Source organism: Chromobacterium sp. IIBBL 290-4 (assembly GCF_024207115.1).
Classification (GTDB): Bacteria; Pseudomonadota; Gammaproteobacteria; order Burkholderiales; family Chromobacteriaceae; genus Chromobacterium.
On record NZ_CP100128.1, the window covers coordinates 456256 to 513926 of the forward strand.

50 protein-coding genes, 2 tRNA genes and 3 rRNA genes (2 of these 55 only partly in view) are annotated in these 57671 nt (G+C 62.3%); 16 read left to right on the plus strand and 39 right to left on the minus strand.

The features are described from left to right. A protein-coding gene (locus NKT35_RS02065; RefSeq protein ID WP_254298298.1) for an aldo/keto reductase crosses the window boundary here: on the minus strand, positions 1-340 show its start. 650 nt of this gene lie to the left of the window's left edge; the window shows 340 of its 990 coding nt (coding positions 1-340); its start codon is at positions 338-340; its stop codon lies beyond the left edge, outside the window. A gap of 99 nt (positions 341-439) precedes the next feature. Between NKT35_RS02065 and NKT35_RS02070 the strand changes: the two genes are divergently transcribed. Then, a complete protein-coding gene (locus tag NKT35_RS02070) occupies positions 440-1342 on the plus strand; it encodes a LysR family transcriptional regulator (protein ID WP_254298300.1) in 903 nt (300 codons plus the stop codon). A 45-nt stretch (positions 1343-1387) separates the two neighbouring features. Here NKT35_RS02070 and NKT35_RS02075 read toward each other — a convergent pair whose 3' ends face one another. From NKT35_RS02075 to NKT35_RS02105, 7 genes are all read right to left on the minus strand, one after another. Then, positions 1388-2779, minus strand: a complete 1392-nt coding sequence (locus tag NKT35_RS02075; RefSeq protein WP_254298301.1) for an amino acid permease — start codon at positions 2777-2779, stop codon at positions 1388-1390. A 158-nt stretch (positions 2780-2937) separates the two neighbouring features. After that, a complete protein-coding gene (locus NKT35_RS02080) occupies positions 2938-3945 on the minus strand; it encodes a GGDEF domain-containing protein (protein WP_254298303.1) in 1008 nt (335 codons plus the stop codon). A gap of 168 nt (positions 3946-4113) precedes the next feature. Further along, positions 4114-6771, minus strand: coding sequence for a bifunctional acetaldehyde-CoA/alcohol dehydrogenase (adhE, locus tag NKT35_RS02085; protein ID WP_254298305.1), 2658 nt, complete (start codon positions 6769-6771; stop codon positions 4114-4116). Between the two features lie 353 nt (positions 6772-7124). Continuing rightward, positions 7125-8198 (minus strand): carbonic anhydrase, encoded by a 1074-nt coding sequence (locus NKT35_RS02090; protein WP_254298307.1) that lies wholly within the window; start codon positions 8196-8198, stop codon positions 7125-7127. A 94-nt stretch (positions 8199-8292) separates the two neighbouring features. Further along, positions 8293-9156, minus strand: a complete 864-nt coding sequence (locus tag NKT35_RS02095; protein ID WP_254298309.1) for a DMT family transporter — start codon at positions 9154-9156, stop codon at positions 8293-8295. A gap of 97 nt (positions 9157-9253) precedes the next feature. Then, positions 9254-10465: an MFS transporter gene (locus NKT35_RS02100; protein ID WP_254298311.1), complete on the minus strand. Its 1212-nt coding sequence runs from the start codon at positions 10463-10465 to the stop codon at positions 9254-9256. Continuing rightward, the gene (locus NKT35_RS02105) at positions 10465-10893 is read right to left on the minus strand and encodes an ester cyclase (protein WP_254298313.1); all 429 of its coding nucleotides are present in this window, start codon (positions 10891-10893) and stop codon (positions 10465-10467) included. The genes NKT35_RS02100 and NKT35_RS02105 overlap by 1 nt, the downstream gene beginning before the upstream one ends. A 230-nt stretch (positions 10894-11123) precedes the next feature. Here NKT35_RS02105 and NKT35_RS02110 point away from each other — a divergent pair, with 230 nt between their 5' ends. The 4 genes from NKT35_RS02110 to NKT35_RS02125 all read left to right on the plus strand — a co-directional run bounded on the left by NKT35_RS02110 (position 11124) and on the right by NKT35_RS02125 (position 16323). Next, positions 11124-12089, plus strand: a complete 966-nt coding sequence (locus NKT35_RS02110) for a LysR family transcriptional regulator (RefSeq protein WP_254298314.1) — start codon at positions 11124-11126, stop codon at positions 12087-12089. A 41-nt stretch (positions 12090-12130) separates the two neighbouring features. After that, on the plus strand, positions 12131-13327 hold the full coding sequence (locus tag NKT35_RS02115; RefSeq protein ID WP_254298316.1) for an FAD-dependent oxidoreductase: 1197 nt from the start codon (positions 12131-12133) through the stop codon (positions 13325-13327). A gap of 47 nt (positions 13328-13374) precedes the next feature. Beyond that, a complete protein-coding gene (locus NKT35_RS02120; RefSeq protein ID WP_254298318.1) occupies positions 13375-14511 on the plus strand; it encodes an alpha/beta hydrolase family protein in 1137 nt (378 codons plus the stop codon). A gap of 72 nt (positions 14512-14583) precedes the next feature. After that, positions 14584-16323, plus strand: coding sequence for a DUF4153 domain-containing protein (locus NKT35_RS02125; RefSeq protein ID WP_254298320.1), 1740 nt, complete (start codon positions 14584-14586; stop codon positions 16321-16323). A gap of 76 nt (positions 16324-16399) precedes the next feature. On the opposite strand, the gene NKT35_RS02130 is transcribed toward NKT35_RS02125, so the two are convergent. The 11 genes from NKT35_RS02130 to NKT35_RS02180 all read right to left on the minus strand — a co-directional run bounded on the left by NKT35_RS02130 (position 16400) and on the right by NKT35_RS02180 (position 26885). Beyond that, complete coding sequence (locus tag NKT35_RS02130) at positions 16400-17404, minus strand: NAD(P)H-dependent glycerol-3-phosphate dehydrogenase (RefSeq protein ID WP_254298321.1); 1005 nt, start codon at positions 17402-17404, stop codon at positions 16400-16402. Positions 17405-17413: 9 nt separating this feature from the next. After that, positions 17414-17854: an SH3 domain-containing protein gene (locus NKT35_RS02135; protein WP_254298324.1), complete on the minus strand. Its 441-nt coding sequence runs from the start codon at positions 17852-17854 to the stop codon at positions 17414-17416. A 10-nt stretch (positions 17855-17864) separates the two neighbouring features. After that, complete coding sequence (gene secB / locus NKT35_RS02140; protein WP_254298326.1) at positions 17865-18317, minus strand: protein-export chaperone SecB; 453 nt, start codon at positions 18315-18317, stop codon at positions 17865-17867. A 111-nt stretch (positions 18318-18428) separates the two neighbouring features. After that, positions 18429-18686, minus strand: a complete 258-nt coding sequence (gene grxC / locus NKT35_RS02145; RefSeq protein ID WP_254298327.1) for a glutaredoxin 3 — start codon at positions 18684-18686, stop codon at positions 18429-18431. A gap of 52 nt (positions 18687-18738) precedes the next feature. Continuing rightward, positions 18739-20121 (minus strand): D-alanyl-D-alanine carboxypeptidase/D-alanyl-D-alanine endopeptidase, encoded by a 1383-nt coding sequence (gene dacB / locus NKT35_RS02150; RefSeq protein ID WP_254298329.1) that lies wholly within the window; start codon positions 20119-20121, stop codon positions 18739-18741. 10 nt (positions 20122-20131) lie between these two features. Continuing rightward, positions 20132-22315: a primosomal protein N' gene (locus NKT35_RS02155; RefSeq protein ID WP_254298331.1), complete on the minus strand. Its 2184-nt coding sequence runs from the start codon at positions 22313-22315 to the stop codon at positions 20132-20134. Positions 22316-22862: 547 nt separating this feature from the next. After that, the gene (hemE, locus tag NKT35_RS02160) at positions 22863-23927 is read right to left on the minus strand and encodes a uroporphyrinogen decarboxylase (protein ID WP_254298333.1); all 1065 of its coding nucleotides are present in this window, start codon (positions 23925-23927) and stop codon (positions 22863-22865) included. A gap of 47 nt (positions 23928-23974) precedes the next feature. Further along, positions 23975-24820 (minus strand): transporter substrate-binding domain-containing protein, encoded by an 846-nt coding sequence (locus NKT35_RS02165; protein WP_254298335.1) that lies wholly within the window; start codon positions 24818-24820, stop codon positions 23975-23977. A gap of 42 nt (positions 24821-24862) precedes the next feature. Next, entirely contained in the window at positions 24863-25378 is a 516-nt protein-coding gene (locus NKT35_RS02170) for a chromate transporter (RefSeq protein ID WP_254298337.1), read from the minus strand. Then, positions 25375-25932 carry a chromate transporter gene (locus NKT35_RS02175; RefSeq protein WP_254298339.1) on the minus strand — a complete coding sequence of 186 codons (558 nt, stop codon included), beginning with the start codon at positions 25930-25932 and terminating at the stop codon, positions 25375-25377. Before NKT35_RS02175 ends, NKT35_RS02170 begins: the two co-directional genes overlap by 4 nt. A gap of 68 nt (positions 25933-26000) precedes the next feature. After that, positions 26001-26885, minus strand: coding sequence for a LysR family transcriptional regulator (locus NKT35_RS02180; RefSeq protein ID WP_254298341.1), 885 nt, complete (start codon positions 26883-26885; stop codon positions 26001-26003). A gap of 103 nt (positions 26886-26988) precedes the next feature. On the opposite strand from NKT35_RS02180, the gene NKT35_RS02185 reads away from it, so the two are divergent. Together NKT35_RS02185 and NKT35_RS02190 are read left to right on the plus strand one after the other, a co-directional pair. Next, complete coding sequence (locus tag NKT35_RS02185; protein ID WP_254298343.1) at positions 26989-27585, plus strand: short chain dehydrogenase; 597 nt, start codon at positions 26989-26991, stop codon at positions 27583-27585. Between the two features lie 28 nt (positions 27586-27613). After that, positions 27614-28210, plus strand: a complete 597-nt coding sequence (locus tag NKT35_RS02190; protein WP_254298345.1) for a short chain dehydrogenase — start codon at positions 27614-27616, stop codon at positions 28208-28210. Between the two features lie 50 nt (positions 28211-28260). On the opposite strand, the gene NKT35_RS02195 is transcribed toward NKT35_RS02190, so the two are convergent. After that, positions 28261-28725, minus strand: coding sequence for a GNAT family N-acetyltransferase (locus NKT35_RS02195; RefSeq protein WP_254298346.1), 465 nt, complete (start codon positions 28723-28725; stop codon positions 28261-28263). A 118-nt stretch (positions 28726-28843) separates the two neighbouring features. Here NKT35_RS02195 and NKT35_RS02200 point away from each other — a divergent pair, with 118 nt between their 5' ends. Further along, positions 28844-29557, plus strand: a complete 714-nt coding sequence (locus NKT35_RS02200; protein ID WP_254298349.1) for a substrate-binding periplasmic protein — start codon at positions 28844-28846, stop codon at positions 29555-29557. A 63-nt stretch (positions 29558-29620) separates the two neighbouring features. Here NKT35_RS02200 and parE read toward each other — a convergent pair whose 3' ends face one another. Together parE and NKT35_RS02210 are read right to left on the minus strand one after the other, a co-directional pair. Further along, positions 29621-31588 carry a DNA topoisomerase IV subunit B gene (gene parE, locus NKT35_RS02205; RefSeq protein WP_254298351.1) on the minus strand — a complete coding sequence of 656 codons (1968 nt, stop codon included), beginning with the start codon at positions 31586-31588 and terminating at the stop codon, positions 29621-29623. 117 nt (positions 31589-31705) lie between these two features. Next, complete coding sequence (locus NKT35_RS02210; protein ID WP_254298353.1) at positions 31706-32230, minus strand: RNA pyrophosphohydrolase; 525 nt, start codon at positions 32228-32230, stop codon at positions 31706-31708. A gap of 187 nt (positions 32231-32417) precedes the next feature. Here NKT35_RS02210 and pssA point away from each other — a divergent pair, with 187 nt between their 5' ends. Further along, positions 32418-33761, plus strand: coding sequence for a CDP-diacylglycerol--serine O-phosphatidyltransferase (gene pssA, locus NKT35_RS02215; RefSeq protein ID WP_254298355.1), 1344 nt, complete (start codon positions 32418-32420; stop codon positions 33759-33761). A gap of 97 nt (positions 33762-33858) precedes the next feature. Beyond that, the gene (locus tag NKT35_RS02220) at positions 33859-35649 is read left to right on the plus strand and encodes an ATP-binding protein (RefSeq protein ID WP_254298357.1); all 1791 of its coding nucleotides are present in this window, start codon (positions 33859-33861) and stop codon (positions 35647-35649) included. 157 nt (positions 35650-35806) lie between these two features. Here the strand turns inward: NKT35_RS02220 and rrf are convergent. The 17 genes from rrf to NKT35_RS02305 all read right to left on the minus strand — a co-directional run bounded on the left by rrf (position 35807) and on the right by NKT35_RS02305 (position 53365). Continuing rightward, positions 35807-35921 (minus strand): 5S ribosomal RNA (rrf, locus tag NKT35_RS02225). Between the two features lie 146 nt (positions 35922-36067). Then, a 23S ribosomal RNA gene (locus NKT35_RS02230) occupies positions 36068-38959 on the minus strand. 258 nt (positions 38960-39217) lie between these two features. Beyond that, positions 39218-39293, minus strand: a tRNA-Ala gene (locus NKT35_RS02235). A gap of 12 nt (positions 39294-39305) precedes the next feature. After that, positions 39306-39382: transfer RNA gene (locus NKT35_RS02240), tRNA-Ile, on the minus strand. Between the two features lie 92 nt (positions 39383-39474). After that, positions 39475-41010: ribosomal RNA gene (locus NKT35_RS02245) — 16S ribosomal RNA — on the minus strand. The 16S, 23S and 5S rRNA genes sit together here with 2 tRNA genes alongside, the layout of an rRNA operon. A gap of 365 nt (positions 41011-41375) precedes the next feature. Then, a complete protein-coding gene (locus NKT35_RS02250; RefSeq protein ID WP_254298359.1) occupies positions 41376-41936 on the minus strand; it encodes a glutathione peroxidase in 561 nt (186 codons plus the stop codon). A 120-nt stretch (positions 41937-42056) separates the two neighbouring features. Continuing rightward, positions 42057-42419, minus strand: coding sequence for a thioredoxin (trxA, locus tag NKT35_RS02255; RefSeq protein ID WP_254298361.1), 363 nt, complete (start codon positions 42417-42419; stop codon positions 42057-42059). A 132-nt stretch (positions 42420-42551) separates the two neighbouring features. Then, positions 42552-43754 (minus strand): sodium/glutamate symporter, encoded by a 1203-nt coding sequence (gltS, locus tag NKT35_RS02260; protein ID WP_254298363.1) that lies wholly within the window; start codon positions 43752-43754, stop codon positions 42552-42554. 235 nt (positions 43755-43989) lie between these two features. Then, positions 43990-44934 carry a class I SAM-dependent methyltransferase gene (locus tag NKT35_RS02265; RefSeq protein WP_254298365.1) on the minus strand — a complete coding sequence of 315 codons (945 nt, stop codon included), beginning with the start codon at positions 44932-44934 and terminating at the stop codon, positions 43990-43992. Between the two features lie 78 nt (positions 44935-45012). Beyond that, positions 45013-45543 (minus strand): pantetheine-phosphate adenylyltransferase, encoded by a 531-nt coding sequence (coaD, locus tag NKT35_RS02270; protein WP_254298367.1) that lies wholly within the window; start codon positions 45541-45543, stop codon positions 45013-45015. A gap of 91 nt (positions 45544-45634) precedes the next feature. Beyond that, entirely contained in the window at positions 45635-46042 is a 408-nt protein-coding gene (locus NKT35_RS02275) for a VOC family protein (protein WP_254298369.1), read from the minus strand. Positions 46043-46152: 110 nt separating this feature from the next. Beyond that, a complete protein-coding gene (locus tag NKT35_RS02280; protein ID WP_254298371.1) occupies positions 46153-47124 on the minus strand; it encodes a peptide ABC transporter ATP-binding protein in 972 nt (323 codons plus the stop codon). Then, the gene (locus NKT35_RS02285) at positions 47117-48097 is read right to left on the minus strand and encodes an ABC transporter ATP-binding protein (RefSeq protein WP_254298373.1); all 981 of its coding nucleotides are present in this window, start codon (positions 48095-48097) and stop codon (positions 47117-47119) included. Before NKT35_RS02285 ends, NKT35_RS02280 begins: the two co-directional genes overlap by 8 nt. 10 nt (positions 48098-48107) lie before the next feature. Further along, the gene (locus NKT35_RS02290) at positions 48108-49028 is read right to left on the minus strand and encodes an ABC transporter permease subunit (RefSeq protein WP_254298375.1); all 921 of its coding nucleotides are present in this window, start codon (positions 49026-49028) and stop codon (positions 48108-48110) included. 13 nt (positions 49029-49041) lie between these two features. Continuing rightward, positions 49042-50070, minus strand: a complete 1029-nt coding sequence (locus NKT35_RS02295; protein WP_254298377.1) for an ABC transporter permease subunit — start codon at positions 50068-50070, stop codon at positions 49042-49044. 407 nt (positions 50071-50477) lie between these two features. Next, on the minus strand, positions 50478-52073 hold the full coding sequence (locus NKT35_RS02300; RefSeq protein ID WP_254298379.1) for an ABC transporter substrate-binding protein: 1596 nt from the start codon (positions 52071-52073) through the stop codon (positions 50478-50480). 170 nt (positions 52074-52243) lie between these two features. Then, the gene (locus NKT35_RS02305) at positions 52244-53365 is read right to left on the minus strand and encodes a beta-ketoacyl-ACP synthase III (RefSeq protein WP_254298381.1); all 1122 of its coding nucleotides are present in this window, start codon (positions 53363-53365) and stop codon (positions 52244-52246) included. A gap of 270 nt (positions 53366-53635) precedes the next feature. Between NKT35_RS02305 and iscR the strand changes: the two genes are divergently transcribed. The 6 genes from iscR to hscA form a co-directional block, all read left to right on the plus strand. Further along, positions 53636-54124 carry a Fe-S cluster assembly transcriptional regulator IscR gene (gene iscR, locus NKT35_RS02310; RefSeq protein WP_254298383.1) on the plus strand — a complete coding sequence of 163 codons (489 nt, stop codon included), beginning with the start codon at positions 53636-53638 and terminating at the stop codon, positions 54122-54124. Positions 54125-54151: 27 nt separating this feature from the next. Then, complete coding sequence (locus tag NKT35_RS02315) at positions 54152-55369, plus strand: IscS subfamily cysteine desulfurase (RefSeq protein WP_254298385.1); 1218 nt, start codon at positions 54152-54154, stop codon at positions 55367-55369. 61 nt (positions 55370-55430) lie between these two features. Further along, positions 55431-55814, plus strand: coding sequence for a Fe-S cluster assembly scaffold IscU (gene iscU, locus NKT35_RS02320; RefSeq protein ID WP_254298387.1), 384 nt, complete (start codon positions 55431-55433; stop codon positions 55812-55814). Positions 55815-55827: 13 nt separating this feature from the next. Then, the gene (gene iscA, locus NKT35_RS02325; protein WP_254298389.1) at positions 55828-56151 is read left to right on the plus strand and encodes an iron-sulfur cluster assembly protein IscA; all 324 of its coding nucleotides are present in this window, start codon (positions 55828-55830) and stop codon (positions 56149-56151) included. Positions 56152-56230: 79 nt separating this feature from the next. Next, positions 56231-56758 carry a Fe-S protein assembly co-chaperone HscB gene (gene hscB / locus NKT35_RS02330; protein ID WP_254298391.1) on the plus strand — a complete coding sequence of 176 codons (528 nt, stop codon included), beginning with the start codon at positions 56231-56233 and terminating at the stop codon, positions 56756-56758. A 35-nt stretch (positions 56759-56793) separates the two neighbouring features. Beyond that, positions 56794-57671: the start of a Fe-S protein assembly chaperone HscA gene (hscA, locus tag NKT35_RS02335; protein WP_254298393.1), read on the plus strand. 982 nt of this gene lie beyond the right edge of the window; the window shows 878 of its 1860 coding nt (coding positions 1-878); its start codon is at positions 56794-56796; the stop codon falls past the right edge of the window.

Below are 57671 nucleotides of genomic sequence, written 5' to 3' on the forward strand. Positions count from 1 at the left end.
GCCGCTTCAGGCTGCCCTCGCAGCTGCTGCGCACATAGTCCGGGTGCCCATTGACGCCGCGGCGGGCCGGATTGGCCGGATCGAGCACGATGCCGAATTTGGTGGCCAGCACCACTTCGTCGCGGCGGCGCGCCAACAGTTTGGCCAGCAACTGCTCATTGGTGTAAGGCCCGTACATATCGGCGGTATCGAGCAGATTGACGCCCAGATCCAGCGCCATATCCAGCGTCGCCAGCGATTCGGCATCGTCGTGCGCGCCGTAAAAAGCGCTCATGCCCATGCAGCCCAAGCCCAGCGCCGAAACCTGCGGGCCGTTGCGGCCCAAAGTGCGTTTTTGCATTGCCATCACTCCTGGTTTGGAAAGTGACGTCAGCATAAAAGATGGCCAGCCGCCGATAAATGGCCGAAAATGACAAACATTATGTAGCCGAGCTTAACAATGCCGCGCCTCCAACATGATGCCTTGCAAAGCTTCGCCCTGATCGCCCGCCTGCGCAGCTTCACCCGCGCCGCCGCCGAGCTGGGCGTCACCGCCTCCGCCTTGAGCCAGACCCTGCGCCAGCTGGAGGCAGAACTGGGCGTGCCGCTGCTGATCCGCACCACCCGCCAGGTTTCGCTCACCGACGCCGGCGAAGCGCTATTGGAGCGCTTGAATCCGGCGCTGGACACCATCCGCCAGGCGCTGGACGATGTCCGCCAAATGCAGGGCCAGCCCGCCGGCACGCTGCGGCTGACGCTGCCGCACTCGGCGGCGCAGATCGCGCTCTATCCTTATCTTGGAGAATTTCTGCGCCGGCACCCGGCCTTGATGCTGGAGCTAGACATCAACGACGGCTTGGTCGATATCGTCGGCCAGCGCTTCGACGCCGGCATCCGCTTCAGCGACCGCTTGCAAGCCGGCATGCAAGCGGCGCAAATCAGCCGATTGATCCGCTTTGTCGTGGTGGCCACGCCCGAATATCTGGCAAGCCACGGCACGCCGCAGACGCCGGAAGATTTGCTGCGTCACGCCTGCATAGGCTATCGCTTCGGCGCCAATGGCCCGCAATACCGTTGGCAATTCATCGAAGCTGGCCAGCCGCTCCAGCTGGCTTTGAGTGGGCCACTGGTCACTAACGACAACCAGGCCAGATTGCTGGGCGCGCGCGGCGGCATCGGCCTCGCCTATCTGGCGGAAGACCTGATCCGCGACGATATCGCCGCCGGCCGCCTGGTTTCCGTATTGGAACCCTATCTGCCGCCGGCCGAGGCCATGTACCTGTTCTACCCGCAGCAGCGCCGCCTGCCGGCCAAGCTGCGCGCCCTGATCGATTTCCTGCGCCAGGCCAACGGCATCGCCTGAAACGAAAAACCCGCCAAACGGCGGGTTGTCGCGTCAAATCCAAGCTTAGCGCCCCTGCTGCGCCAGCCTCCAGGCGGCATCCTGCTTGTGATAGCCCAGCAGGTAGTAAACCGCCACCAGGAACACCAGCCAGCCCGGACCGACGATCAGCGCCACGCGGGTGTCCGGGAAGTAGGCCATCAAGCCTATCACCAGCGCCAGGAAGCCCAGCGTCAGGTAGGAGCCATACGGCCACAAAGGCATGCGGTGGCTGATGGAAGCCAGCTGCTCGGCGGACAAGCCGCGGCGGAAGCGCAACTGCGCCAGCAGGATGATCAGCCAGGTCCAGACCGCGCCGAAAGTGGAGATGGCGGTCAGCCAGGTGAACACTTCCTTGGGCGCCAGATAATTCAGCAGCACGCCCAGCAGCAGCATGCCGATGGACAGCAGCAAGGCCGGCGTCGGCACGCCGCTTTTCGAGACTTTGGCGAACACGGGCAGCGCCTGTTTCTGCTCCGCCAGGTTGAACAGCATCCGGCCAGTGCTGTAGATGCCGCTATTGCACGACGACAGCGCGGCAGTCAGCACCACGAAATTGATGATGCCGGCGGCGGCGGGAATGCCCAGGCTCTCGAAAGTGAGCACGAAGGGGCTGCCGCGGGTGCCCAGCTCGTTCCACGGATAGATGGCCAGGATCACGAACAAGGCGCCGATGTAAAAAATCAGGATGCGCCAGAAGACGGAATCCACCGCTCGCGCCAGCGCCTTTTTCGGGTTCTTGGCTTCGCCCGCGGTCAGGCCCAGCATTTCCACGCCCAGGTAGGCGAACATCACCATCTGCAGCGACATCAGCACGCCGGAGAAGCCATGCGGCATGAAGCCGCCGTGCGCCCACAGATTGGAAATGCCGGTGGCGACGCCGTGGTTGCCGAAGCCGAAGAGGATCATGGCGAAGCCGCCGACGATCATCAACACGATGGTGACGATCTTGATCAGCGCGAACCAGAATTCGAATTCGCCGTAGGCCTTCACCGCGATCAGATTGACGCCGCCCATCGCCAGCATCGCCGCCAGCACCCAGTACCAGGACGGCACGTCGGGAAACCAGATGCCCATATAGACGCCGACGGCGGTGATTTCCGCCATGCAGGTCACCAGCCACAGAAACCAGTAGTTCCAGCCGGTGAGATAGCCGGCCAAGGGGCCGAGATAATCCTGGGCGTAGCGGCTGAAGGAGCCGGCCACCGGGTTGTGGATGGCCATTTCGCCCAGCGCGCGCATGATCATGAAAATGGCCAGGCCGCCTATGCCGTAGGCCAGCATGATGGCTGGCCCGGCCATCTTGATGGCGGTGGCCGAGCCCAGAAACAGGCCGACGCCTATGGTGGCGCCCAGCGCCATCAGATTGATGTGCCTCTCCTCCAGCCCTCGGTGCAAGGTTTCTTGCCCTGCTTGCATATCGTGCTCCTTTGTTAAGCGTTGCGTGTCCGGCTTGATGGATTGACTGCCGCGCCGGTATGACAAGGCATTTTACATATACTCATGCCAATGTGAATATATGAGCACAATATGAATCTCAAATACAATTTATCGGGACGCTTATAGCAAGAAGGAAATCAGAACAGCTCGATATCGCCGCTGGGCATAGAGGCATTGACCTTGCCCGCATCGGCCAGCGCTTGATAACCCAGCACTTGGTTGCGGCCATGGGATTTGATGAAATACAGGGCGCGATCCGCCTGGTCCAGCAGCTGCACCGGCAGCAGCTGGATATCGGTCATGGCATAGCCGATGCTGATGGACAGCTGCTCGCCATGGACAAAGCGATGCTCGATCACCTTCAGCCGCAGGGCCTGCAGCATCGCCTCGCCCTGCAGTTCGCCGACATTCGGCAACAGGATGGCGAACTCCTCGCCGCCGACGCGGTAGACGCCATCTTCAGGGCGGCAATGTTGCAGCAGCAATTGGGCCAATTCCTGCAAGACTTGATCGCCCACGGAATGGCCAAACTGATCGTTGATGTGCTTGAACAGATCGATGTCCAGCATCGCGAGAACGCTGGGCTCCAGACTTTGCAGCGCCTGCGCCTCCAGCAACTGGTAAATGCGTTGATCGAACTTGCGCCGGTTCTGCAAACCGGTCAGCCGGTCGCAATCGGCCTCGGCCAGCAGGCCAAGATAGTTTTCGTAAATCCGGGCAAGCGAGATGAAATCGGCGCGCAAACGCGGCGTCGCCTGCCGCACGGAGACAAACAACAAGCCAAACAAACGCTGCTGGCAATGCAGCGCCTTATACAGGCCGCCGTCCGCTTCCAGCGCTTCGCCGGCCCCGCCCGACAACCAGGCGAGCAATTCCGCGCTGGCCGGCCGCCTGGGCGCATCGGCCATCCGCTCGATGCCGCCGCCCTGCTCCCCGCGCCAGCTTTCCGATAACTCGCTCCCCGCGTCGGCCGGCCGGCAGACGAGCAATTTGGCTTCGCTGATCGGCAGGCTCTCCAGCAGCAGCGCCACCAGACGGCGGGTCATGGCTTGCGGCTCCCGCTGCGAAGTCAGCTCCACCAAGCCGTTGAGCCATTCAGTCTCCTCCGCGCTGTCTCCCTGGGTCTGCGGCAAATGAGATGTCATCTTGCGGGCTCCGACAAGGCGCGCATAGCTATCGCCACCGCAACGGTTCACATGGATGGCTTAACTATAGACGATGCGCATCCGCGCCTTGCCCGAACCCGAATGAAAACGCCCCGACAGCTTCATGCCTGTCGGGGCGGCTTCAGCGCGCTGAGTCAGCGTCGCGTCTTACTTGGACTTCTTGCCCTTGGCCGGCTTGTCTTCGGCGACGGCCTCATCGCGCTCCCAGGCTTCCTTGTACGGACGGCCGTAGAAGCTGTCGAGCAGCAGTTGCTTCAGCTCGCTGATCAGCGGGTAGCGCGGGTTGGCGCCGGTACACTGGTCGTCGAAGGCGGCTTCGGCCAGTTCGTCCACCTTGGCCAGGAAGTCGGACTCGGCCACGCCCGCGCCCTGGATAGACGACGGGATGCCCAGCACTTGCTTCAGCTCGTCCACCCATTCGATCAGCTTTTCCACGCGCTCGTGGTCGCGGCTGGCCTCCAGGCCCAGATGGCGGGCGATTTCGGCATAGCGCGCCACGCTCTTCGGCCGGTCGTACTGGCTGAAGGCGGTTTGCTTGGTCGGCACGTCGGCGGCGTTGTAGCGGATCACATTGCTGATCAGCAACGCGTTGGCCAGGCCGTGCGCCAAGCCGAACTCGGCGCCGATCTTGTGCGCCATCGAGTGGCAGACGCCCAGGAAGGCGTTGGCGAAAGCGATGCCGGCGATGGTGGCCGCATTGTGCACTTGTTCGCGCGCCTTCGGATCCTTGGCGCCGTTCAGGTAGGACGAGGGCAGGTATTCCTTCAGCAGCTTCAGCGCCTGCAGGGCTTGCGGGTCGGAGTACTCGTTGGCCATCACCGACACATAAGCTTCCAGCGCGTGCGTCACCGCGTCGATGCCGCCGAAAGCGGTCAAGGACTTGGGCATGTCCATCACCAGGTTGGCGTCGACGATGGCCATGTTCGGGGTCAGCTCGTAGTCGGCAATCGGGTATTTCACGCCGGTAACTTCATCGGTCACCACCGCGAACGGGGTGACTTCGGAGCCGGTGCCGGAAGTGGTCGGCACGGCCACCATCATCGCTTTCTGGCCCAGTTTCGGGAACTGGTAGATGCGCTTGCGGATGTCCATGAAGCGCAGCGCCAGATCGGCGAAATGCACTTCCGGATGTTCGTACATCACCCACATGATCTTGGCCGCGTCCATAGGCGAGCCGCCGCCGATGGCCATGATCACGTCCGGCTTGAAGGCGTGGGCCAGGTCGGCGCCCTTGCGCACCACGGCCAGGGTCGGATCGGCCGGCACTTCGAAGAAGGTTTCCACTTCCAGGCCCATCTTCTTCAGCAAGCGGATCGGCTCGTCGATGAAGCCGTGCTCGAACAGATACTGGCCGGTGACGATCAGGCAGCGTTTCTTGCCGGCCAGGTCTTCCAGCGCCACCGGCAAGGAGCCGCGGCGGAAGTAGATGGACTTCGGCAGCTTGTGCCACAGCATGTTTTCAGCCCTCTTGGCGACGGTTTTCTTGTTGATCAGGTGCTTGGGACCGACGTTCTCGGAGATGGAGTTGCCGCCCCAGGAGCCGCAACCCAGGGTCAGCGACGGCGCCAGGCTGAAGTTGTACAAGTCGCCGATGCCGCCTTGCGAGGACGGGGTGTTGATCAGGATGCGGGCGGTCTTCATCTTGTCGCCGAAGTAGCGCACGCGCTCTTCTTGCAGGTCTTGATCGGTGTACAGCGCCGAGGTGTGGCCGATGCCGCCCATGGTCACCAGCTCGGCGGCCTTGTCGCAAGCGTCGAGGAAGTTCTTGGCGCGGTACATGGCCAGGGTGGGCGACAGTTTCTCGTGGGCGAAGGCTTCCTTCTCGGACACTTCCGTCACTTCGCCGATCAGCACCTTGGTGGTCGGCGGCACTTCGATGCCGGCCATGGCGGCGATCTTGGCGGCGCTCTGGCCGACGATGGCGGCGTTCAGGCTGCCATCCTGCAGAATCACCTTGCGCACGGCCTCGGCTTCGCTCTTGGACAGGATGTAGCCGCCGTGCTTGGAGAAGCGCTCGCGCACCGCTTCGTAGATTTCATCGACGATGATGACCGACTGCTCGGACGCGCACACCACGCCGTTGTCGAAGGTCTTGGACATCAGGATGGAGGCGACGGCGCGCTTGATGTCGGCGGTTTCGTCTATCACTGCCGGGGTGTTGCCGGCGCCGACGCCGATGGCGGGCTTGCCGGAGGAGTAAGCGGCTTTCACCATGCCCGGGCCGCCGGTGGCCAGGATCAGGTTGACGTCGGGGTGGTGCATCAGCTGGTTGGACAGCGCGACGGACGGCTCATCGATCCAGCCTATGATGTCTTGCGGCGCGCCGGCGGCGACGGCGGCTTCCAGCACCAGGCGGGCGGCTTCACAGGTGGAGCGGCGCGCGCGCGGGTGCGGCGAGAAGATGATGCCGTTGCGGGTTTTCAGCGAGATCAGCGCCTTGAAGATGGCGGTGGAGGTCGGGTTGGTGGTCGGCACGATGCCGCACAGCACGCCTATCGGCTCGGCGATGGTGATGGTGCCGAAGGTGTCGTCTTCGGACAGCACGCCGCAGGTCTTCTCGTCCTTGTACTTGTTGTAGATGTATTCGGAAGCGAAGTGGTTCTTGATCACTTTGTCTTCCATCACGCCCATGCCGGTTTCGGCGACGGCCATCCGCGCCAGCGGGATGCGGGCGTCGGCGGCGGCCAGCGCGGCCGAGCGGAAAATGTGGTCTACCTGCTCTTGCGTGAACTGTGCGAAGGCGATTTGCGCCTTCTTGACGCGGGCCACCAGGGCGTCGAGTTCGATTTGATTGCTGACTGCCATTTTGTCTCTCCAAGAACCAAATGAAAATGCCGAGCGCTTGATTGTTCGTTTTTGCTAATAATTTTTCGATATCGAAAATTTAATCGCTTAAAACCCAATCCATCACCGCTTTGCGATGACCGCGCCATCAAACCCTTTGTAGCGGAGCCATTACACGAAAGGCTTAATACCCTTATGAAATACAGGGGCTTTCACTTGCCTTGCCCCAAGCTCGCTCGATTGATGACCATGCTAGTCCATTTTCGGATATTCGTTTTTGCGCATAGCCAAACAATTGTCAGTTTTGCCGCAAAAAGAGCGCCGGGAAGGCGCTCTTGGAAAAGGTATCGATGAGGATGGTTGTAATCGGTCCGCTACCGGCCCATGAAGCCGTAATGGAAGTAACGTCCGCTGCGCGTCAGTTCGCGAATGCGGGCCGGATCGGTCTCGCCGTTGATATTGGTGATCACCAGTTTGCCGCGCCCTTGTTTCAGATCGTTGTTGTAATCGTAGTAGCCGCCCAGCACCGCCAGCTTGCCGGCTTCCACCTCGCCGGAAAACTTGAGGATGGCGCCCTCCACCTGGTTGTTGATGTTGATCAGCGCGCCGTTGGTAGCGTCGATGCCCTTGGGAATCTCGATATTGTCGAGCTCCTTCTGCACCGCCGGCCCCAGATCGCTGTAATCGCCCGCCGCCGCCTTGATCGCGCCGCAGCCGGTGTGGCTGACGAACATCAGCAAGGGAGTATGCAGATTGCGCACGCCGTATTCGATAGAGCCTTCGGAGCTGGCCAGTTGATTGCCCAGATTGCTGATCACGAACAGATCGGCGTCGCCGCCCGCCATGCCCACTTGGCCGCCGGGGCTGGAGCAAGCCACCACTGTCGCCTTGGGGCTGGCGCGCTCGCCCAGCTTGGCGAAGTGCCCCGGGTTGCGCTTGTTGATGGACGCGCTATTGGCCTTGAGGATATTCGCCACCACATTGCGCACTTCCGCCGATTCGCCGCCGGCCTTGCCATGCGCCGCCTTGGCCACATGGCGGGTCTTGGCATGATGCGCCAGGGCGGATTTGCCGCCGGGCGCATGCACTTCGGGGCTGGGCTGGCTCAAATCGCGGCCGGGCGGCTTGCCCATGCTGACCGACGGCTCCAGCTTTTCCGGCTGCGCCGCCGGCTTCGCTTCCTTGCCGGCGCCGGAGGAGGCCGCCTCTGACTTCGCCGCCGCGGGCTTGGCCTCCTTGCCCTTGGCTTCCTTGCCTTTGGGTTTGGCCATCTCAGGCGATTTCGGCGTTGCCGCGCCCTCGGCGGCGGGCGCCTGCTCGGGCGGTTTGGCAACCTTAAGCGGCAATTTGATCACTTGCTGCACCTGGGAGTCGGCCGGCGGCGCGTCTTCCGCCCAGGCCTGCTGCAGCGCGGGCAGCAGCCAAGCCGCCGCCAACCACCATCCCATCCGCCTCGCCTTCATCCCCGACTCCTCGATGTCATTCTTCGTCTCAAGACTACTATTCTGCATCATTGACCATGGGCGGGGAAGCCGCCAGTCGTCATGCGGCCCGCCGCTGGCTCAGCCACACGCCGGCGAACACCAGCGCGCCGGCCGCGCCCTGCCAGGGCTGGAACTGTTCGTTCAACAACAGCCAGGCCAGCAGCACGGTGAATACCGGTATCAGATTATTGAAAGCGCCGGCGCGGGCGACCGGAATCCGCGACACCGCCCAGGTGTACAAGCCATACGCGCCCAGCGTGATCACCGCGCCCAGGTAAACCACCCACAGGCTGGGCAGCAGATGCAGCTGGCTGGGCCAATGGCCCCACGGCGTCAACATGGCCAGGCCGAACCAGACGCAGCCGGTCACCGTCTGGATGCCGGTGATGGCCAGGGGCGAGTAGCGCGTCGACATGCGCTTGGCGATCAACACATAGCCGCAGGCGCACACCATGGCGCAGAACTCCAGCAAGTTGCCTAGCGAAGGATCGGGCGAGCCCAGCCCCGCCTGGGTGTCCAGGCTGAGCCAGATCACGCCGGCGAAAGACAGCGCGATGCCGCACCAGGTCTGCGCCGGCTGCCTCTCGCCCAAAAAGACGCGCGCGCCTATCGCCATCAGCATGGGCAGCGTAGCCGTCACCACCCCGGCCTGCGAGGCGCTGGTCAAGGTCAGCGCATTGGCTTCGAACAGGAAATACAGACAGGGCTCGGCCAGGCCCATGGCCAGCAGCCAGGGCCAATCGCCCTTGCGATAGCGCCAGCTGATGCGCCCGCCCATCGCCAGCGGCAGCAGGCACAGGCAGGCGATGGCCATCCGCGCGAACAGCACGGCCAGCGGCGAATAGAATTCGAAAACGTATTTGAGAACGATGAAAGCGCTGGACCATAGAAACATGGCCAGCGTCAGGGCGAGATAAGGCAAGACGGCTCCTCCGGCGGCGCGGGCCGTCTGCGCGGCCCTGGTTCGAGCCGGCATTGTTTCAGACCGCGGCGCGGCTGTCTAACTCGCGCCGCCGCTTTCAATGCCGCGGCAGCGTCGCGCGCCAGAACGCCAGCGCCGCGGCGCTGATCGCCGCGCCCAGCCAACACACGCCGCTCCAGCCGAAACGGGCATAGACCGTGGTGGAGCTGATCGCCCCCAGGCCGCTGCCGGCCGAATAAAACAACATATAGCAAGCCACCAGCCGGCTTTGCGCCTCCGGCCTGCTGGCCAGAATCAGCCCCTGGTTCACTACATGGATGGCCTGGCCGCCCAAGTCCAGCAAAATGATGCCGGCGATGAAAACCGCCATCCGGTCCATGCCGGCCAGCATAGGCCAGGACGCCAACAAGCAGAGCAAGGCAGCCAGCGTCACCGCCTGGCCTTTGCCCTGATCGGTCCAATAGCCGGCCCGCGCCGCCGCCAGCGCGCCGGCCATCCCCACCAGGCCGAAGGCACCGATTTCCGTCCTCGTATAGGCGAAGGACGCTCCGCTCAAGGGCAGGGCCATCGCGCTCCAGAATACGCCCAGCGCCGCGAACATTAACAAGCCCAGCATGCCGCGGACGCGCAAAACCGGCTCATCGCGCAATAAAGCCAGCATGGACATTAGCAAGCGGCGATACGCCATGCCGCCGGCCATGGGCGGATGCGGGCGCAGAATCCGCGACAACAGCGCCAGCATCAACAGCGTTACGCCGGCCGAAGCCAGATACACCGCCCGCCAGCCGCCCAGATCGCTGACGATGCCCGCCACGGTGCGTGCCAGCAGCAGGCCGATCACCACTCCGCTTTGCACCGTGCCGACTATGCGCCCTCTCTCCTCCGGCGAGGCCAAGGCTGCGGCATAGCCGATCACGCCCTGGGTCATCGCCGTGCCCAGCAAGCCGGTGGCGGTCATGCCCAGCAAGAGCCCCGCCGCGCTGCCCGCCCAGGCAACGCCGCCCAAAGCGGGCAACAACAAGCACAGTTGCAGCTTGATCAGCCGGGAACGGTTCAGAATATCGCCCAAAGGCACGACAAAGCACAAAGCCAGGGCGCAGCCCAGCTGAGTGGCGCTGATCACGCCCCCCGCCAACGCCGGACCTATGCTCAAATCTTGAGAAATCGCCTCCAGCAGCGGCTGGGCATAGTACACATTGGCCACGCTCATGGCCGCGCACGCCGCCAGTATGCCTATCGTCCAGGCGCTGAGCGCGGAGCCGGCCGCCTCCGGCCTCTCCGCCAGCGCCGCTGCGCCGCCGCTCCCCATCACAGCCTTTCCTCATTCAGCTGCGCCAGCAAGCCCCAGCGGTCGGCCTGTATCCAGTACTCGATGATCTTGCCCTCCTTCACCCGGTAACAAGCGCTGTCGATCACGCTCAGCGAGCGCCCGGTCGGCGCATGGCCGTCGATATCGCCCTGATGATGGCCAAACTGGGTCCAGCGCGCATAGGCCTTGTCGCCATCGACCAACAACTCGTCTATGCGCAGATCGAAGTCGCCGAACAGCTTGCGGAACTCGCGCACATGTTCGGCGTAATTGGCCGGGCCGCGCGGCAAGGCGCGCGGATGTTCGGACTCCAGCTGGTGAGCCGTCACCTGCTCCGCCAGATAGCGATGCGCCGCCTCGGGATCGCGCCCGGAGCGGACCTCGCGCAGAAAACCCTCCACGACTTCCCGCGTGCCGATCGCGCTCATCCCTGCCTCCCTTCCACCCAGCGGATGCGCTCCATCGCCTCCGCTTCGTCCCGACAAACGTGCCGCGCATGAATGCGCATGCCCTGCCACCATAAACGCCCCCAAATCTCCAATACGCGCCGTATTTTGTTCATCATTTCGCCCTCTTTCCTCTCACCAATCAATGCCATTATCCTAAACAGAACAAAGACATTGAAAAACCGTCCGCCGACTGACACACTGTTCAAGAAATGAGAACAAATACCCTTCCCGACGCCACCGCCTTGCTCGCCTTCGACGCGCTGGTGCGCCGCGGCAGCTTCACCGCCGCCGCCGAAGAACTGGACTGCACCAAGAGCCGGGTCAGCCAGTTGATCAAGGCCCTGGAAAAAGACCTGGGCACGGTGCTGGTGCTGCGCAACACCCGCCGGGTGGCGCTGACCGAAACCGGCCAACAGCTGGCGCGCCACGCCGACAAGCTGCGCAGCCTGCTGGAGCGCGTGCGCATCGATATCAACGAGGCGGAAAACGAAGTCAGCGGCCCGCTGGTGATCAGTTGCGGCACCTCCTTCGCCCAGCATCTGATCGCGCCGCTGCTGGCCGAGCTCGCCCTCAAGCACCCCGGCCTGCAATTGAAGCTGCAAGTGGAAAACCGCTTGCAAGACCCGGTGGCCGAGGGGCTGGATTTCTGCGTGCGCACCCGCTACGTCAACGACGAGGCGCTGGTGGCCAAACCGCTGGGCTATGTGCGCGAGTGGGCTTTCGCCGCGCCGGACTACCTGGCCAAATCGCCGCCGCTGGAGGAGCCTGAGGATCTGATCCAGCATCGCATCCTGCTGGACACCAGCCGGCCGCAGCAGGGCGAGGCGCCGGAATGGCGGCTGGAAAACCAGGGCTTGCAGCGGCGCATTCCGGTGCGGCCGGTGATTTCCAGTCACCAATACGGTCCCTTGCTGTCCGCCGCCATCGCCGGCAACGGCATCGCGCTGCTGCCTTATTATTGCGTGCGCCAATATCTGGCCAGCGGCCAGCTGGTGCCGGTGCTGCCGGGCTGGAGCCATGATTATTGGCCGGTGTTCCTGGTCTATCCCTACCGCCACCCGCTGCCGCGCAAATACCAGGCCTTCATCCAGCATGTGGTGCCCAGGCTGCGCGCCTTGCTCAAGAGCGAGATTGATCCAGACCAAGGCGCGGATATGCCGCCGTTGTCAGAATAAGCGCCATTTGCGCCGACGACAGGCGCGGCAAGGAGAACGCAATGGAACACCGCGATATCGTGATCGTCGGCGGCGGCATGGTGGGCAGCGCGCTGGGCGCGGCGCTGGCCGACCACGGCTTGTCGGTCTGCGTGCTGGAAAAAGACGAACCCGCACCTTTTGCGCCGGAACAAGCGCCGGACCTGCGGGTATCGGCGATCAGCCCGGCCTCGGCCGCATTCCTGGCCAGCATAGGCGCCTGGGAAAGCGTGCTGGCGATGCGCGCCACGCCCTATCGCCGCATGCAGGTGTGGGAAGGCGACGAAGCCGGCGGAGCCCTGTTCGATGCCGCCGAAGCCGGCGTGGACGCGCTGGGCCACATCGTGGAAAACCGCATTGTGCAACTGGCCGCCACCGCCGCCTTGAAACAGAGGCAAGCTGTCGATTACCGCTGCCCGGCCTCGGTTTCCGACATCATCTATCGGCCGCAGGCCTCGCAACTGACCTTGTCCGACGGCAGCCGGCTGCAGGCGCGGCTGATGATAGCCGCCGACGGCGCACGCTCCCTGGTGCGCGAAGCCGCCGGCATAGGCATCACCAGCTGGGATTACCCCATGCACGCGCTGGTGCTGTCCTGCCGCGTGGCGGCCGAACAGCAGGACATCACCTGGCAGCGCTTCACCGCCACCGGCCCGCTGGCCTTCCTGCCGCTGAGCGGCGACGCGGCTTCGCTGGTCTGGTATCACCGCCCGGAAGAAGTGAAGCGGCTGTTCGCCTTGTCCGACGAGGAACTGATCGCCGCCGTGTCCCAGGCCTTCCCGCGCAAACTGCCCGGCATCCGCGAACTGGTGGCGCGCGGCAGTTTCGGCCTGACTCGCCGCCATGCCCAGCGTTATGCGCGCGAAGGCGTGGCGTTGGCCGGCGACGCCGCCCACACCATCCACCCCTTGGCCGGACAGGGCGTGAACCTGGGTTTCCAGGACGCGGCGCTGCTGGCCAGAACCATTCTGGACGCTTACGCCAAGGGCGAGGATTGGGCCAGCGAGAAGGTGTTGGCGCGCTACCAGCGCGCGCGCAAGCCGGCCAATCTGGCGATGCAGACCGGCATGGACGCCTTCTGCTATGGTTTCTCCAATGAAATACCGCCGCTCAAGGCCCTGCGCGGCCTGGGCCTCAAAATGGCAGACAAGGCGGGACCGCTCAAACGCGGCGTGATACGCTACGCGCTCGGCTTATCCCCCATGCAAGGCCGCGGCTGAGCCATGCCTGAAGGGTTCCGGCCGCGGCGCCAACCGGAACCCTCGCCATGAAAATGATCCGCTTGCTCGCATACGCCCTGCTCCTGGCCGCGATCAGCCCCTGCCAGGCCGCTGACAAACTGGCCCAGGACCTCGGCGAGCAAGTCATCCAGCTGCCTATCTCGCTGCCGCAAGGCGGCGGCGACATGACGCTGACGATTTACCATCCGACAGCGGCCGGCCCGCATCCGCTGCTTGTGCTCAGCCATGGCCGCGCCGCCAAACCAGAAGATAGGGCCAAGCCGGAGCGGCAAAGAATGGAAGTCGCCGCCCGCTATTTCCTGCGCAAAGGCTTTGTGGTGCTAGTGCCCACCCGCATCGGCTATGGCGCCTCCGCCTCCGGCATTGATCCGGAAAGCTCCGGCAACTGCCGCCGCCCCGATTACCGCGCGGCCCTGGCGCCGCAAGTGAGGCAAATCGAAGCCGCGCTGGCCTACGGCCGCAAACTGCCGGATGTCGATCCGCAGCGCGTCGTGCTGGCGGGCGTGTCCGTCGGCGGCATCGGCACGGCGGCGGCCGCGGCGGAAAACCCGCCCGGCGTGGTCGCGGCCATCAATTTCTCCGGCGGCCACGGCGGCAATCCCAAAACCCATCCCGGCATGCCTTGCGATCCAGAGCAACTTCGCGCGGTTTATGCCGAGTTCGGCCAACGTTCCCGCGTGCCCATGCTGTGGCTGTACGCCCGCAACGACCAGTTCTTCGGTCCCCGCTATTCCCAGGCCTGGGCTCAGGCCTACCACGCCGCCGGAGGCGAACTGGAATACAAGCTCTTGCCCGATTTCGGCGCGGACGGCCACAAGCTGTTCAGCGAGGGCGCGGATATCTGGATGCCGTTGGCTGAGGATTTTCTAACGCGCTTCGGCTTCAAACAGCAGGGCTATGCGCCGCGGCCCGCGCCCAGCGGCTTCGCCGCGCTGGAAGATCGCGCCCGCATCCCTTATTTGAAAGAAGCGGATAAACAGAAAGGCTATGGCGACTTCCTCGCCAGCCAACTGCCGCGCGCCTTCGCCCTGTCCGCCAACGGCCGCTGGGGCCGCGCTTACGGACCAGATGCCGCGGACCGCGCGCTGGACTATTGCCGGCGCGACAACCGCGAAAAATGCGCCCTGTACGCGATAGACCGCGACGTGGTGTGGAAGCCCTGAAAACATAGGGCCGCTCCACGCCAGAAGCGGCCAGCCCTGCCAGTTTAGTTTCAGACCCAACATGATATTTAAATGACGACACCTTACACCCGCATCGCCATCGCCCTGCTGCAGGGAGGCGCGCTGTACACGCTCTTCCTGGCGGCAACCCACCAGGTCTGGCCTGCCGGCCACCCCCTGCTGTTCTCGCCCTTGTTTCTGATCTCGGCGCTGCTGCCCATTCTGGCCCAGGCCGGGCTGAACCTGCCCAGCAAAGGCAGGCTGCTCGGCTGGCTGGCCGCGCTTGCCGCCGTTCTGGCCGTTATCGGCGCCCATGACCACTGGCGTGTCGGCGCGCCTCTCGTCCAGATGCCTCAGGACAACTTGCCCGCGCCGCTATCCATTCTCGGCGCGAGCCTCTTTCTGCTGATCGCCTGGCCGCTGATCCAGGCCAAGGAAAGCGAGCGGCGCTGGCTGGCACCCTATGCCGTCTATTTCGACGGGGCATGGAAGTTCGCGCTGCAACTGCTGTTTTCCAGCCTGTTCGTCGGCGTATTCTGGCTGGTGTTGCTAGTGGGCGCCTGGCTGTTTTACCTCGTCAAAATAGACTATCTGTTCCAGCTGTTCACTCAGCCCTGGTTCGCCCTGCCGGCCAGCAGCCTCGCCCTCGCAGCGGGCCTGCATCTGACCGATGTACGGCCCGGCATCATTCGCGGCATCCGCTCGCTGGCGCTGACCCTGCTGTCTTGCTTATTGCCCTTGCTGACGCTGCTGATCGGCGCTTTTCTCGCGCAACTGCCCTTCACCGGCTTGCAAAACCTATGGAAGACCGGCTACGCGGCGACATTGCTGTTGAGCTCGGCCGGCCTGCTGATTTTTCTATTGAATAGCGCGTATCAGGATGGCGCCGGCGAGAGGCCCAAGCGGGTCCAGCTCATCAGCATGAGGCTGGCTTGCCTATTGCTCAGCCCGCTGTCAGGCTTGGCCGCCTATGCGCTGGCCTTGCGCATTGTCCAGCATGGCTGGACGCCGGGGCGCGTGCTTGCCGTCGCAGGCAGCCTCATCTGCATCTGCTACGCCCTGGGCTATGGCTGGGCGGCGCTGCGACGCTCGCAACGCTTGGAAGGACTGGCTTTCGTCAATATCGCCACCGCCTGGCTGACGCTGTTTTTGCTGGCCGCCCTGCTTTCTCCGCTGGCCGATCCCGTCCAGATCTCCGTCGCCAGCCAAATGGCGCGCTTGCAGGCCGGCCGAGTCGCACCCGACCGTTTCGACTTCGACTTTCTGCGCAGCCAGGGCATGCGTTATGGCCATGAAGCCCTGCTCAAACTGCAAAGCGACGCTAACCCCATCATCCGCCGCAAGGCCGGCGACGCGCTGGGCCTCCCGCGCCCGAGCGCCCCTGCCCGCCCTCTCGCCCAATCCATTCGCGCGAAAGGCGAAACCGCCCTGCCCGCCAGTTTTCTTGCCCAGAACTGGTCAATCCAGGCCGAGCACAATGCCGATTATCCCGCCTGCTTGCGAGATGGTTCCGAAAACTGCATCGCCTTTTCCGGGACGTTCAGCGGAAGCGGCAAACAGGAAGTCCTGCTAGTGGAAGAAGCCAGCTCCAATATCACGCTGTATCGACAAGACAAGCCTGGCCAATGGACGCTCGCGGCCCGCTACTCGCCGCCGCCGAATTGCCAACTGCCGGCCGATGGCATCCAGGCGGATCGCATCCGCGCGCTGCCGCCCACGCTGCCGGACCTGGAAATATCGGGATTGCGGCTGCGGCCCGATTATCCCTATGAGCCGCAGTCCTGCCCCTCGCCGCCAAAGACCGCGCCTTAAAACTCGCGCGCAATGAGAAAGACCCGGCTTTGCCGGGTCTTTTCTTGTGCCATCCGCTGGGCCTGCCGGCGCGCGCTCAATCCAGCGCGCCGCCGGACTCCGACTTGGGCGAGCGGCCCAGCAGGCCATCCACCACTTGCTGCGGATCATGGCCCTGATAGAGCAGTCCGCACACTGCGGCGGTGATCGGCATGTCCACTTCCAGCCTTTCGGCCATGGTCAGCACCTCGCGGGCGGTGGCCACGCCCTCGGCGACATGGCCCAGTTCGCGCAGCACTTGCTCCAGCGGCTTGCCCTCGGCCAGCTTCAGCCCCACCTGGCGGTTGCGCGACAAGGCGCCGGTGCAGGTGAGGATCAGATCGCCCATGCCGGCCAGACCCATCATGGTGTGCTGGCTGGCGCCCAGCGCGATGGCCAGGCGAGTGATCTCGGCCAAACCGCGGGTGATCAGCGCCGCGCGGGCATTCAGGCCGAAATCCAGGCCGTCGGCGACGCCGGTGGCGATCGCCATCACGTTCTTCACCGCGCCGCCCACTTCCACGCCGACCAAGTCTTCGTTGGCGTACAGGCGCAAACGCGGGCTGTGCAGCTCGCGGGCGATGCGGGCGGCGAACTCGGCGTCGTCCGAGGCGATGGTCACCGCTGCCGGCTGGCCCTGCGCCACTTCGCGGGCGAAGCTGGGGCCGGACAGCACGCCGCAGCGATGATCGGCCGGCAGCTCTTCCGCCACCACCTGGTGCGGCAGCAGGCTGGAGCCGGCCTCGAAACCCTTGCACGCCCACAAAATGGGCGGCAGCGGCTTGCCCAGGGCGACCAGCGCCTTCAGCGTGGGCCGCAGGCCCGCCATGGGCGTGACGATCAGCAGCAGCTCGGCGTCGCGCGCGGCGGCCGCCAGATCGGCGGTGATCTTCAGTAAATCTGGGAAAGGACAATCGGGAAGGTAGCGCGCGTTGAGGCGCTCATCGGCCAGACGCGCCGCCTGCTCGGCGTCGCGCGCCCACAACGTCACCTGGTGGTGACGGGCAAAAGCTATCGCCAGCGCGGTTCCCCAAGCGCCGGCGCCAAGTATCGCCAGTTTCATGCTTAGCCCTTACAAGCCCCAGAGGTCGGTAATACGAGCATAGCCGACGCTGCCGTCCCTATGCTTGACCTTGACCCAGCCGTCTTGCGGCGCTTCCTGCAACTCCAGCACGCCGTCCTTGGGCACCGAGAACAGCAGCTTGCCGTCCTCGCCGGCCTTGTCGCGGACGCCGGCCTGCGGCGACACGACCAGCAGCCAGCGCTGGCGGGACAGGGCCGCCGACGGTATCCAGGCGATGCCGCCGGTGGCGTCGCGCACGCGCGCCCATTCCTTCTGGCTGGACAGCACTTCCACCGGGAAATAGCGGCTGACGACAAACAGCTTCTTGGCCGACAAAGAAGGCGCCTCGTACAAGGCGACGCCGGTTTCCTTGACCGAACGGAACTCCAGGGCCTGGGCCGCCTGAGCGGCGCCCAGCGCCAGCAGCAGCGTGATGACGAGGCGCTTCATGACATCAACCTCAGGCGTTGCCGGCTTCGGCTTGCTGAGCGCGCTGCTGCATGTACAGCGCTTCGAAGTTGATCGGGGCCAGCAGCACCGGCGGGAAGCCGGCGCGGTTCACCAGGCTGGACACGGTTTCGCGGGCGTAGGGGAACAGGATGTTCGGGCAAGCCACGCCGAGGATCGGGTCCAGGTCTTCGCCCGGCACGTTGCGGATCTGGAAAATGCCGGCCTGGGCCACTTCGCACAGGAACAGGGTCTTTTCCGGCAGCTTGGCGGTCACGGTGACGGTCAGGGTCACTTCGTAGAAGCCGTCATCCAGTTGTTGGCCGCCGCTGGCCAGCTGCATGTCGATTTCCGGCTGGTTTTGCTCCAGGAACACCTGCGGCGCGTTCGGCACCTCCAGCGACATGTCCTTCACGTAGATCTTTTCGATGGAAAACGCCGGTTGCAGCTCTTGTTGTTCGCTCATGTTCTTTCTCACTAAACGCCGTCGCCATGACGGTTAAATTTTATTAGGGTACACCGGCGGGCATCATCGCATGAAAGCCCGCCAGCGGCCAATACCGCGCGCAGCCCCGGCTCAGTCCGCCAGCAGCGGGTCCAGCTTGCCGGCCTGATTCAGCGCCACCAGATCGTCGCAGCCGCCGACATGGGTTTCGCCGATGAAGATCTGCGGCACCGTGCGGCGGCCGGTGATGGCCATCATCTTGTCGCGCTCGTCCGGGTCCAGATCGATGCGGATTTCCTGGATCTGGGCCACGCCCTTGCTGGACAGCAGCTGCTTGGCGCGGATGCAGTAGGGGCAGACCGCGGTAGTGTACATGGTTACAGGTTTCATTTTCTCGCCTGACAAATCTCGAATAGCACCGATTATAGCCCGAGTCCGGCCCTCAGCGCTTTGCGCTGGATCGCGTATCGAAGCCGCGGACCACATCCGCCACCACCGCATCCAGCGCCTTGGCCATTTCCGGCGCGCGCGGGCTGTTGACGATGGCGACAATGGCTAGGCGCCGCCCGTCCGCCGCCTGCCAGTAGCCGGCCAGCGCCTTCACGTCTTTCAAGGTGCCGGTTTTCATCCTGAGCCGCGGCCCCAGATCGATGAAACGCTTTTTGAGCGTGCCCATCTGGCCCGCCACCGGCAGGCTGGCGGCGAACTCGTCGGCATAAGGCCCGCGGGCGGCGTCGCGCAGCACCTCGCCCAACAGGCGGGCGCTCACCCGCTCCCGCCGCGACAGGCCGGAGCCGTTCTCCAGGATCAGCTGCGGCAAGTCATCGATGCCGCGCTCGCGCAGCAGATCGCGCACCACGCCGGCCGCCGCCTGCGGCGAACCCTCGCCCGCCGCCTCGCGGCCCAGCGTCAGGAACAGCGTGCGCGCCATGGTGTTGTTGCTGTACTTGTTGATGTCGGCCAGCGCCGCGGGCAAGGGCTGCGATTGCCAGGCCGCCAGCTCGCGCGCCTCGTCCGGCGCGCGGCCCCTGGCCACGCCCATCGGCCCCTCGCCGCCCAGCGCCTGCCACATGGCGGCGAAATCCTGGCCGGCGAAGGCGTCGTGATCCAGCACATTGACGTAAGCCCGCTTGCCGTCGCAGGCGGCGGGCAGCGCGCCCTTCACCGTCACCGTCCGTCCATCGGTCTCGATGGCCGCGAAGCGGCGCACGTCGGGGCAAGCCTCGTCCTTGCCGGGCTTCAGCTCCGCCTGCAGCTTCACGCCGGCCAAGGGCGGATCCAGAACCACGCGCGCGCCTTGCGCGTCGCGGTAAAACGTCAGCCAGGCCACTTTCAGATTGGTCAGGTGGCTGTCTGGTTCCACGGTGAAGGCGCGGCCAGCGTCTTCGTCGAAATCATCAGCCCCGCCGATAGACGCGAAAGCGCGCTTGTCCAACACCAGCCGGCCTTCCAGCTTGTGGATGCCCCGCAGCCGCAGGCCGTAGAGCAGGGTCAGCAGATTGCCGTTGTCGAAGCGCGGATCGCCGCCGCCCAGCCAATACAAATCGCCCTTGAGCGCGCCGTTCTCCACCGGCGCGGCGGATAGCAGCGTGGTGGTCCAGCGGTAATCCGGCCCCAAGCGGTTCAGCGCCGCCCAGCCGGTCAGCAGCTTCATCGTCGAGGCCGGATTGACCGCCGTCTCCGCCCGATGGCTGACGATGGCCTCCTCGCCCTCCACCGGCGCCGCCCAGACGGCGATCTCGTCCGCTTTCAGGCCATGCAGCTCCAAGGCCGCGGCCGGCAAGGCGGCAACGAGCAGCCCCAGGGCCGCGATTCGATTTTTCATGCGCTTTTCCTCACCAATCCTGCGGGTCTACGTCCAAGGACCAGCGCAAAGCGCGGCCATGGCTTTTGGCCAAACCATCCAGCACCGGCTGCAATTGATCCAGCAAACGATGCAGCGCGCCGCGCTGCGGCGATTCCAGCACCAGCTGCGCGCGCTCGCGCTGCGCCAGCCTGGCCATCAAGGCCGGCGCCGGGCCGGAAATCAACACGCCTTCCGCCAAGGGCTCCAGCAAATCGCGCGCCTGGCGCAAAAACGCCGTCGCTTGCGCCAACTCCGGGCAATCGGCCCTGAGCAAGGCCTGAAACACGCCGGGCGGGAAGCCGGCCTGCCGCCGCTCGTCCAATAAGCTGGCGGCATAGCCGTCGAAATCATGTGCCACCAGCGCGTGATACAGCGGATGGTCCGGCCATTGGGTCTGCACCAGCACCTCGCCCGCAGCCTCGGCGCGGCCGGCCCGCCCGGCCACCTGCATCAGCTGCGAAAACAGCCGCTCCGAGGCGCGGAAGTCGGCCGAGTACAGCCCGCCGTCGGCGCCCAGCACCGCCACCAGCGACAACGTGCCGAAGTCATGGCCCTTGGCCAGCATCTGGGTGCCGACCAGGATGTCCACTTCGCCGGCATGCACCTTGCGGTACACCTCGTCCCAGGCGTCCTTACGGCTGGTGGTGTCGCGGTCGATGCGCAGCACCCGCGCTTCCGGCAGCATGCGCTGCAAGGCCGATTCCAGCCGCTGCGTGCCTTCGCCCAGCGGTTTGATGTCCGGGTCGCCGCAATCCGGGCAGGCCCGCGGCACCGGCTCTTCCCAGCCGCAATGATGGCAACGCAGCTTGCGCTCCATCAGGTGCACCACCAGCTTGGCCGAACAATGCGGGCAGCCGCTGGTCCAGCCGCAGGCGGTGCAGGCGACGACGGGCGCGAAACCGCGGCGGTTGATGAACACCAGGCTCATCTCCTGGCGCGCCAGCCTCGCCTTCAAGGCTTCCAGCACCGGCTCGGACAGGCCCTCGGCCAATTTTTTGCGGCGGGTGTCCACCAGGCGCACATCGGGCAAACGGGCCGAGCCATGGGCGCGGCGATTAAGCGCCAGCTTGCGGTAGCGGCCGGCTTCGACATTGGCCACCGTTTCCAGGCTGGGCGTGGCCGAGCCCAGCAGCACCGGGATGCCGGCGCGGCGCGCCCGCCAGATGGCCAGGTCGCGCGCGTGATAGCGCAGGCCGTCCTGCTGCTTGAAGGAGCCGTCATGCTCCTCATCCACCACGATCAGGCCCAGCCGCGGCAGGGGGGTGAACACCGACAGCCGGGTGCCGATCACCACGTCGGCCTCGCCATGCCAGGCATCCAGCCAGCCATGCATGCGCTCGCCGTCGGCCAGATGGCTGTGCTGCACCACGATGCGGCTGGCGGGAAAACGGCTGGCGAAGCGGTCTATCAGTTGCGGGGTCAGATTGATTTCCGGCACCAGCACCAGCGCCTGGCGGCGCGCCGCCAAGTGATCGGCGATCAATTGCAGGTAGACCTCGGTTTTGCCGCTGCCGGTGACGCCGTGCAACAGCCAGGGCTGGAAACCCGGCTGCGCGCGCAAGGCGGCCAAGGCCTGCGCTTGCTCGTCTTTGAGTTCCGGCGCGTCGCCCAGCCGCAGCGGAACCGGTTCGGGGGACACGCGCTCGGCCAGCCCCTCGGCCAGCCAGGCCGACAGCAGCTTGCCGGCTTGCGGCGTGACCGCCTTGGCCGCCTCCAGCGTCAATGGGCCGTCTTGCATGGCCTGCCATAGCGCCAGCCTCGCCTTTTGCCGGGCCGGCGGCGCTTCCGCCAAGCCGCCGGCGCTCAGGGCGAAGGGCCGCTTGTCCAGCCGGCTCGGGTTCTTGGGATCGCGCAAGCCGGTAGGCAGCGCGGTGAACAGCGTCTGGCCCAAGGGATGGTGGTAATAACTGGAGGCGAAGCGAACCAGTTGCAGAAACTCGTCAGGCAAAGGTGGCAAACCATCCAGCACCATTTCGATGCGTTTGAGCTTGGACGCGTCCAGCGCCTCCACACCCTCCCCCGGTATCGGCGTGACCACCACGCCACAAACCAGGCGATTGCCGAAAGGAACGCGCACCCTCGCCCCCGGCATGACAGCCGATTGAGTCAGATAACTGAACGTACCACTCAGCGGCACATCGATGGCCACCTGGACCAAGTCGCTACCATTCATTTACATGCCTTCTGCGGCAAACCCTGCTGCGACAAGGCTTTGCATTCGCTGTGCACAGATCTTGTGGATAACTTTGTGAACAACCCGACCGTCTGCGGACAAAAAGCCTTGAAATCAGTGTTTCCGCTAGATTGCACAAAAATTAATCAACAAATAAAAACCAATGAAATCAACAGCTTATATATTTCAAAAAATATTGCTGGACGCGCTTGACAAGGACTTCGCAGCGGTCTAGCTCGTGTGCATAACTCGCCAAGCACCACCGGGGCCGGCTGTCAACCCACAATTTCCGCTATCAAAATATCCAAGTCAGGAAGTTCCGCCCAGGCCGCAACAAGCCCGTCCATACCCCTCCCCGCGCGGATCTGCCATTGCCGTGAAAGTTTAATAAAACCTTAAAATTACAAGGCATTTTCTCAAGCAGGGGCGATTTCAGAATTCAACAAACCGTTAACACTGACGATGGAAGCAGCCCGCAGGATGCGCTCGCACCAAAACAAGGCATGGCGCGCCGGCAAGGGCGCACCATGATCAGGCATTCCTGCGATCAACGGGAATGATAGACGCGGGACAGGCGATGCACGGCATCTATCAGCGCGCCGGCATGAGCGGGATCGACGAATTGCGAAATGCCGTGTCCCAGATTGAAGACATGGCCGCTGCCATGACCGAAGCTTTCCAGAATGCGGCCCGCTTCGCGCTCGATAGCTTCCGGCGAAGCGAACAGCGCATTGGGGTCGAAATTGCCTTGCAGCGCCACTTTGTCGCCGACGCGCGCGCGCGCCTGGCCTATGTCGGTGGTCCAGTCCAGGCCCACGCAGTCGGCGCCGATGGCCGCGATGTCTTCCAGCCACTGCCCGCCGCCCTTGGTGAACACGATGACCGGCACGCGCCGGCCGTCCGCCTCGCGCTTGAGGCCGGCGACGATGCGCTGCATATAAGCCAGCGAGAACTCCTTGTAGGCCGCATGGCTGAGCGCGCCGCCCCAGGTGTCGAAGATCTGCACCGCCTGCGCGCCGGCGTCGATTTGGGCATTCAGGTAGGCGATCACCGACTGGGTGTTCATTTCCAGGATGTGGTGCAGCAATTCCGGACGGCTGTACAGCATCGCCTTCACATGGCGGAAATCATCCGAACCGCCGCCTTCCACCATATAGCAGGCCAGCGTGAACGGACTGCCGGAGAAGCCGATCAGCGGCACGCGGCCATTCAGCGCCTTGCGGATGCTGGCCACGGCGTCGAACACGTAGCGCAGCTTGTCCAAGCCGGCCGGCTGCAAGGCGCGGATGGCGCTCTCGTCACGCAACGGCCGTTCGAACTTCGGCCCCTCGCCTTCGGCGAAATACAGGCCCAGGCCCATCGCGTCCGGCACGGTCAGGATGTCCGAGAACAAGATGGCCGCATCCAGCGGGAAACGGTCCAAGGGCTGCAGCGTCACTTCGGTGGCGTAATCGGGGCTGGTGCACAAACCCATGAAGCTGCCGGCGCGCGCGCGGCTGGCGCGGTATTCGGGCAGGTAGCGGCCGGCTTGGCGCATCATCCAGATCGGGGTGTAGTCAACCGGCTGCTTAAGCAGGGCGCGCAGGAAAGTATCGTTGATCAGCTGGGTCATGTCGGCACACGCAATGAGAGTCAGCCGGCATTATACCCACCCGCGCTTCAGGGGTGAAACCACAGCTCGCGCCGCGACAAGGGCGTGCCATCCGGCAGCAGCGGATTAGGCAGCTCGATGATGGTGCGGCCGGACAGCTTGAGGCCCCGCAAATGCTCGCTGTTGAAGGTTTTGAACAATTGATCGAAACTGCCGTCGGCCACGCTTTTCTCCAAGCCCTGCTCCAGCATCCGGGCCAGGTCCTCCCGCTTGGGCGAGACAAAGAAATAAAACGCGGTAGGGTAATGCAGCAGCAGATAAGGATCCAGCATCAGCCCTGCCGCGGCCGGCATTTCCAGCTCCTGCCGCACCTCGATCACGCTGCGCGGAAAGTAATCGTAGCGCCGCTGCTTGAGCATGGAAAAGAGATGGGGATAGTCGGGGCTGGTCACCACCGGCAGGCCGGCGTGCTGAAGGATTTGCTTGTCCGGCCAATCCTGCCCTTGCCCGGCGCGGAAAGCCGCCAACTGCTGGGGCGTTTTGACGTTTTTGAACAACTGCGGCTTGTCGGCGTTGATCAGCGGCACTCGCCAGCCAATCAGGCCCTTGTCCAGCGGAATGCGCACGGTCAGCAGCTTGCTTTCTCGCTCGCGGCTGGTCATGCCCCAGAACAGATCCACCCGGCCATCGGGCTGCAGCATCTGCTCCATCGCCCGGCCCTGGTTCATATTGCGGGCCGCGGTGAGCTCGCAATGCTGGTTCATCTGACCGCACGCCAGCAACAGCAAGGCCTGGATATAAGGCCAGTGCGGGTCATTGTCGCCCGACACCAGCGCGTAGCTGATCGCCACGCCGCCAGCCTGCGCCAGCGAGCATGCGCCGCAAAACAGCCAAATCGCCAGCCACCTTGCCATGGGATCATCGTCCGGAATGGATACCGGCATTATGGCAAGAGATTACAGCCAGCCCAAGCCGCCGACCACGCCGCCCAATAACAACAGCCATAAAGGGTTCCAACTCCTGCGCCAGGCGATCAGCCCCACCCCCAGGCTCAGCAGCCACGCGCTCGGCGCGCGATTGGCCGCGCAAAGCAACAGCCAGGCGCTGGCGGCGATCAGGCCTATGGTCAAGGGCATCAGCGCGCGGGCGAACAGCTTGGCGGCCGCGCCATCCTTGCTGGCCGCCCACCAGCGCGAGGCGTAGTAGCTCAGCAGCGATGAGGGCAGGCACATGCCGAACATGCTGACCAAGGCGCCCAGCACGCCGGCGACATGCCAGCCCACCAGGCTCACCACCAATACATTGGGCCCCGGCGCGGCCTGGGCGATGGCGAACAGCTCGGCGAACTGCGCCGCGCTCATCCAGCCGTGAGCCAGCACGATGCGCTGCAGTTCCGGCAGAATCACATTGGCGCCGCCCACCGCCATGATGGAAAGCAGGCAGAACTGCCACAGCAGCGTCCACAAGATCATCGCGCCTCCCTCCTGCCCGCCAGCCAGGCCAGCAGCAGGGCCAAGGGCAAGCCCAGCAGCAAAACCAGCGGCAACGGCAGCTGCCAAACGGCGATGGCGAGAAAGATGGCCGCCACCACTACGGCAGCCCATGGACGGCGCTCCAGCCTCGCCGCCAGTTTCAGCAGCATGCCCAACAGCAAGCCCGCCGCAGCGGAGGCCAGGCCATGCATCACATTCTCGACCAAGGGCAGCTGGCGATACTGGCCATACAGCGCGCCCAGCAGCAGCACAATGGCCATGGGCGCGAGCAGCAGGCCGCCCACCGCCAGCAAGGCGCCGGCCGGGCCGTGAAAGCGCGCGCCCACCGACACCGCCATATTGACGATATTGGGGCCCGGCAGCACCTGGCACAGGCCTAGCTGCTCGGCGAAGTCCGCCTCCGACAGCCAGCGCCGCCGCTCCACCAGCATGCTGCGCGCCAAGGGCAGCACCCCGCCGAAGCCGCTCAGGCCCACCGAGAAAAAGCCGCTGAACAAATCGCGCCGGCTAGGGATATTCAGTTCGTGTTCCATGCTTTGACACTACGCCTGAGCGCCAGCCAAAACAAACGAGAAATTCTGACAGCGCCGGTCACCTCGGCTCACAGTCCACCCAGTTTCTCGACAATGAAATCGACGAATACCCGCAGTTTGGGCAAGGGCTGGCGATCGGCCGGGTAGATCAGATGCATGGGTTTGGGCGGAGGCAGGTAGCCTTCCAGCAAAGACACCAGCCTGCCGGCGGCCACATCCTCCATCAGCAGCGTTTCCGCCTGCAGGGCCAATCCCGCCCCTGCCAAAGCTAGTTGGCGCAAAGCCTGGCCCTGGTTGCACTGGATGCGGCTGGACGGGATCTCCACGCCATGCAGCCGGGCCAGCGCATCCCAGCCGTCATCGCGCTGCCAGCGGCTGAAGCCCAGACAATCGTGCCCCGCCAGATCCGCAGGCGTCATCGGCTCTCCGCGACGGGCCAAATAGGCCGGAGAGGCCGCTATCATCATCCGGTAAGGCCGCAGCCGACGCGCCACCATGCCGGAATCGGCCAGATGGCCGATGCGGAACACCGCGTCGTAACCATCGGCCACCAGATCCACCAATTGATCCGACAGCTCAAGCTCGACGCCGACTTCCGGATAGCGCGCCATGAACTCGGCCAATAGCGGCGCCAAACGCAAAGTGCCGAAGGTGATGGAGGCATTGACGCGCAGCACGCCGCGCGGCTGCTGCCTGAGCAAAGCCGCCGCATCCTCGGCGGCTTGCAACTCCCGCAAAATGGCGCGGCAACGTTGATAGTAATGTTGTCCCAATTCGGTCAACTGCTGGCGGCGGGTGGTGCGCACCAGCAATTTGCCGCCCAATCGGGCTTCCAACGCAGAGAGATGCTTGCCCACCATGGGTTGAGACAATCTATGCGCCTCGGCCGCCGCCGTCAGGCTGCCCAACTCCACTACCGCGACAAACAGCTCCATGCTGAGCAGTCTATCCATTGATTAGAAACTCCAGGTTATCAATCCTGTTCAGGATACGGGATTAATCTATCTCAGCAAGCCATGCACACTCCCTCCATCGCAACCCTAAATGGAGAACACCATGAAAATCCTGCTAGTCGGCGCCAGCGGCACGCTGGGCAATGCCATCCAAAAAGCCTTGCCCCACCACCACATCCTGACGGCCGGGCGCAACAGCGGCGATCTGCGCGTAGACATCACCGACAGCGCCAGCGTGCAAAAAATGTTTGAGCAGGCTGGACGGCTGGACGCCATCGTCAGCGCCACCGGCGCGGTGCACTTCGGCCATATCACCGCTACCACGGCCGCCGACTTCCGCATCGGCCTGGAGAACAAACTATTAGGCCAGATCGACTTAGCATTAACCGGCCAGCATTATTTGAACGATGGCGGCTCGATCACATTGACCAGCGGCATCCTCAGCACCCAGCCCATCCGCCACGGCGCCAACGCCACGGCGGTGAACCGCGCGCTGGAGGGCTTTGCCGCCGCCGCCGCGCTGGAGCTGCAGCGCGGCCAACGCATCAATGTGGTCAGCCCCAATGTGCTGCAGGAATCATGGGAAGGCTACGCCCCCTACTTCCCCGGCTTCGAAGCCGTCCCCGCCGCCCGCGCCGCGCAGGCATTTGTGCGCAGCGTGGAAGGCATCGCCAACGGCCAGACGCTGACCGTCTGGTAAAGCGCGCCATCGCCAAGGGAATCCGTGCATGAAAATACTATTGGTGGGCGCGCATGGAACCATAGGCCGCGCGGTTCAACACGCCCTGTCCCGTCATCAAATCCTTGCCGCGGGCCGGAACAGCGGAGCGCTCCGCGTCGATATGACCCAACCGGCCAGCATCCGCGCGCTGTTCGAGCGCGTCGGCAAAGTCGACGCCATCATCTGCGCCGCCGGCCTGCTGCATCTGGGTCCGCTCGTCGAGATGACGCCCGAGCAATTCCGCGTCGGCTTGGACAATAAATTGATGGGCCAGGTGAATCTGGCCCTGATCGGCCAGCATTTTCTGAATGCCGGCGGCTCTATCACGCTGACCAGCGGCATGGGCAATGAAATTCCCATCCGGCACGGCAGCAACGCCTGCGCCGTCAACGCCGCGATAGAAGGCTTTGCTCGCGGCGCGGCGGTGGAGCTGGCGGCGGGGCTGCGCATCAACGTGGTCTGCCCTGCCGTGCTGCAAGAGTCATGGGAGCCGCTGCAAAGCTACTTCCCCGGCTTCGAGGCCGTGCCGGCGACGCGCGTCGCCCTCGCCTATCAACGCAGCGTCGAGGGAGTGGAAACCGGGCAAGTGCTCAAGGTTTGGTAAACGCGAAACTAACCTGGCGTGAGCCGCGGCTCACGCGCCTGAACCGCGGCTTACGCCATGCCATCCGACAAGGCCAGGTGCAGCAAGGGAAATGGCCTGCCGGCGCCATCGAGCGCCGAGCGGCCGATCTCTTCGAAGCCCATTCGGCGATAGAAAGCCAATGCGGCGGGGTTGTCCGCGTTGACGTCGACCAGGCTGACCGCCAGTTCCGTCACCGCATCGGTCAGCAACGCTTTCCCCAGGCCCCGGCCTCTGCATGCGGGCTCGATGAACAGCATCTCCAACTTGCCGGCCATGCTGCCGGCAAAGCCAGTCGCCTTGCCGCGCTCATCTCGCGTCACCCGCAAGACCAGGCCAAGGGATTCCGCCGCGGCGAAAGCGGCCTCCACTTCGGGACGAAGCGCGACGATATCGTCCTCGCTCAAAAAAAGGTGGGTCGCGCGCACTGAGCGCTCCCACAGCGACAGCATGTCCGGAAAATCCGCGGCTTCAGGCCGGAAAATGGCGATGGACACAGTGAACTCCTCTCGCGAAAGAACAAGCCGCCTCAAGGCGGCGAAGCATCCATCCTAATGCCCAAGCCAGGCGCAGGCCAGCCTATACTGCAACAGCCGCCAAGCACGGGAGGTCGAGATGAACGCAGCGTTGTGGGGCGGATTAGCGCTATGGCTATGGCTGCCCGCACTCCATGCCGAGGCGATTCCCGCGTCGAGCCAGGCGATAGAGCCCTGGGGCGACGCCGCCAGCGGCGATGGCCTGACGCCGCGCTTCCTGCGCTGGCTGGCCGATCAAAGCGGCCTGCAACTGAAACAGGACACCCGCCCGCTGCCGCGGCTGATAGAGGACTTGAAAGCCGGCCGCGACGCGCTGGCCTTGATCACCGCCTCGCCGGAACGCGACGCCTTTGGCCTGGAGCTATGCCGCCCTACCGACATCCGGCTATCGGTAGTCTACCGTCGCGGCGACCGCGAATGGCAAAGCGGGGATTTCAAGCATCGCCCGGTCGGCATTCTGCGCGGCACCCATACGCTGGACGCCTTCCTGGCCCAAAGCGGCGCGGCGAGCGTTTTAGTCAACGACATGCGGCAAGGCATAGGCATGCTGCGCGTCGGCCGGCTGGATGCGATGATGTGCGTGCGCCCGGGTTGCGGCCACGTGCTGCGTCAGCTGTCTACGCCATCCGACCATTGGGCGGAGTGGACTATCAGCCGCGAGCCGATGGCGGTTTACGTATCGCGCGCCCACCCGCTGGCGCATGACGCGGCGGCGCTGGACCGGCTCAAGTCTGCCTGCGTTTCGCCCGCAGGCCGCGCCAAAATGGCGGAACTGCTGGCGCGCTACGACTAGCCATGAAAAACCCCGCCGGCCTTCACTGGCGGGCGGGGTTGAAAGCGACAGGCCGGGGGCGAATCAGATATCGGCCTCAACCTCGTTGCCCTTGGCTTCCATCCAGCCGCGGCGGCTGGAGGCTTCGCCCTTGCCCATCAGCATCACGAACATGTCCAGCGTTTCCTTGAGCATGCCGGGCCGCACCTGCACCCGCGTCAGCCGGCGCGTATCCGGATTCATCGTGGTGTCCTTCAGCTGCTCCGGATTCATCTCGCCCAGGCCTTTGAAGCGGGAAATGCTCCACGCGTTCTCGCGCACGCCTTCGCTGCGCAGCCTATCCAGGATGGCGGTCATCTCGCCCTCGTCCAAGGCATACAGCTTGCGCGGCGGCCGGCTCTTGCCCTGCCCGGGCACGTCGACGCGGAACAGCGGCGGCTGGGCGATGTAGATATTGCCGTTTTCCACCAGGCGCGGGAAATGGCGGAAGAACAGCGTCAGCAGCAGCACCTGGATGTGCGAGCCGTCCACGTCGGCGTCGGACAAGATGGCGATCTTGCCGTAGCGCTGGCCGGACAGGTCCGGCGCGTCGTTGGGGCCGTGCGGGTCCACGCCGATGGCGACGGAGATGTCATGGATTTCGGCATTGGAGAACAGTTGGTCCTTGTCCGTCTCCCAGCTGTTCAGCACCTTGCCGCGCAGCGGCAGGATGGCCTGGTATTCCTTGTCGCGCGCCAGCTTGGCCGAACCGCCGGCGGAGTCGCCCTCTACCAGGAACAGCTCGTTGCGCTCGATGTCCTCGCTTTCGCAGTCGGTCAGCTTGCCCGGCAGCACCGCCACGCCGGAGCCCTTCTTCTTCTCCACCTTCTTGACGGATTTGAGACGGCTCTGCGCCTGGCGGATGGCCAGCTCGGCAATCTTCTTGCCGGCTTCCACATGCTGGTTCAGCCACAGCTCCACCGGATCGCGCGCCAGGCTGGAGATCAGCTTCAAGGCGTCGCGGCTGGTCAGCTTGTCCTTGGTCTGGCCCTGGAACTGCGGGTCCAGCACGCGGGCGGACAGCACGAAGCGCACGCGGCTCCACACGTCCTCGGCCATCAGCTTGACGCCGCGCGGCAGCAGGTTGTGGTGATCGACGAAGCTTTTCACCGCGTCGAACACGCCGGCGCGCAGGCCGGCCTCATGGGTGCCGCCCACCGGCGTCGGGATCAGATTGACGTAGCTCTCGCCGCTGGCGCCGTCTTCGAACCAGGCCATGGCCCACTGCGCGCCCTCGCCCTTGGCGAACTGCTCGTGATCGTCGCCGATATAGGCCTCGCCGGCGAACAGCGGCGCCACCGGCTCATCGCCATTGCACAGTTCGGACAGATAGCTCTTCAAGCCTTCCGGATAATGCCAGGCCTTCACTTCGTCGCCGCTGGGCTTTTCCACCGTCAGCGTCACCGCCACGCCGGGCAGCAACACCGCTTTGGCGCGCAGCAAGCGCTCCAGCTCCGACATCGAATAGCGCGGGCTTTCGAAATACTTGCCGTCCGGCCACACCCGCACCCGGGTGCCGCTGGTGCGCGGGCCGCAGTCGCCGACGCGGGCCAAGGGTTCGATCACGTCGCCGCCGGAAAACACCAGGCGGTGCATGCCGCCTTCGCGCTTCACCTCCACCTCCAGGCGGGTGGACAAGGCATTGGTCACCGATACGCCCACGCCGTGCAGGCCGCCGGAGAAGGCGTAAGCGCCGCCATCTTTCTTGTTGAACTTGCCGCCGGCGTGCAGCCGGGTGAACACCAGTTCCACCACCGGCACGCCTTCTTGCGGATGCAGGCCCACCGGGATGCCCCGTCCGTCGTCCTCGACGCTCAGCGAGCCGTCCTGGTGCACGGTGACGGCGATCTTGCGCGCGAAACCGCCCAGCGCCTCGTCGGCGGCGTTGTCTATCACTTCCTGGCAGATGTGGGTGGGGTCGGTGGTGCGGGTGTACATGCCGGGCCGCTCTTTCACCGGCTCCAGCCCCTTCAGCACCCGTACCGAGGATTCATCGTATTGTTGTTGAGTCATGTTCTGGTCTTGCCCTGTCGGCGCGTCACGTCGACGCCGCCCCTGACGGGCGGCACAAATGAAGACAGCGGGACACGCCCGCCGTCTGAGGATGCTGCTTTGCCATCGGCAAAAGATTCACTGCTCGCTCTGGGCCGATACGCGGGCGAGGTAGGCGGGGTGGGTTTCCACCCCGCGCAAGAACCGCGCAAGCTCGGACAAGGCGCGGTCATACACATCGCGCTTGAACTCGATCACCGCATCCACCGGCGCCCAATAATCATTCCAGCGCCAGCCATCGAACTCCGGATGATTGGTGGCGCGCAAACAGACATCGCTGTCGCGCCCCACCAGCCTGAGCAGGAACCAGATCTGCTTCTGGCCCTTGTAACTGCCGCGCCATTCGCGGCGAACCCAATTGCTCGGCACCTCGTAACGCAACCAGTCGCGGGTGCGTCCCAGGATTTTCACGTGCTGAGGCAGCAAACCCACCTCTTCCAGCAATTCGCGATACATCGCGGCTTCCGGGCTTTCGCCCGGCTTGATGCCGCCCTGCGGGAATTGCCAGGAATGCTCGCGCACGCGCTTACCCCAGAACACCTCGTTTTTGGCATTGGTGAGGATGATGCCGACGTTTGGGCGGTATCCGTCCCGGTCCAGCATGGAATAAACCTGCAATTCGTCTCGTTACCGGAATTTTTGCACATTTCCGCCGGCCTTGCCACGCGCTCGGCAAGCCCGAGCGCCATCCCGAGCGCTTGGCTCCAGCCTCCCGCCCCCTCCATCGCTCCCCCAAGCGGGCCAAACAATGCTAGGATGCGTCGATTGAACGTCTATTTACTGCGCTTTCATGGCCTTCCTGCTGAATCGACCCACACTGTCCCGCCTGCCCTGGCTGCCGCTGCAGCCTGAAGATTTTTCCACCTTGCTGCAAACCGGCGATTTCCGCCTGCGGCTGCTGGAGGCGATCGCGTCGGCGTCGAAACGCATTTACCTTTGCGCCTTGTACCTGGAAAACGAGGAAGCGGGCCAGGAGGTGCTGGAGGCGCTCTATCAAGCCAAGCAGCGCCAGCCCGAACTGGACATCCGCGTGATGGTGGACTGGCACCGCGCCCAGCGCGGCCGGATAGGCGAGGATCAATCGCGCAATAATGCCGCCTGGTATCGTGAAGAAGCGCAGAAACGCAATCTGGACATCCCAATTTATGGCGTGCCGGTGCAAACCCGCGAACTGTTCGGCGTACTGCACCTCAAGGGCTTCGTCATCGACAACGCCGTGTTCTACAGCGGCGCCAGCTTGAACAACGTCTATCTGCACAAGCTGGATAAATACCGCTTCGACCGCTACCACGAAATCCATAGCGCGCCGCTGGCCGATGCGATGGCAAGCTTCATGGCGGATCAATTCTTCAACGATCCCGCCGTTTTCCGGCTGGACAAGCCCGCGCCGAGCACCCGCAGCATCCGCAAGGAAATCAAACATTTCCGCGACAAGCTGGTGCACAGCCAATACCGCGCGCCCAGCGCCCAAGCTCCTCAGGCTGATCAACTGGCCATCGCGCCCATCGTCGGCATCGGCAAAGGCAACCGACTGAACCGCGCCATCCTGGACGTGATCGCCAGCGCGCAGCACAAGTTGTTCATCTGCACCCCCTACTTCAACTTCCCTCGGTCGGTTGTGCTGGAAATCAATCGCGCGCTGCGCCGCGGCGTGGAAATCGACATCGTGGTCGGCGACAAGACCGCCAACGACTTCTATATCCCGCCGGAGCAGCCGTTCCGCGTGATCGGCGCGCTGCCTTATCTGTACGAGATGAACCTGCGCCGCTTTACCAAGCGGCAGCGCCAATACGTGGCCAGGCAACAGCTGCGTGTCCATCTGTGGAAGGATGGCGACAACACCTACCATCTGAAAGGCGTCTGGAGCGACGCGCGCTACATTCTGCTGACCGGCAACAATCTCAACCCGCGCGCCTTCCGCCTGGATCTGGAAAACGCCTTATTGCTGCGCGACCCCCAGGCCACGCTGCAGGCGCAGGGTGAGGCTGAGCAACAAAGCATTCTGCGCCACACAACCTTGCTGGAGCACTACCGCCAGCTGGAGGATGTGCGCCATTATCCGGAGCAGATCAAGAAGCTGCTGACTCGGCTGAGCCGGGTCAGGATAGACCGGATGTTGAATCTGATGCTGTAACAGCCCTGTCCAGCCGTCTCGCCCCGCCAAGCGGGGCGTTTTCATTCCGGCGCTATGCTAGAACTACAAGATAGCATTGCTAGCGCCGAGGCCTCCCATGCAAAAAGTCAGAGTGGAAACCCGCCAGCTGCCGGTCAGCCATGACTATTCGGAAAAGTGGCAACAAGTTCTGGACCTCTTAGCCCGGCTGGTCAGCATTCCCTCCGCCTTGATCATGCGGGTACAGGCTCCGCAAATCAAAGTCTTCCTGTCCAGCCATACCGAGGGCAATCCTTATGAAGAGGATGAAATGGCCGACCTCGGGACCGGACTGTATTGCGAAACCGTCATGAGCTCCCGCGCGGAGCTGACGGTTCCCAATGCCTTGACCGACCCGATTTGGGACCACAATCCGGATATCAAGCTAGGCATGATCTCCTATATGGGCATGCCGCTGATCTGGCCCAACGAGGACGTGTTCGGCACTATCTGCATTCTGGACAAGACTGAAAACGGCTACACCTCCACCTATCGCCAGCTTTTGGCCCAATTCCGCAGCATGGTCGAACGCGACCTCAGACAGATCTACAACGAAAAGGCGCGCGCGCTGGAAGACGCAGCCCTGCGCGCCGACGAGGCGGAGCGCGTCCGCCGGGAATTCGACCTGCTTCGCGCCGGCGAACAAAAAGCGCTGCAAGCCTTGCGCGAGAGCGAAGAGCGCTGGCACTTCGCGCTGGAAGGCGCCGGCGACGGCGTATGGGACTGGAACATCGCCAACGGCGACATCTTTTTCTCCACCCGATGCCAGCAACTGCTAGGGCTTTCCCGCCCCGCAGAAATCGCTGAATTCAAGCTTTGGCAAACCGGCATCCACCCCGACGACCTGCCCACCGTGCTGGCCGATTTGGCCAGCTATCTCAGGCAAGCATCAGGCTCCTTCGTCACCGAACACCGCTTCCGCAAGGGACAGGACTGGGTCTGGCTGCTAGGGCGCGGCATGGTGGTCAGCCAGGATGCGCAAGGCCAGCCCTTGCGCATGATAGGCACCTACTCCGACATCACCGAGCGCAAAGAGGCCGAGGCCGAACTCCAATTGCTGAACAGCCATCTGGAAGAGCGGGTCGCCGTCCGCACCGCTGAACTGAAAAAAGCGATGCAGCAAATCAGCATTGCTGAAAAACAAACAGCGCTGGCCCGCATGGTGGCCGGCATGGCGCACGAATTGAATACGCCGATCGGCAACATCTTGCTTTGCTCATCGCAAATACAAGCCGACGTGGACGGCATCGTCAAGGCCGATACCGACAAGCAGCTATCGCGCAAAGGCTTGCAAGATTTCCTGCAAAAGGCCGGCGAGAGCTGCGAGCTGCTGCAAAGGAATAGCGAGCTGGCAGGCGATCTGATCGGCCGTTTCAAGCAAATCGCCGTCGATCAGCTAGACCAGCCGCGCCGCAGCTTCCATCCCGCCCAAACCATAGCCAAACTGCTGCAAACGCTGTTGCCGCCCGAACACCATCCCGACATCGGCGTTCGGCTGCAAATACCTGACGATTTGGTGATCGAGAACTATCCCAGCGCGCTGGAACAGTTGATTTCGCATCTGGTGGCCAATTCGCTGGTTCATGGGTTTGATGGCAGAAATGGCGGCGCCATCGATATCGATATCAGCCGCGCCCAAAATGAAATCATCCTCAACTACGCCGATGACGGCAACGGCATCATCCCAGAGCTTCAAAGCAAAGTGTTCGATCCCTTCTTCACCACCCGAATGGGACAAGGCGGCGTGGGCCTGGGGCTTGCGCTAGTCCACAATATCGTTCAAGTGATCTTGAAAGGCCAGATACGGCTGGAGAGCGAGCCTGGCCATGGCGCGCGCTTCATCATCTCCTTCCCCGCCATGCCGGTTTAAATGAACTGTTTTCAGAAACGCCAAAGCCCCGCTGGGATCAGCGGGGCTTTTTGTTGGGGGAGTGTCGGGGACGTCGAGAATGGCATGGCAGGCATCGCGTTTCCGGCGCGCCAATGCACAAAGCCCAGCTCGAAGAGCTGGGCTTGTGGTATGGGGCGTCTGGCGGTGTCCTACTTTCACATGGCCAAGGCCACACTATCATCGGCGCTAAGATGTTTCACGGTCCTGTTCGGGATGGGAAGGCGTGGGACCATCTCGCTAAGGCCACCAGACATAAACTTGTACAAACTTAAAGAAGCCTGAACCAGAGAAGCTCTCTGATTCTGAATATTCGGTATTTAATTGTGTCGCACACACTCTATCTCGTCGCTCAGTATCATACGAATCCAAGATCCGTACGCTAAGCCACTCAAATGATAGGATCAAGCCTCACGAGCAATTAGTATCGGTTAGCTTCACGCCTCACAGCGCTTCCACACCCGACCTATCAACGTCCTGGTCTCGAACGACTCTTCAGGGAGGTCAAGCCTCCAGGGAAGTCTCATCTTCAGGCAAGTTTCCCGCTTAGATGCTTTCAGCGGTTATCTCTTCCGCACTTAGCTACCCGGCGATGCGACTGGCGTCACAACCGGTACACCAGAGGTGCGTCCACTCCGGTCCTCTCGTACTAGGAGCAGCCCCCGTCAAACTTCCAACGCCCACTGCAGATAGGGACCAAACTGTCTCACGACGTTTTGAACCCAGCTCACGTACCACTTTAAATGGCGAACAGCCATACCCTTGGGACCGGCTACAGCCCCAGGATGTGATGAGCCGACATCGAGGTGCCAAACACCGCCGTCGATGTGAACTCTTGGGCGGTATCAGCCTGTTATCCCCGGAGTACCTTTTATCCGTTGAGCGATGGCCCTTCCATTCAGAACCACCGGATCACTATGTCCTGCTTTCGCACCTGCTCGACTTGTCGGTCTCGCAGTTAAGCTACCTTTTGCCATTGCACTATCAGCACGATTTCCGACCGTACCTAGGTAACCTTCGAACTCCTCCGTTACACTTTGGGAGGAGACCGCCCCAGTCAAACTGCCTACCATGCACTGTCCCCAATCCGGATCACGGACCAAGGTTAGAACCTCAAACACACCAGGGTGGTATTTCAAGGACGGCTCCACCAGAACTAGCGTCCTGGCTTCAAAGCCTCCCACCTATCCTACACAAGTCTGTTCAAAGTCCAATGCAAAGCTACAGTAAAGGTTCACGGGGTCTTTCCGTCTAGCAGCGGGGAGATTGCATCTTCACAAACACTTCAACTTCGCTGAGTCTCAGGAGGAGACAGTGTGGCCATCGTTACGCCATTCGTGCGGGTCGGAACTTACCCGACAAGGAATTTCGCTACCTTAGGACCGTTATAGTTACGGCCGCCGTTTACCGGGGCTTCGATCAAGAGCTTGCACCCCATCACTTAACCTTCCGGCACCGGGCAGGCGTCACACCGTATACGTCCACTTTCGTGTTGGCACAGTGCTGTGTTTTTGTTAAACAGTCGCAGCCACCTATTCTCTGCGACCTGTCAAAGCTTCGTGAGTAAATCACTACACCCCAACAGGCATACCTTCTCCCGAAGTTACGGTATCAATTTGCCGAGTTCCTTCTCCTGAGTTCTCTCAAGCGCCTTAGAATTCTCATCCTGCCCACCTGTGTCGGTTTGCGGTACGGTTCTTGTGTAGCTGAAGCTTAGTGGCTTTTCCTGGAAGCGTGGTATCAGTCACTTCAGGTCCGTAGACCCTCGTTATCACTTCTCGGCGTTAAAGAAGGGCGGATTTGCCTACCCCTCACGCCTACCGGCTTGAACAGACTATTCCAACAGTCTGCTGACCTAACCTTCTCCGTCCCCACATCGCACTACACAAAAGTACGGGAATTTTAACCCGTTTCCCATCGACTACGCTTTTCAGCCTCGCCTTAGGGGCCGACTCACCCTACGCCGATGAACGTTGCGTAGGAAACCTTGGGCTTTCGGCGAGCGGGCTTTTCACCCGCTTTATCGCTACTCATGTCAGCATTCGCACTTCTGATATCTCCAGCATGCCTCTCGACACACCTTCACAGACCTACAGAACGCTCCCCTACCACGGACGCTTACGCGCCCATCCGCAGCTTCGGTTATCAGTTTGAGCCCCGTTACATCTTCCGCGCAGGACGACTCGACCAGTGAGCTATTACGCTTTCTTTAAATGATGGCTGCTTCTAAGCCAACATCCTGGCTGTCTAGGCCTTCCCACTTCGTTTACCACTTAACTGATCATTTGGGACCTTAGCTGGCGGTCTGGGTTGTTTCCCTCTTGACAATGGACGTTAGCACCCACTGTCTGTCTGCCAAGCTCGCACTTTCCGGTATTCAGAGTTTGCCATGGTTTGGTAAATCGCAATGACCCCCTAGCCATAACAGTGCTTTACCCCCGGAAGTGATACTTGACGCACTACCTAAATAGTTTTCGGGGAGAACCAGCTATCTCCGAGTTTGTTTAGCCTTTCACCCCTATCCACAGCTCATCCCCTAGTTTTGCAACACTAGTGGGTTCGGACCTCCAGTGCGTGTTACCGCACCTTCATCCTGGCCATGGATAGATCACTCGGTTTCGGGTCTACACCCAGCGACTAAGACGCCCTATTCGGACTCGGTTTCCCTACGCCTCCCCTATTCGGTTAAGCTTGCCACTGAATGTAAGTCGCTGACCCATTATACAAAAGGTACGCAGTCACGGAACAAGTCCGCTCCCACTGTTTGTATGCATCCGGTTTCAGGTTCTATTTCACTCCCCTCCCGGGGTTCTTTTCGCCTTTCCCTCACGGTACTGGTTCACTATCGGTCGATCATGAGTATTTAGCCTTGGAGGATGGTCCCCCCATCTTCAGACAGGATTTCTCGTGTCCCGCCCTACTTGTCGTATGCCTAGTTCTTGCGATGCGTTTTCGTGTACGGGGCTATCACCCACTACGGCGGTCCTTTCCATGAACCTTCCACTAACGCAACTCATAACACATACAGGCTGTTCCGCGTTCGCTCGCCACTACTTACGGAATCTCGGTTGATTTCTTTTCCTTCAGCTACTTAGATGTTTCAGTTCGCTGAGTTCGCCTCCGCAGACCTATGTATTCAGTCTGGGATACCGCCTAAACGGTGGGTTTCCCCATTCGGACATCGCGGGATCAAAGCTCTATTGCCAGCTCCCCCGCGCTTTTCGCAGGCTTACACGTCCTTCATCGCCTATGATCGCCAAGGCATCCACCAGATGCACTTAGTCGCTTGACCCTATCATTTCAGTAACCTAAATTACTGCGACAATAGAGAGTGTTTGTGCGACGACTGCACCGCCCCTTTTGATATGGCGACGCAGCCTTAGATACAATCAAATACCCAAGATGACGATCTGTCGACATGAAGAGTTAACTCCATGTTTTCATCTCGCCGTCTATATATATTCGGCTTCTTCAGTTTGTTAAAGATCGGGCGTATTTTCAACGCAAACAAAATCACACTCTCTCAAGAGTGATTATGTTTGCACTGGAGTGGTGGAGGATGACGGGATCGAACCGACGACCCCCTGCTTGCAAAGCAGGTGCTCTCCCAACTGAGCTAATCCCCCAAACAGGTCAAATGGTGGGTCTGGTAGGACTCGAACCTACGACCCCTGCGTTATCAACACAGTGCTCTAACCAGCTGAGCTACAAACCCAGTTGACTTTAGAGATCGTGGACTCCACAACCTCAATGCCCTTAACACAAATAACCGATAGGCTGTAAGTACTTGGCAATCGCCTTCTCTAGAAAGGAGGTGATCCAGCCGCAGGTTCCCCTACGGCTACCTTGTTACGACTTCACCCCAGTCATGAATCCCACCGTGGTAAGCGGCCTCCTTACGGTTAGCCTACCCACTTCTGGTGAAACTCACTCCCATGGTGTGACGGGCGGTGTGTACAAGACCCGGGAACGTATTCACCGCAGCATGCTGATCTGCGATTACTAGCGATTCCGACTTCACGCACTCGAGTTGCAGAGTGCGATCCGGACTACGATCGGTTTTCTGAGATTAGCTCCACCTCGCGGCTTGGCAACCCTCTGTACCGACCATTGTATGACGTGTGAAGCCCTGCTCATAAGGGCCATGAGGACTTGACGTCATCCCCACCTTCCTCCGGTTTGTCACCGGCAGTCTCATTAGAGTGCCCAACTAAATGATGGCAACTAATGACAAGGGTTGCGCTCGTTGCGGGACTTAACCCAACATCTCACGACACGAGCTGACGACAGCCATGCAGCACCTGTGTTAACGCTCCCTTTCGGGCACCAAGATATCTCTACCAAGTTCGTTACATGTCAAGAGCAGGTAAGGTTTTTCGCGTTGCATCGAATTAATCCACATCATCCACCGCTTGTGCGGGTCCCCGTCAATTCCTTTGAGTTTTAACCTTGCGGCCGTACTCCCCAGGCGGTCAACTTCACGCGTTAGCTACGCTACCAAGGATTCAAACCCCCAACAGCTAGTTGACATCGTTTAGGGCGTGGACTACCAGGGTATCTAATCCTGTTTGCTCCCCACGCTTTCGTGCATGAGCGTCAGTGTCATCCCAGGGGGCTGCCTTCGCCATCGGTATTCCTCCACATCTCTACGCATTTCACTGCTACACGTGGAATTCTACCCCCCTCTGACGCACTCTAGTCGTGCAGTCTCCAATGCCGTTCCCAGGTTGAGCCCGGGGCTTTCACATCAGACTTGCACAACCGCCTGCGCACGCTTTACGCCCAGTAATTCCGATTAACGCTTGCACCCTACGTATTACCGCGGCTGCTGGCACGTAGTTAGCCGGTGCTTATTCTTCAGGTACTGTCATCCCCGCCAGGTATTAACCAGCGGGATTTCCTCCCTGACAAAAGTCCTTTACAACCCGAAGGCCTTCTTCAGACACGCGGCATGGCTGGATCAGGCTTGCGCCCATTGTCCAAAATTCCCCACTGCTGCCTCCCGTAGGAGTCTGGGCCGTGTCTCAGTCCCAGTGTGGCGGATCATCCTCTCAGACCCGCTACTGATCGTCGCCTTGGTGAGCTCTTACCTCACCAACTAGCTAATCAGACATCGGCTGCTCGTATAACGCGAGGTCTTTCGATCCCCCGCTTTCCCCCTCAGGGCGTATGCGGTATTAATCCGGCTTTCGCCGAGCTATCCCCCATTACACGGTACATTCCGATGCATTACTCACCCGTTCGCCACTCGTCAGCGGTGCAAGCACCCTGTTACCGTTCGACTTGCATGTGTAAAGCATGCCGCCAGCGTTCAATCTGAGCCAGGATCAAACTCTTCAGTTCAATCTCATAGCAAATTTTCTGGCACGCAAGTTCAAAGAAATAAACAAGTATCTCTTGTCTCTTGCAGTGCAAGTATTTGGCTTTCACCAAGTACTTACACCTATCGGTTATTCGTTCTGTTAAAGAGCAGTGCCGGACGCTGTTTTCGTCACACCGGAAACCGTTCCGTTTCCGCTGCTTCGTTCGCTGCGTCAGCTGAGGAGGCGAACTATACGCCCGGGGCCTGGGATCGTCAACACCTTTTGCGAGAAAAAATGAACTTTCTGCGTACTTACGCGGCAAGCCCATGATTTGCAAGGAAACAGAAGTCAAAGAATTTTCAAAACAGCAGCGCCGCCTTGCGGCGGCGCTGCTGAAATGCCGGCTCAAGGTTGAGCAGGCGCTGTCGATTGCGTGGTTTCCGGCTTCAAATAAGGCAAAAACGCCCCCACCACCTCAGGCGCGTCCGGCTTGGTGCGCGTGCCTATGCTGATGACCTTGCTGGCGCCCGGCAGAATCAGGTACTTGTGGAAATTCCACACCGGCGCATCCTCTGTGGCCGCGATCAACGCCTTGAAGAATGGCTGCGCGTCATCGCCGCGCACATGTCCCTTGCCAGCCATAGGAAAAGTCACGCCGTAATTGGCTTGGCAGAATGCGCCGATTTCGCTGGGCTTATCCAGCTCCTGGAAAAAATCGTTGCTGGGAAAGCCGACTATCACCAGCCCGCGAGGACCATATTGCTTATAGAGCGACTCCAACTGGGTGAACTGCGGCGTGAAACCGCAGTGGCTGGCGGTATTGACCACCAAGATGGGCTGCTCTTCGTATTTGCACAGATTGATCTCGCCGCCCATCAAGCCCGGAACCGTATAGTTGAGCAAAGCCGGACAACTCGCCAACGCCGCTTGCCCCCACAACAGCAGCAACAAACCCCAACGCTTCATGACATCCTCCCCGTCGGACAAGATCCGACTCAGGCACCGCTCCAGATATAAGAATAGGGCAATACGCCCCGGCATTGCCCTATCGTCTCACAATTGCGCCCGCGCCATGCGCGGGGCCTGTCATTCTTGCTGGCTGGCGATATCCGCCCTCACCTTGTCCATATCCAGCTCGCGCAGGCTCTGGATCAGCTGTTCGAACTGCGCGCCCATCATGGCGCCGGCCTGATTGAACACCATGATGCCGTCCTTGACTGCGATCAGCGTCGGAATGGAGCGGATATTGAAATGCCCCGCCAGATCGCGCTCGTCTTCGGTATTGATCTTGCCGAACACGATGTCCTCATGCTTGGCCGAGGCGGCCTCGAACACCGGGCCGAACATCTTGCACGGGCCGCACCACGGCGCCCAGAAGTCCAGAATGACCAAACCCTCTTCCTTCATATTGGCGTTGAAGTTGTCGGCGGTGAGATTGACGAAGGACATGATGGCTCTCTTTCTATATGGCTGCGCCCATCAGCGACGGGCTCTTCACAGCCAAAGATATGAACAGGCCGCCGCCATTGCAAGACGCGGGGCGGGTTGAATTTTTCAATCGCCCCGATAGCCGCGCGCGCCTCAGGCGATGAATGGCATGGCCAGATAGAGCTTGATCACGATGGCGTTGACGATATCGATGAAGAAGGCCCCCACCATGGGCACCACCAGGAAGGCCAGATGCGAAGGGCCGAAACGCTCGGTCACCGCCTGCATATTGGCGATGGCGGTGGGCGTGGCGCCCAGGCCGAAGCCGCAATGGCCTGCCGCCAGCACCGCTGCGTCGTAATTACGGCCCATCACCCGGAAGGTGACGAACACGGCGTACAGCGCCATCGCCAAGGTCTGCAACAACAACAGAGCGAAGATAGGCAGCGCCAAGGCGGCCAAATCCCACAAGCGCAGCGACATCAGCGCCAGCGCCAGGAATAGCGACAGGCTGACATTGCCCACCACAGACACTTCGCGCTCGAAGATCTTGTACCACCCCAGCGCCGCCAGGCCATTGCTGATCAATACGCCGACAAACAGCACGCAGACAAAGGTCGGCAGCTCCAGCGCCGTGCCTTTCAGCAAGCCGCCGAGGAAAGTGCCGCCCAACAGGCAGACCGCGATCAAGGCCAGCGATTCGATGAAGGAATGCGGTGTGATCAGACGCTGCGCGTCAGGTTGTTCGAAGCCTTGCGGCGCTTGGTCGGCGTTATGCTCGGCGCCGGGCGTTTTCACCCGTTTGACCAGGAAACGCGCCACCGGTCCGCCGATCAAGCCGCCCAACACCAGGCCGAAAGTGGCGCAAGCCATCGCCAATTCCGCGGCGGAGGCCAAACCGTATTTGTCTGCGAAGGTGCCGCTCCAGGCCGCGCCGGTGCCATGGCCGCCGGACAAGGTGATGGATCCGGCCAGCAAGCCCATCAGCGGATCCAGGCCCAAAGCGCTGGCCACCGCCACGCCCAGGGTGTTCTGCACCAGCAGCAGGCCCACCACCACGCCGAGGAAGATACCCACCGTCTTGCCGCCCTGTTTCAGGCTGGACAAATTGGCGGTCAGGCCGATTGCGGCGAAGAAAGCCAGCATCAGCGGTGTTTGCAAAGAAGTATCGAAGCGCACCTCCATGCCTGAGAATTGCCGCCACGCCAGCAAAGCTGCCGCCACCAGCAGGCCGCCGGCTACCGGTTCTGGAATGTTGTAAGTGCGCAGCACGCCAGTATGGGCGACCAGTTTGCGTCCCAGCAGCAGGACGAGCGAGGCGGCCACCAGCGTGCCGTAGAAGTCGAGTTGGATCATCGGTTCTCCCTTTATCGTTTTCGAGCGAAAACGCGTCCGCGCCGCGACGCAGACAAACCGATGAATCAGGAAGGCATGGAGGCGCTCCGCATCCCGCCGCGCTCGCGGCGAGGCGGCTGAAGAGCCGCCGGCTGGCTGGTCGGCGACTCCATGCGGAAACGCGCTTTACTGTACGAGTGCGGAACCGGCAATAAAGTTCACGTAAAAACGTTTTACAATCAGCGGGATGCTGAAATCAGCCGCGGCTGATGCGCCAGCATTGGTGGATTTTGCGGTTGCGGAAGTCTTCCGGCACCGACTGCGCGCTGATGTCGCGGATCTGGTAATCGTCGCCCAGCCGCTCGTCCAGCTCGAAAGTGCGCAGATTATTGGAGAAGTACAGCACGCCGCCCGGGGCCAGCAAAGCCATGGCGTAATCGATCAGCCAGACATGGTCGCGCTGCACGTCCAGGATGTCGCGCATCTTCTTGGAATTGGAGAAGGTGGGCGGGTCCATCACGATCAAATCGAACTGCTTGCCCTCGTCCACCGCTTCTTCCAGATACTGGAACACATCGGCGCGCACCAGTTGGTGCTTGGCCAGGTCCAGGCCGTTGAGCTCGAAATTGCGGCGCGACCAGTCCTGATAGGTATTGGACATGTCCACGGTTTCGGACGACACCGCGCCGCCGGCGCCGGCGTAGACGGTGAAGCTGCCGGTATAGGCGAACAGATTCAGAAAACGCTTGCCGGCCGCCTCTTCGCGCACCCGCTTGCGGGTATTGCGGTGATCCAGGAACAAGCCGGTGTCCAGATACTGGTCCAGATTGATGATGAAGCGCTGGCCGAACTCCTCGACGATGAAGTCCTCGCCTTCCACGCCTTCCTTTTCATACTGGCTGACGCCTTTCTGGCGGCGGCGATTCTTCAACGTCACGCCGGCGGCCGGCAGGCCGGTCACCTGCTCGATGGCCGCCACCACCGCGTCTATCCATGCGCGATACTCGTCGTCTTCCATTTCCCAGCCGGTGTCGTACTCCTGCAGATGCACGCGCTGGCCGTAGACATCGACCGCGAACGGGAACTGCGGCACGTCCTTGTCATAGACGCGCCAAGCGTCCAGCCCCTGACGGCGGGCCCATTTGGCGTAATGCTTGTAATTCTTGGCCAGACGGTTGGCAAAGGCGCTGACATCCTGCATGGGAAATCCTCGAAACGGCAAAACAAACGCGCCAGACGAATCTGGCGCGGCTGAACATTCAAAACTGCATTATAAGGCTTATTGCTGCGAATACATCTCCAGCATCTTGCGGTAAACCGGTTCCGGCAGATATTGGCGGATCACGCTTTCCCAACCGCGCGGCCCCACCAGGCCCTTGACCATGGTGGACGACACTTCGGCGTACTGCCGCGGCGGCAACAGGAAGAGAGTGGTGATGTCCGGATGCAAATCGGAATTGATGTAACGCATGGTGCGTTCGTATTCGTAGTCGCTGGCGGTGCGGATGCCGCGGACGATGTAGTTGGCGCCCACGCTTTGCGCGTAGTTGACCAGAAACTGGTTCTCGAAAACGTCTACCCTGAGCTTGGCCGATCCGGCCGTCACCTCGCGCAGCAGCGCCACGCGCTCCTCCACGCTGAAGGTGCAATGCTTGTCCGGATTGACGCCCACGGCGACGATCAGTTCATCGAACAGTTCCACCGCCTCGCGTATCATCCACAAGTGGCCATTGGTCACGGGGTCAAAGCTGCCGGCGTATACGGCTCGTTTCAATTGGCGTCTTCCTCTGGCTTTGGCGATGTGTTCCATGGCGAATGTATCTTGCAGGGGCGGGGTGGTAAAGCGTTTTTTGTGCGATGCGGCAAAAAATGCGCCGCATCGCGACCTTGTCATCCTATGGTCACAACTGGCAGTTGACCATCCAGCAAACGCCGAATCTATCACTAAAACAGCCAAAAAGCGCGCCCCAGAATGTCTGATGCAGGTCCATCGTCACCTTGCCGCCGACGCTGAGCGCGGCAAACACCTTGCGGGCTTTGTCTGCATCGCCCTCCAGGTTGATGGACAAGGTGATTTGCGGCGTGGGCGCCATCGGCTGAGAGGTATCGGAAATCATCAGCACATTGGGACCAAACACCAGCCGCGCATGCATGATCCAGTCGGGATTCGGCTCGCCCATGTCCGGCGCGCTCTCCGGCGCGTCGCCATAGCGCATCAGCATGGCGATCTCGCCTGACAAGGCGTCGCGGTAGAAGTTAAGCGCCTCCTCGGCGCGTCCATTGAAATTCAGATACGGATACACATGCATGGCAAGCCTCCGTGGGTGGTGGGAAGCCCAGTGTACGCCGCGCGATACGACGATGAAATGAAAAAAGCCCGCGGCGCAAAACACCGCGGGCTGCCGATGCCGATTTGGTCTCAGCCGTTGATCTCTTCCGCCCGATGGCAAGCCACCATGCGCTGATCCAGCTCGCGCAATTGCGGCACTTCCGACTTGCAACGCTCATTGGCGTGCGGGCAGCGCTTGTGGAAGGCGCAGCCGGACGGCGGGTTCAGCGGGCTGGGCAGCTCGCCCTCGATCTTGATCTTGATGCGGCGGTCTTCCGGATGAATGGACGGCGTGGCCGACAGCAGCGCCTGCGTGTAAGGGTGCAGCGGGCGCTCGTAAACGCGGGCCTTGTCGCCCACTTCCACCGCGCGGCCCAGGTACATCACCATCAGGTCGTTGGCCACATGCTCCACCACCGCCAGATTGTGAGAGATGAACACATAGGCGGTGTTGAATTCCTCCTGCAGATCCATGAACAGGTTCAGCACCTGCGCCTGAATCGAGACATCCAGCGCCGAAGTCGGCTCGTCGGCCACCACGATCTTAGGGTTCAGCATCATGGCGCGGGCGATGGCGATGCGCTGGCGCTGGCCGCCGGAGAACATGTGCGGATAGCGGAAATAATGCTCCGGACGCAGGCCGACGCGGGCCATCATCGCCCTGACCTTTTCTTCGCGCTCCTTGGCCGACAGCTTGGTGTTGATCAGCAGCGGCTCGGACAGCTGGTCGCCTATCTTCTGGCGCGGGTTCAGCGAACCATAAGGGTTCTGGAACACCATTTGCACCTTGCGGCGCATCGCCTTCAAATCGGCGCCGGTGGCCGTGGCCGCGTCCTGGCCGTCCAGGATCAGCGAACCGGAAGTCGGCTGCTCGATCAAGGTCAGCTGGCGCGCCAGCGTGCTCTTGCCGCAGCCGGATTCGCCCACCACCGCCAGCGTGCGGCCGGCCTCCAGTTCGAACGACACGCCGGCCAGCGCCTTCACCTGCGCCTTGGGCTTGAACATGCCCTGCGCCACATCGTAATAACGGGTCAGATCCCTTGCTTGCAAAACCTTAGCCATGCTGCTTCTCCTTGGCCAGCAACGGGTAGTGGCAACGCACCGCGCCATGTTCGTGGGCGGTCAATCCGGGCCGCTGGCTGCGGCAGTTGTCCTGCGCGTACGGGCAGCGCGGCGACAGCAAGCAGCCGCTCGGGCGGTCGTACTGCCCCGGCACGATGCCGGGCAGCGTGGCCAAGCGGCGCGCGCCCTTGCTGTGCTCCGGAATGGACGACAGCAGCGCCTCGGTGTAGGGATGGACCGGGTGGCGGAAGATTTCCGGCACCGTGCCCATCTCCGCCGCCTGGCCGGCGTACATCACCACCAGGCGCTGCGCCACCTCGGCCACCACCGCCAGGTCATGGGTGATCAGGATCAGCGCCATGTTCTGGCTCTTCTGCAAAGACACCAGCAGTTCCATGATCTGCGCCTGGATGGTCACATCCAGCGCCGTGGTCGGCTCGTCGGCGATCAACAGCTTGGGGTTGCAGGCGATGGCCATGGCGATGGCCACGCGCTGGCTCATGCCGCCGGACAGCTGGTGCGGATAGGCGTCCAGCCGCGTCGCCGCCGCCGGGATCTCCACCAGCTCCATCAGCTCCAGCGCGCGCGCTTTCAAGGCCGCGCCGCGCAGGCCCTGGTGCGCCTTCAGCACTTCCATGATCTGGTAGCCGACGGTGTAGCTGGGGTTCAGCGCCGTCATCGGGTCCTGGAAGATCATCGAGATGTCTTTGCCGACGATCTTGCGGCGGCCGCGCGCCGAAATGGTCAGCAGGTCCTTGCCATCGAAGCTCAGTTCGTCGGCGACGATGCGGCCCTGCCCTTCCAGAAGGCCCATCATCGCCATCATGGTGACCGACTTGCCGGAGCCGGACTCGCCGACGATGCCGACGATCTCGCCCTGGTCCACCGTCAATTCCAGCCCTTCCACCACGCGGAAGGGGTTCTTCTCCGAGCCGAACTCGACCGAGAGATTCTTGATTCGCAACAGACTCATATTCTTATCCTCAGGCCACGCGCTTCAGCTTGGGGTCCAGCGCGTCGCGCAGGCCGTCGCCCATCAGGTTGATCGCCAGCACCGACAGCAGAATGGTCAGACCCGGCATGGTCACCACCCACCAGGCGCGCTCGATGTAGTCGCGCGCCGAGGCCAGCATGGTGCCCCACTCCGGCGTCGGCGGCTGCACGCCCAGGCCCAGGAAGCCCAGGGCGGCGATTTCGAGAATGGCCGAGGAAAAGCTCATGGTGGCGTGCACGATCAAGGGCGCCATGCAGTTGGGCAGCACGGTGACGAACATCAGCCGGAACAGGCCGGCGCCAGCCACACGCGAAGCCACCACGTAATCGCGGTTCAGCTCAGTCATCGCCGAGGCGCGGGTCAGACGCACATAGGCCGGCAAGGACACGGTGGCGATGGCGATCATCGCATTGGTCAGGCCAGGTCCGAGAATGGCCATGATGGCTACCGCCAGCAGCAAGGACGGCAGCGCCATCATGATGTCCATCAGCCGCATGATGGTGGCGCCCAGCACCTTGGGGAAGAAGGCGGCCAACAGGCCCAGGATCACGCCCGGAATCAGCGCCAACAGCACCGACATCAGGCCGATGAATAGCGACATGCGCGCGCCGTAGATCAGCCGCGACAGGATGTCTCTGCCCAGCTCGTCGGTGCCGAACAGGAATTGCAGGCTGCCGCCCGCCTCCCATGCCGGCGGCGTCAGCAGGTGGTCGCGGTATTGCTCGATCGAGCTGTACGGCGCCAATACCGGCGCCAGCAGCGCACAGGCGGTGATGAACAGCACGAAGACCAGACCGGCCACCGCGCCCTTGTTGTGGGAAAAGCCCTGCCAGAACTCCTTCAGCGGAGACGGATAGGACAACGCCAGGTCGGCCGTCTGCGCGGCCGCGGTTTGATTGCTTTGGCTCATATTGCGTCCCTGCTTACTTGGCGTGACGGATGCGCGGATTGGCGATGCCGTACAGGATGTCGACGATGAAGTTGGTGACGATCACCAATGTGGCCACCATCAGGATGCCGTTCTGCACCACCGGGTAGTCGCGGCGGGCGATGGCGTCGATCAGCCATTTGCCTATGCCGGGCCAGGAGAAGATGGTCTCGGTCAGCACCGCGCCGCCCATCAGCGTGCCCACTTGCAGGCCGATCACGGTCAAGACCGGAATCAGCGCGTTGCGCAGGGTGTGGATGAAGATCACGCGCGCCGGCGACAGGCCCTTGGCGCGGGCGGTGCGGACATAATCGTCGCGCAGCACTTCCAGCATCGACGAGCGCGTCATCCGCGCGATCACCGCCAGCGGAATGGTGCCCAGCACGATGGACGGCAGGATCAGGTGCATCAGCGCGCTCTTGAACGCGCCGGAGTTGGCCTCGGGATCGGCCGCCTCGGCCAGCCAGCTGTCTATCAGCATGAAGCCGGTGCGCGGCGCGATGTCGAAGGTCAGATCCATGCGGCCGGATACCGGCGTCCAACCCAGCTTCACCGAGAAGAACATGATCAGGATCAGGCCCCACCAGAAGATGGGCATCGAAAAGCCGGTCAGCGAAACGCCCATCGCGCCGTGATCGAACAAGGAGCCGCGCTTGATGGCGGCCAGCACGCCGGCCAGCAGCCCCCAGAACACGGCGAACAGCAGCGCGGACAACGCTAGCTCCAGCGTGGCCGGGAACAGGGTTTTGAATTCGGTCCAGACGCCGGCCTTGGTGACCAGCGACTCGCCCAGATTGCCATGCAGCAGATTGCCGACATAGTCCAGATACTGGGCGTACAAGGGCTTGTCCAGCCCCAGGCGATGCAGCGCCTCGGCGTGCAGCTTGGGATCGAGCGTGCGCTCGCCCACCATCACTTCGACCGGGTCGCCGGGAATCATGCGGATCAGGCCGAAAGTCAGCAGCGTGATGCCGAAGAAGGTGGGCACCAGCAGGCCCAACCTGCGCAGGATGAATGAAAACATGGATACCTCTCCAGGGCGCTTGCGCCATCAGCGGCGGCGAGCGCCGTCAAACCTTGGATATAGAGCGTGCAGAAAGTCGGCGCGGGAGAGGCAAGACGGATGCGCGCGAGGCGCATGAACTTTGAAGAGGTGCCGGACAGCGGAATGGCAACTAAACCACCCACCAGCATTAGCTGCATCCACTGTCGCGGCAGGAGAGACAATATCAGCCCTAGCGCTTTGACAGATTGACGCAGGTCAAGCCGGCATCGCCGCCGCTCGCCCAAGCTTCTCCAGACTTGTATTCCCGTGCAGATACTGCCATGCCGAGCCGCCGTCCTCTCTAACGGAGGACTGATCGCCGCGACACTTGACGCAAGGCGGGAGCGCTTGCGCGCCCCGCCCTCTTGGCTTAATTCAAACCAGTCTTACTTGACGCTGACGCCGTAGAAAGCGTTCAGGCCGAACGGGCTCACCTTGAACCCCTGCACCGACTTCAGCATCGGCTGATTGACGGTGGAGTGGGCGATCGAGGTATACGGCAGCTGTTGCTTCACGATTTCCTGCGCCTTGGTGTACAGCTTGGTGCGCTCGGCCACATTGGCAGTGGTCTTGCCCTTCTGGATCAGGTCCTCGAACGGCTTGTAGCACCACTTGGCGAAGTTGTTGCCATTGATCGCCTCGCAACCCAGCTGCGTGCCCAGCCAGTTGTCCGGATCGCCGTTGTCGCCGGTCCAGCCGATCAGCATGGCGTCATGCTCGCCGGCCTTGGCGCGCTTGATGTACTCGCCCCACTCGTAAGTGGTGATCTTGGCCTTGACGCCGATCTTGGCCCAGTCGGACTGGATCATCTCCGCCATCAGCTTGGCGTTGGGGTTGTACGGACGTTGCACCGGCATCGCCCACAGGGTGATGTCGAAGCCATTCGGATAGCCGGCCTTGGCCAGCAGCGCCTTGGCCTTGGCCACGTCGTACGGCGCATCCTTCAGGCTCTTGTTGTACGACCACTGGGTCGGCGGCATCGAGCTGACAGCAGCCTGGCCGGAGCCTTGGTACACCGCCTGCAGGATGGCCTTCTTGTTGATGGACATGTCCAGCGCTTCGCGCACTTCCAGCTTGTCCATCGGCTTGTGCTTGACGTTGTAAGCCAGGTAGCCCAGGTTGAAGCCGGCTTGAGAGATCACATTCATCTTCGGGTCGGCTTTCATCGCGGCGATGTCGGTCGGGCGCGGGAAGGTGGTGATCTGGCACTCGCCGGCCTTCAGCTTCTGGTAGCGCACCGAGGCGTCGGTGGTGATGGCGAACACCAGGTTATCCACCTTGGGGCCGTCCACTTTGTCCCAGTATTGCTTGTTGGCGGCGAAGCGGATCTGCGCGTCCTTCTGGTAGCGCTTGAAGATGAAGGGGCCGGTGCCGATCGGCTGCTGGTTGATCAGCTGCGGCTTGCCGTCCTTCAACAGTTTGTCGGCGTACTCGGCCGACTGGATGGAGGCGAAGCTCATCGCCAGATTCTGCACGAAGGCGGCGTCGATCTTCTTCAGGCTGAACTTGACGGTGTTGGCGTCGACCTTTTCCACCTTGGCGATGTTCTCGTCCATGCCCATGTCGGAGAAGTACGGGAACTCGGTCGGGTAAGCCTTGCGGAACGGATGGTTCTTGTCGATCATCCGCTGGAAGGTAAACAACACGTCATCGGCGTTGAAATCGCGAGTCGGCTTGAAATATTCCGTGGTATGGAACTTCACGCCCTTGCGCAGATGGAAAGTGTAGGACAGTCCATCGGCGGACACGTCCCACTTTTCAGCCAAGCCGGGTACAACCTTGGTGCCGCCGCGCTGGAATTGCACCAGGCGGTTGAACACGGTTTCGGCGGAGGCGTCGAAATCGGTGCCGGTGGTGTACTGGCCCGGATCAAAGCCGGCCGGGCTGCCTTCGGAGCAGAACACCAGGGTGCCGGCGGCTTGCGCGCTCAGCGCGGAACCCGCCACCAGGCCTGCCAGCAGCAACTTCTTGAAAGCTTGCATAATTATTTCCCTTCCCTTTGTACAGACCATTTGGTCATTTTTTGCTATTCAACCAGAGCCACGCTTTGGTCGATGGGGGATACATTATGCAGAGAGGGCGCTTTTGACAAGCGCCCTCTGGCTTTTTTATCGCATCCGCGGTCATGACAACCGCGGCTTCTGACAATGGCTTACAACTTCTTCAACGCCACGGAACCCACGGAATAGCCCGCCCCGAAAGAACTGATGACGCCAACATCGCCACTCCGCAAATCATGCGAATGGAGATGGAAGGCGATGATGGAGCCGGCGGAACTGGTGTTGGCGTAACGATCCAGAATCACCGGTGCCTCCACGGCATCGGCCTCGCGGCCCAGCACGCGCCTGGCGATCAGCTGATTCATCGCCAGATTGGCCTGGTGCAGCCAGAAGCGGCGCACATCGCCAGCCGCGATGCCCAGGCTGTCCAGATGCGACACGATATGCTCGCCCACCATCGGACACACTTCCTTGAACACCTTGCGGCCCTGCTGGATGAACAGCTTGTCCGGCTGGCCGATGCCGGTCTCGTCGCAGCGGTTCAGGAAGCCGAAATTGTTGCGGATATTGTTGGAAAACACCGTGGCCAGTTTGCAACCCAGCACTTCATAGCGATGAGCCGAAGCGGCCTGCTCCGCCCGCTCCAGCACCACGGCGGTGCAGGCATCGCCGAAAATGAAGTGGCTGTCGCGGTCGCGGAAGTTCAGGTGGGCGGAACAGATCTCGGGGTTCACCATCAGCACCGCGCGCGCCTGGCCGCTGGCGATGGCGTTGTAGGCCGTCTGAATGCCGAAGGTGGCGGACGAGCATGCCACATTCATATCAAAAGCGAAGCCCTGGATGTCCAGGGCCTGCTGCACCTCCACCGCCATCGCCGGATAGGCGCGCTGCATATTGGAACAAGCCACGATCACCATATCGATGTCGGCGCCGCGCTTGCCTGCCGCCTCCAAAGCCTGCCGCGCGGCAGCCACCGCCATCTCGGCCTGCAGCGACAGTTCCTCGTTGGCGCGCTCCGGCAGGTACGGCTTCATCCGCTCCGGATCCAGCACGCCCGACTTGTCCATCAGGAAGCGCTGCTTGATGCCGGACGCCTTTTCGATGAACTCCGCGCTGGATTCAGCCAGCGGCTGCATCGCGCCGGCCTCGATCTGCGCCTGGTGCTCGGCGTTATGCTTTCTGACGAAGGCATTGAACACCTCCACCAGCGCCTCGTTGCTGACCGCGTGCGGCGGCGTGAACAGGCCGGTGCCGCTGATTACGACTTTATGCATGGGTTCATCCTTTATCATCCCGCCACGAGATGCCGGATCGACGGCGAACCCTGCCGATCAGACGCCAAAACACGGGAGTTGAGCGTGATATGACGAGGATTTTACACAAGCGTCGAGAAAATGTAAGAAAACCATACCCAAGCAATCATTAAACCTAGTAAAATCACACCTTTGCCCCACATACCGGTTGGGTCTGCTTGGTAAATACTTGACTAAAATACTCGACTATTGGGTATAATCGGTCCTGAACCACCCACCGGAATGACAACCATGCGTCTCACCACCAAAGGCAGATTTGCCGTCACCGCGATGCTGGACCTCGCGATGCGCGAAGAGCGCGGCCCGGTTACCCTGGCCGGCATCAGCGAACGCCAAAGCATTTCGCTGTCCTATCTTGAACAGCTATTTGGCAAACTTCGCCGCGCCGAGCTGGTAGACAGCGTGCGCGGGCCGGGTGGCGGCTACACGCTGGCCAAGCAGCTCCAAGACATCTCCGTCGCCGACATCATCGTCGCCGTGGATGAGCCGGTCGACGCCACGCAATGCGGCGGCCGCGAAAACTGCCGCGGCAGCCAGCGCTGCATGACCCACGATCTGTGGACCAATCTCAACGTCACCATTTTCGACTACCTATCCAAGGTCAGCCTCGCCAGCCTGGTGGAAGAGCAGCTCGCCAAGGAACAGGCGGCCACGGAGAGCCGCGTGGTGCAAGACAAGCGCGACGGCCACGGCCATCACGCCGCCAGCGGCGCACTGTAAAAGCATACTCTTGCGGAGAACATATAAATGAGCCAGCCCAAGCTACCGATCTATCTGGATTACTCGGCCACCACTCCGGTGGACCCGCGCGTCGCCGACAAGATGATTCCCTATCTGACCGGCAAGTTCGGCAACCCCGCCTCGCGCAGCCACAGCTTCGGCTGGGAAGCGGAAGAGGCGGTTGAGAACGCGCGCGCCGAAGTGGCCAAGCTGATCGGCGCCGATCCCAAGGAAATCGTGTGGACCTCCGGCGCCACCGAGTCCGACAACCTGGCGATCAAGGGCGCGGCCCAGTTCTACAAGAGCAAGGGCAAGCACCTCATCACCGTCAAGACCGAACACAAGGCGGTGCTGGACACCTGTCGCGAACTGGAGCGCCAGGGTTTCGAAGTCACCTATATGGACGTGCAGGAAAACGGCCTGCTCGACCTGGAAGCCTTCAAGGCCGCCATTCGCCCGGACACCATCCTGGTGTCGGTGATGTACGTGAACAATGAAATCGGCGTCATCCAGGACATCCCGCAAATCGGCGAAATCTGCCGCGAAAAAGGCATCATCTTCCACGTCGACGCCACCCAGGCGCCGGGCAAGGTGAAGATCGACCTGAACACGCTGAAGGTGGACCTGATGAGCCTGTCCGCGCACAAGGCCTACGGCCCCAAGGGCATCGGCGCCCTGTACGTGCGCCGCAAGCCGCGCGTGCGCCTGGAAGCGCAGATGCACGGCGGCGGCCATGAGCGCGGCTTCCGCTCCGGCACCCTGGCCAGCCACCAGATCGTCGGCATGGGCGAAGCCTTCCGCATCGCCCGCGAAGAAATGGACAGCGAAAACGAACGCATCCGCATGCTGCGCGACCGCCTGTGGAACGGCATCAAGAGCATGGAAGAGGTGTACATCAACGGCGACATCGATCAGCGCGTCCCGCACAACCTCAACGTCAGCTTCAACTTCGTCGAGGGCGAAAGCCTGATCATGGCCATCAAGGACCTGGCCGTGTCCAGCGGCTCCGCCTGCACCTCCGCCTCGCTGGAGCCGTCCTACGTGCTGCGCGCGCTGGGCCGCAACGACGAGATGGCGCACAGCTCCATCCGCTTCACCCTGGGCCGTTTCACCACCGAGGAAGAGATCGACTACGCGATCGAGCTGCTGAAGTCCAAGATCGGCAAGCTGCGCGAGCTGTCCCCGCTGTGGGAGATGTACAAGGACGGCGTGGATCTGAATAGCGTTCAATGGGCGGCTCACTAAGCCGATAACAGATGACAGGCCGCGGGAAAGCTAACCCTCCGCGGCCAGCAGGAGCAAAGACATGGCATACAGCGAAAAAGTACTGGACCACTACGAAAACCCGCGCAACGTCGGCTCGTTCGAAAAGGGCGACGACAGCATCGGCACCGGCATGGTCGGCGCGCCGGCCTGTGGCGACGTGATGAAGCTGCAGATCAAGGTGGGCGCGGACGGCGTGATCGAAGACGCCAAGTTCAAGACCTACGGCTGCGGCTCCGCCATCGCCTCCTCGTCGCTGGTGACCGAGTGGGTGAAGGGCAAATCGTTGGACGAGGCGCTGTCGATCAAGAACACCGCCATCGCCGAAGAATTGGCGCTGCCGCCGGTGAAGATCCACTGCTCCATCCTGGCCGAAGACGCGATCAAGGCCGCGGTGGAAGACTACAAGCAGAAACACGCCAAGTAAGCGGAGGCTGTCCATGGCACTCACTCTTTCCGAACGCGCGGCCGAACACGTCGGCGCTTTCCTCGCCAAACGCGGCAAGGGCCTGGGCGTGCGCCTGGGCGTGAAGACCTCCGGCTGCTCCGGCATGGCCTACAAGCTGGAGTTCGTCGATGTCGAAAACACCGAGGACGTCCGCTTCGAAAGCTTCGGCGTAGCCATCTACACCGACGCCAAGAGCTTGGCCTATCTGGACGGCACCGAACTGGACTACGTCAAGGAAGGCCTGAACGAGGGGTTCAAGTTCAACAACCCCAACGTCAAGAACGAGTGCGGCTGCGGCGAAAGCTTCAACGTTTGAGTCCTCAAGCGGGCCTGGCCGCAGCCGGCGCGCAAGCGCCGGTTCGTCCGCCCGCGTTTCGCCGTTTCCGGAAGCCTTGATGAGCCAAGAATTCAGCCAGGATTTCTTCACCCTGTTCGGCCTGCCGCGCCGTTTCGGCATTGACGCCGCCCAGCTGGACGCCGCCTGGCGCGCCGCCGCCGCCCAAGTCCATCCCGACCGCTACGCCGCCAGCCCCGACGCTGAAAAGCGCAGCGCGCTGATGCTGGCCACCCGCGTCAACGAAGCGTACCAAACCCTGAAGTCGCCGCTGAACCGCGCGCGCTATCTGTTGCTGTTGTCCGGCGTGGACACCCAGGAAGAAAACAATACCCGCATGCCGGGCGACTTCCTGATGGCGCAGATGGAATGGCGCGAGAGCATAGACGACGCCCGCCGCAGCGTGGACGAGCTGGAAACGCTGTCCGGCCGCCTGCGCGCCGAGGTCAAGTCCATGCAGCAGGCGCTGGCCGCCGCGCTGGACGCGGAAGCCGATCTGGACGCCGCCGCCGTATGGGTTCGCAAACTGCGCTTCATGGAAAAGCTGGACCAGGAGATCGGCGACGCCATCGAGTCCCTGCTGGACTAAGCCCGCGCCCCGAGCAACGAGAAAAAGATCACGACATGGCCTTATTGCAAATCGCCGAACCCGGCCTCTCCGCCGCCCCCCATCAACACCGACTGGCCATAGGCATAGACCTGGGCACCACCAACTCGCTGGTGGCCACCGTCAGAAGCGGCTCCGCCGCCGTGCTGCCGGATGAAAACGGCCGCAGCCTGCTGCCCTCCGTGGTGCGCTATGGCGATGAGGGCGTGCTGGCCGTCGGCTACGAGGCGCAAAAGGAGCAGAACCGCGATCCGCACAACACCATCGTGTCGGTGAAGCGTTTCATGGGCCGCGGCGTCAGCGACATCAAGGACGCCGGCAGCCTGCCCTACCGCTTTGTGGACGCGCCAGGCATGGTGCAGCTGCACACCCGCGCCGGCGTGAAAAGCCCGGTGGAAGTATCGGCGGACATTCTGCGCGCCCTGAAAGACCGCGCCGAGCAAAGCTTGGGCGGAGACCTGACCGGCGCCGTCATCACGGTGCCGGCCTATTTCGACGATGCCCAGCGCCAAGCCACCAAGGACGCCGCCCGCCTGGCCGGCCTCAATGTGCTGCGCCTGTTGAACGAACCCACCGCCGCCGCCATCGCCTACGGCCTGGACAACAGCAGCGAAGGGACCTACGTGGTCTACGATCTGGGCGGCGGCACGCTGGACGTCTCCATCCTCAAGCTCACCCGCGGCGTGTTCGAGGTGCTGGCCACCAGCGGCGATTCCGCGCTGGGCGGCGACGACTTCGACCACCGCGTGTTCTGCTGGATGCTGGAACAAGCCGGCGTGTCCGGCCTGTCCGCCCACGACATGCGCCTGTTGCACACCCGCGCCCGCGAGGCCAAGGAAGCGCTGACCGACCACGCCAGCACCCGCATCACCGCCATTCTGACGGACGGCCAGTC

Excerpts from the sequence above, each read along its gene's own strand:
- coaD (WP_254298367.1), bottom strand. The coding sequence starts at position 45,543 with ATGGAACACATCGCCAAAGCCAGAGGAAGACGCCAATTGAAACGAGCC.
- NKT35_RS02070 (WP_254298300.1), top strand. The coding sequence starts at position 440 with ATGCCGCGCCTCCAACATGATGCCTTGCAAAGCTTCGCCCTGATCGCC.
- NKT35_RS02165 (WP_254298335.1), bottom strand. The coding sequence starts at position 24,820 with ATGGCAAGGTGGCTGGCGATTTGGCTGTTTTGCGGCGCATGCTCGCTG.
- NKT35_RS02210 (WP_254298353.1), bottom strand. The coding sequence starts at position 32,230 with ATGCTGGACCGGGACGGATACCGCCCAAACGTCGGCATCATCCTCACC.
- NKT35_RS02170 (WP_254298337.1), bottom strand. The coding sequence starts at position 25,378 with ATGATCTTGTGGACGCTGCTGTGGCAGTTCTGCCTGCTTTCCATCATG.
- NKT35_RS02265 (WP_254298365.1), bottom strand. The coding sequence starts at position 44,934 with ATGCAGGATGTCAGCGCCTTTGCCAACCGTCTGGCCAAGAATTACAAG.
- NKT35_RS02175 (WP_254298339.1), bottom strand. The coding sequence starts at position 25,932 with ATGGAACACGAACTGAATATCCCTAGCCGGCGCGATTTGTTCAGCGGC.
- NKT35_RS02250 (WP_254298359.1), bottom strand. The coding sequence starts at position 41,936 with ATGAAGCGTTGGGGTTTGTTGCTGCTGTTGTGGGGGCAAGCGGCGTTG.
- NKT35_RS02080 (WP_254298303.1), bottom strand. The coding sequence starts at position 3,945 with ATGACATCTCATTTGCCGCAGACCCAGGGAGACAGCGCGGAGGAGACT.
- NKT35_RS02295 (WP_254298377.1), bottom strand. The coding sequence starts at position 50,070 with ATGTTTTCATTCATCCTGCGCAGGTTGGGCCTGCTGGTGCCCACCTTC.
- NKT35_RS02200 (WP_254298349.1), top strand. The coding sequence starts at position 28,844 with ATGAACGCAGCGTTGTGGGGCGGATTAGCGCTATGGCTATGGCTGCCC.
- NKT35_RS02305 (WP_254298381.1), bottom strand. The coding sequence starts at position 53,365 with ATGCATAAAGTCGTAATCAGCGGCACCGGCCTGTTCACGCCGCCGCAC.
- hemE (WP_254298333.1), bottom strand. The coding sequence starts at position 23,927 with ATGACCCAGCTGATCAACGATACTTTCCTGCGCGCCCTGCTTAAGCAG.
- NKT35_RS02155 (WP_254298331.1), bottom strand. The coding sequence starts at position 22,315 with ATGAATGGTAGCGACTTGGTCCAGGTGGCCATCGATGTGCCGCTGAGT.
- secB (WP_254298326.1), bottom strand. The coding sequence starts at position 18,317 with ATGAGCGAACAACAAGAGCTGCAACCGGCGTTTTCCATCGAAAAGATC.
- NKT35_RS02300 (WP_254298379.1), bottom strand. The coding sequence starts at position 52,073 with ATGCAAGCTTTCAAGAAGTTGCTGCTGGCAGGCCTGGTGGCGGGTTCC.
- adhE (WP_254298305.1), bottom strand. The coding sequence starts at position 6,771 with ATGGCAGTCAGCAATCAAATCGAACTCGACGCCCTGGTGGCCCGCGTC.
- trxA (WP_254298361.1), bottom strand. The coding sequence starts at position 42,419 with ATGTCCTTCGTCAATCTCACCGCCGACAACTTCAACGCCAATATGAAG.
- NKT35_RS02280 (WP_254298371.1), bottom strand. The coding sequence starts at position 47,124 with ATGGCTAAGGTTTTGCAAGCAAGGGATCTGACCCGTTATTACGATGTG.
- NKT35_RS02190 (WP_254298345.1), top strand. The coding sequence starts at position 27,614 with ATGAAAATACTATTGGTGGGCGCGCATGGAACCATAGGCCGCGCGGTT.
- NKT35_RS02220 (WP_254298357.1), top strand. The coding sequence starts at position 33,859 with ATGCAAAAAGTCAGAGTGGAAACCCGCCAGCTGCCGGTCAGCCATGAC.
- gltS (WP_254298363.1), bottom strand. The coding sequence starts at position 43,754 with ATGATCCAACTCGACTTCTACGGCACGCTGGTGGCCGCCTCGCTCGTC.
- NKT35_RS02110 (WP_254298314.1), top strand. The coding sequence starts at position 11,124 with ATGAGAACAAATACCCTTCCCGACGCCACCGCCTTGCTCGCCTTCGAC.
- NKT35_RS02130 (WP_254298321.1), bottom strand. The coding sequence starts at position 17,404 with ATGAAACTGGCGATACTTGGCGCCGGCGCTTGGGGAACCGCGCTGGCG.
- NKT35_RS02180 (WP_254298341.1), bottom strand. The coding sequence starts at position 26,885 with ATGGATAGACTGCTCAGCATGGAGCTGTTTGTCGCGGTAGTGGAGTTG.
- NKT35_RS02315 (WP_254298385.1), top strand. The coding sequence starts at position 54,152 with ATGAGCCAGCCCAAGCTACCGATCTATCTGGATTACTCGGCCACCACT.
- NKT35_RS02090 (WP_254298307.1), bottom strand. The coding sequence starts at position 8,198 with ATGGGATGGTGGTTGGCGGCGGCTTGGCTGCTGCCCGCGCTGCAGCAG.
- parE (WP_254298351.1), bottom strand. The coding sequence starts at position 31,588 with ATGACTCAACAACAATACGATGAATCCTCGGTACGGGTGCTGAAGGGG.
- grxC (WP_254298327.1), bottom strand. The coding sequence starts at position 18,686 with ATGAAACCTGTAACCATGTACACTACCGCGGTCTGCCCCTACTGCATC.
- NKT35_RS02135 (WP_254298324.1), bottom strand. The coding sequence starts at position 17,854 with ATGAAGCGCCTCGTCATCACGCTGCTGCTGGCGCTGGGCGCCGCTCAG.
- NKT35_RS02115 (WP_254298316.1), top strand. The coding sequence starts at position 12,131 with ATGGAACACCGCGATATCGTGATCGTCGGCGGCGGCATGGTGGGCAGC.
- pssA (WP_254298355.1), top strand. The coding sequence starts at position 32,418 with ATGGCCTTCCTGCTGAATCGACCCACACTGTCCCGCCTGCCCTGGCTG.
- NKT35_RS02290 (WP_254298375.1), bottom strand. The coding sequence starts at position 49,028 with ATGAGCCAAAGCAATCAAACCGCGGCCGCGCAGACGGCCGACCTGGCG.
- NKT35_RS02125 (WP_254298320.1), top strand. The coding sequence starts at position 14,584 with ATGACGACACCTTACACCCGCATCGCCATCGCCCTGCTGCAGGGAGGC.
- NKT35_RS02285 (WP_254298373.1), bottom strand. The coding sequence starts at position 48,097 with ATGAGTCTGTTGCGAATCAAGAATCTCTCGGTCGAGTTCGGCTCGGAG.
- iscR (WP_254298383.1), top strand. The coding sequence starts at position 53,636 with ATGCGTCTCACCACCAAAGGCAGATTTGCCGTCACCGCGATGCTGGAC.
- NKT35_RS02120 (WP_254298318.1), top strand. The coding sequence starts at position 13,375 with ATGAAAATGATCCGCTTGCTCGCATACGCCCTGCTCCTGGCCGCGATC.
- NKT35_RS02185 (WP_254298343.1), top strand. The coding sequence starts at position 26,989 with ATGAAAATCCTGCTAGTCGGCGCCAGCGGCACGCTGGGCAATGCCATC.
- NKT35_RS02275 (WP_254298369.1), bottom strand. The coding sequence starts at position 46,042 with ATGCATGTGTATCCGTATCTGAATTTCAATGGACGCGCCGAGGAGGCG.
- hscB (WP_254298391.1), top strand. The coding sequence starts at position 56,231 with ATGAGCCAAGAATTCAGCCAGGATTTCTTCACCCTGTTCGGCCTGCCG.
- iscU (WP_254298387.1), top strand. The coding sequence starts at position 55,431 with ATGGCATACAGCGAAAAAGTACTGGACCACTACGAAAACCCGCGCAAC.
- iscA (WP_254298389.1), top strand. The coding sequence starts at position 55,828 with ATGGCACTCACTCTTTCCGAACGCGCGGCCGAACACGTCGGCGCTTTC.
- dacB (WP_254298329.1), bottom strand. The coding sequence starts at position 20,121 with ATGAAAAATCGAATCGCGGCCCTGGGGCTGCTCGTTGCCGCCTTGCCG.
- NKT35_RS02100 (WP_254298311.1), bottom strand. The coding sequence starts at position 10,465 with ATGGGGAGCGGCGGCGCAGCGGCGCTGGCGGAGAGGCCGGAGGCGGCC.
- NKT35_RS02075 (WP_254298301.1), bottom strand. The coding sequence starts at position 2,779 with ATGCAAGCAGGGCAAGAAACCTTGCACCGAGGGCTGGAGGAGAGGCAC.
- NKT35_RS02105 (WP_254298313.1), bottom strand. The coding sequence starts at position 10,893 with ATGAGCGCGATCGGCACGCGGGAAGTCGTGGAGGGTTTTCTGCGCGAG.